This window comes from Acuticoccus kandeliae (genome assembly GCF_003073115.1).
On the sequence record NZ_QBBV01000001.1, the window covers coordinates 2,616,237 to 2,671,192 of the forward strand.

General features: G+C 67.8%; 59 protein-coding genes and 1 tRNA gene (2 of these 60 cut by a window edge). 23 read left to right on the plus strand and 37 right to left on the minus strand.

Going from position 1 to position 54,956, the window contains the following annotated elements; translation table 11 throughout:
• Nucleotides 1–1,905, minus strand: partial view of a response regulator gene (locus DBV35_RS11890; protein ID WP_108660331.1) — the 5' portion only. The gene continues 786 nt to the left of window position 1, outside the view; 1,905 of the gene's 2,691 nt are visible here — the first part of the coding sequence; its start codon is at nt 1,903–1,905; its stop codon lies off the left edge, out of view.
• Entirely contained in the window at nt 1,902–2,651 is a 750-nt protein-coding gene (locus DBV35_RS11895) for a Tll0287-like domain-containing protein (protein ID WP_108660699.1), read from the minus strand. Before DBV35_RS11895 ends, DBV35_RS11890 begins: the two co-directional genes overlap by 4 nt.
• Nucleotides 2,652–3,019: 368 nt before the next feature.
• Between DBV35_RS11895 and DBV35_RS11900 the strand changes: the two genes are divergently transcribed.
• From DBV35_RS11900 to DBV35_RS11910, 3 genes are read left to right on the plus strand one after another with little or no spacing between them, the layout of a single operon-like run.
• Nucleotides 3,020–4,513, plus strand: coding sequence for an NAD(P)-binding domain-containing protein (locus DBV35_RS11900; RefSeq protein WP_205648578.1), 1,494 nt, complete (start codon nt 3,020–3,022; stop codon nt 4,511–4,513).
• A 1-nt stretch (nt 4,514) separates the two neighbouring features.
• Nucleotides 4,515–5,018: a CMD domain-containing protein gene (locus DBV35_RS11905; protein ID WP_108660333.1), complete on the plus strand. Its 504-nt coding sequence runs from the start codon at nt 4,515–4,517 to the stop codon at nt 5,016–5,018.
• Nucleotides 5,015–5,593, plus strand: a complete 579-nt coding sequence (locus DBV35_RS11910; RefSeq protein WP_108660334.1) for a peroxidase-related enzyme — start codon at nt 5,015–5,017, stop codon at nt 5,591–5,593. The genes DBV35_RS11905 and DBV35_RS11910 overlap by 4 nt, the downstream gene beginning before the upstream one ends.
• Before the next feature lie 30 nt (nt 5,594–5,623).
• On the opposite strand, the gene DBV35_RS11915 is transcribed toward DBV35_RS11910, so the two are convergent.
• From DBV35_RS11915 to DBV35_RS11930, 4 genes are all read right to left on the minus strand, one after another.
• A complete protein-coding gene (locus tag DBV35_RS11915) occupies nt 5,624–6,379 on the minus strand; it encodes an SDR family NAD(P)-dependent oxidoreductase (RefSeq protein ID WP_108660335.1) in 756 nt (251 codons plus the stop codon).
• An 11-nt stretch (nt 6,380–6,390) separates the two neighbouring features.
• A complete protein-coding gene (locus tag DBV35_RS11920; RefSeq protein ID WP_108660336.1) occupies nt 6,391–6,696 on the minus strand; it encodes a hypothetical protein in 306 nt (101 codons plus the stop codon).
• A 16-nt stretch (nt 6,697–6,712) separates the two neighbouring features.
• Nucleotides 6,713–7,756 (minus strand): L-glyceraldehyde 3-phosphate reductase, encoded by a 1,044-nt coding sequence (mgrA, locus tag DBV35_RS11925; RefSeq protein WP_108660337.1) that lies wholly within the window; start codon nt 7,754–7,756, stop codon nt 6,713–6,715.
• A 77-nt stretch (nt 7,757–7,833) separates the two neighbouring features.
• A complete protein-coding gene (locus DBV35_RS11930) occupies nt 7,834–8,967 on the minus strand; it encodes a mandelate racemase/muconate lactonizing enzyme family protein (RefSeq protein WP_108660338.1) in 1,134 nt (377 codons plus the stop codon).
• Between the two features lie 102 nt (nt 8,968–9,069).
• On the opposite strand from DBV35_RS11930, the gene DBV35_RS11935 reads away from it, so the two are divergent.
• Both DBV35_RS11935 and typA read left to right on the plus strand, forming a co-directional pair.
• On the plus strand, nt 9,070–10,077 hold the full coding sequence (locus DBV35_RS11935; protein ID WP_108660339.1) for a LacI family DNA-binding transcriptional regulator: 1,008 nt from the start codon (nt 9,070–9,072) through the stop codon (nt 10,075–10,077).
• 127 nt (nt 10,078–10,204) lie between these two features.
• Nucleotides 10,205–12,055, plus strand: coding sequence for a translational GTPase TypA (gene typA, locus DBV35_RS11940; RefSeq protein ID WP_108660340.1), 1,851 nt, complete (start codon nt 10,205–10,207; stop codon nt 12,053–12,055).
• A gap of 60 nt (nt 12,056–12,115) precedes the next feature.
• On the opposite strand, the gene phnE is transcribed toward typA, so the two are convergent.
• From phnE to DBV35_RS11985, 9 genes are all read right to left on the minus strand, one after another.
• Nucleotides 12,116–12,934 carry a phosphonate ABC transporter, permease protein PhnE gene (phnE, locus tag DBV35_RS11945; protein ID WP_108660341.1) on the minus strand — a complete coding sequence of 273 codons (819 nt, stop codon included), beginning with the start codon at nt 12,932–12,934 and terminating at the stop codon, nt 12,116–12,118.
• A 97-nt stretch (nt 12,935–13,031) separates the two neighbouring features.
• The gene (phnD, locus tag DBV35_RS11950) at nt 13,032–14,030 is read right to left on the minus strand and encodes a phosphonate ABC transporter substrate-binding protein (protein WP_108660342.1); all 999 of its coding nucleotides are present in this window, start codon (nt 14,028–14,030) and stop codon (nt 13,032–13,034) included.
• 28 nt (nt 14,031–14,058) lie between these two features.
• Complete coding sequence (phnC, locus tag DBV35_RS11955) at nt 14,059–14,907, minus strand: phosphonate ABC transporter ATP-binding protein (RefSeq protein ID WP_108660343.1); 849 nt, start codon at nt 14,905–14,907, stop codon at nt 14,059–14,061.
• Between the two features lie 152 nt (nt 14,908–15,059).
• A complete protein-coding gene (locus DBV35_RS11960) occupies nt 15,060–15,902 on the minus strand; it encodes a class I SAM-dependent methyltransferase (protein ID WP_108660344.1) in 843 nt (280 codons plus the stop codon).
• An 83-nt stretch (nt 15,903–15,985) separates the two neighbouring features.
• Nucleotides 15,986–17,710, minus strand: a complete 1,725-nt coding sequence (locus tag DBV35_RS11965; RefSeq protein WP_108660345.1) for a SulP family inorganic anion transporter — start codon at nt 17,708–17,710, stop codon at nt 15,986–15,988.
• An 85-nt stretch (nt 17,711–17,795) separates the two neighbouring features.
• Nucleotides 17,796–18,692, minus strand: a complete 897-nt coding sequence (locus tag DBV35_RS11970) for an MBL fold metallo-hydrolase (RefSeq protein ID WP_108660346.1) — start codon at nt 18,690–18,692, stop codon at nt 17,796–17,798.
• Nucleotides 18,692–19,132: a YeeE/YedE family protein gene (locus DBV35_RS11975; RefSeq protein WP_108660347.1), complete on the minus strand. Its 441-nt coding sequence runs from the start codon at nt 19,130–19,132 to the stop codon at nt 18,692–18,694. Before DBV35_RS11975 ends, DBV35_RS11970 begins: the two co-directional genes overlap by 1 nt.
• A 1-nt stretch (nt 19,133) precedes the next feature.
• Nucleotides 19,134–19,565, minus strand: coding sequence for a YeeE/YedE family protein (locus DBV35_RS11980; protein WP_108660348.1), 432 nt, complete (start codon nt 19,563–19,565; stop codon nt 19,134–19,136).
• A gap of 1 nt (nt 19,566) precedes the next feature.
• A complete protein-coding gene (locus DBV35_RS11985; protein ID WP_108660349.1) occupies nt 19,567–19,779 on the minus strand; it encodes a YgaP family membrane protein in 213 nt (70 codons plus the stop codon).
• Between the two features lie 130 nt (nt 19,780–19,909).
• Between DBV35_RS11985 and DBV35_RS11990 the strand changes: the two genes are divergently transcribed.
• Nucleotides 19,910–20,611 carry a glutathione S-transferase family protein gene (locus DBV35_RS11990; RefSeq protein ID WP_108660350.1) on the plus strand — a complete coding sequence of 234 codons (702 nt, stop codon included), beginning with the start codon at nt 19,910–19,912 and terminating at the stop codon, nt 20,609–20,611.
• 15 nt (nt 20,612–20,626) lie between these two features.
• On the opposite strand, the gene DBV35_RS11995 is transcribed toward DBV35_RS11990, so the two are convergent.
• The 7 genes from DBV35_RS11995 to DBV35_RS12025 all read right to left on the minus strand — a co-directional run bounded on the left by DBV35_RS11995 (nt 20,627) and on the right by DBV35_RS12025 (nt 26,552).
• Nucleotides 20,627–21,295 carry a Crp/Fnr family transcriptional regulator gene (locus DBV35_RS11995; protein ID WP_108660351.1) on the minus strand — a complete coding sequence of 223 codons (669 nt, stop codon included), beginning with the start codon at nt 21,293–21,295 and terminating at the stop codon, nt 20,627–20,629.
• 90 nt (nt 21,296–21,385) lie between these two features.
• A complete protein-coding gene (locus tag DBV35_RS12000) occupies nt 21,386–22,486 on the minus strand; it encodes an HlyD family secretion protein (protein ID WP_108660352.1) in 1,101 nt (366 codons plus the stop codon).
• 12 nt (nt 22,487–22,498) lie between these two features.
• Complete coding sequence (locus DBV35_RS12005) at nt 22,499–24,253, minus strand: MFS transporter (protein WP_205648580.1); 1,755 nt, start codon at nt 24,251–24,253, stop codon at nt 22,499–22,501.
• Between the two features lies 1 nt (nt 24,254).
• Entirely contained in the window at nt 24,255–24,653 is a 399-nt protein-coding gene (locus DBV35_RS12010) for a MarR family winged helix-turn-helix transcriptional regulator (RefSeq protein ID WP_108660353.1), read from the minus strand.
• Between the two features lie 235 nt (nt 24,654–24,888).
• Nucleotides 24,889–25,107 carry a DUF2934 domain-containing protein gene (locus DBV35_RS12015; RefSeq protein WP_205648581.1) on the minus strand — a complete coding sequence of 73 codons (219 nt, stop codon included), beginning with the start codon at nt 25,105–25,107 and terminating at the stop codon, nt 24,889–24,891.
• Between the two features lie 276 nt (nt 25,108–25,383).
• A complete protein-coding gene (locus DBV35_RS12020) occupies nt 25,384–25,908 on the minus strand; it encodes a hypothetical protein (protein ID WP_205648582.1) in 525 nt (174 codons plus the stop codon).
• Entirely contained in the window at nt 25,905–26,552 is a 648-nt protein-coding gene (locus DBV35_RS12025) for a permease (protein ID WP_108660355.1), read from the minus strand. Before DBV35_RS12025 ends, DBV35_RS12020 begins: the two co-directional genes overlap by 4 nt.
• A 288-nt stretch (nt 26,553–26,840) precedes the next feature.
• Between DBV35_RS12025 and DBV35_RS12030 the strand changes: the two genes are divergently transcribed.
• From DBV35_RS12030 to DBV35_RS12040, 3 genes are read left to right on the plus strand one after another with little or no spacing between them, the layout of a single operon-like run.
• Nucleotides 26,841–27,839 carry a TRAP transporter substrate-binding protein gene (locus DBV35_RS12030; protein ID WP_108660356.1) on the plus strand — a complete coding sequence of 333 codons (999 nt, stop codon included), beginning with the start codon at nt 26,841–26,843 and terminating at the stop codon, nt 27,837–27,839.
• A gap of 6 nt (nt 27,840–27,845) precedes the next feature.
• Nucleotides 27,846–28,385, plus strand: coding sequence for a TRAP transporter small permease (locus tag DBV35_RS12035; RefSeq protein WP_108660357.1), 540 nt, complete (start codon nt 27,846–27,848; stop codon nt 28,383–28,385).
• Nucleotides 28,386–28,405: 20 nt separating this feature from the next.
• Nucleotides 28,406–29,689: a TRAP transporter large permease gene (locus tag DBV35_RS12040; RefSeq protein ID WP_108660358.1), complete on the plus strand. Its 1,284-nt coding sequence runs from the start codon at nt 28,406–28,408 to the stop codon at nt 29,687–29,689.
• 78 nt (nt 29,690–29,767) lie between these two features.
• Here DBV35_RS12040 and DBV35_RS12045 read toward each other — a convergent pair whose 3' ends face one another.
• The 3 genes from DBV35_RS12045 to DBV35_RS12055 all read right to left on the minus strand — a co-directional run bounded on the left by DBV35_RS12045 (nt 29,768) and on the right by DBV35_RS12055 (nt 31,923).
• On the minus strand, nt 29,768–30,256 hold the full coding sequence (locus tag DBV35_RS12045) for a GFA family protein (protein ID WP_108660359.1): 489 nt from the start codon (nt 30,254–30,256) through the stop codon (nt 29,768–29,770).
• Nucleotides 30,257–30,446: 190 nt separating this feature from the next.
• Nucleotides 30,447–31,199 (minus strand): SDR family NAD(P)-dependent oxidoreductase, encoded by a 753-nt coding sequence (locus DBV35_RS12050; RefSeq protein ID WP_281262231.1) that lies wholly within the window; start codon nt 31,197–31,199, stop codon nt 30,447–30,449.
• A gap of 61 nt (nt 31,200–31,260) precedes the next feature.
• A complete protein-coding gene (locus DBV35_RS12055) occupies nt 31,261–31,923 on the minus strand; it encodes a GntR family transcriptional regulator (RefSeq protein WP_108660361.1) in 663 nt (220 codons plus the stop codon).
• A gap of 218 nt (nt 31,924–32,141) precedes the next feature.
• Here DBV35_RS12055 and DBV35_RS12060 point away from each other — a divergent pair, with 218 nt between their 5' ends.
• From DBV35_RS12060 to DBV35_RS12105, 10 genes are all read left to right on the plus strand, one after another.
• Nucleotides 32,142–33,227, plus strand: a complete 1,086-nt coding sequence (locus DBV35_RS12060; RefSeq protein WP_108660362.1) for an isocitrate/isopropylmalate dehydrogenase family protein — start codon at nt 32,142–32,144, stop codon at nt 33,225–33,227.
• Nucleotides 33,228–33,231: 4 nt separating this feature from the next.
• Nucleotides 33,232–34,152, plus strand: coding sequence for an amidohydrolase family protein (locus DBV35_RS12065; protein WP_108660363.1), 921 nt, complete (start codon nt 33,232–33,234; stop codon nt 34,150–34,152).
• Between the two features lie 4 nt (nt 34,153–34,156).
• Nucleotides 34,157–34,870, plus strand: a complete 714-nt coding sequence (locus DBV35_RS12070) for an EthD family reductase (RefSeq protein ID WP_108660364.1) — start codon at nt 34,157–34,159, stop codon at nt 34,868–34,870.
• 24 nt (nt 34,871–34,894) lie between these two features.
• Complete coding sequence (locus DBV35_RS12075; protein ID WP_205648583.1) at nt 34,895–35,950, plus strand: SDR family oxidoreductase; 1,056 nt, start codon at nt 34,895–34,897, stop codon at nt 35,948–35,950.
• 19 nt (nt 35,951–35,969) lie between these two features.
• Entirely contained in the window at nt 35,970–36,278 is a 309-nt protein-coding gene (locus DBV35_RS12080; protein ID WP_108660366.1) for a YciI family protein, read from the plus strand.
• Nucleotides 36,279–36,295: 17 nt separating this feature from the next.
• On the plus strand, nt 36,296–36,724 hold the full coding sequence (locus DBV35_RS12085; protein ID WP_108660367.1) for a cupin domain-containing protein: 429 nt from the start codon (nt 36,296–36,298) through the stop codon (nt 36,722–36,724).
• A 7-nt stretch (nt 36,725–36,731) separates the two neighbouring features.
• Nucleotides 36,732–37,505 carry an SDR family NAD(P)-dependent oxidoreductase gene (locus DBV35_RS12090; protein ID WP_108660368.1) on the plus strand — a complete coding sequence of 258 codons (774 nt, stop codon included), beginning with the start codon at nt 36,732–36,734 and terminating at the stop codon, nt 37,503–37,505.
• 2 nt (nt 37,506–37,507) lie between these two features.
• Nucleotides 37,508–37,864, plus strand: a complete 357-nt coding sequence (locus tag DBV35_RS12095; protein WP_108660369.1) for a Rid family hydrolase — start codon at nt 37,508–37,510, stop codon at nt 37,862–37,864.
• Nucleotides 37,865–37,977: 113 nt separating this feature from the next.
• A complete protein-coding gene (locus tag DBV35_RS12100; RefSeq protein WP_108660370.1) occupies nt 37,978–38,508 on the plus strand; it encodes a gamma carbonic anhydrase family protein in 531 nt (176 codons plus the stop codon).
• A gap of 494 nt (nt 38,509–39,002) precedes the next feature.
• Nucleotides 39,003–39,725, plus strand: a complete 723-nt coding sequence (locus tag DBV35_RS12105) for a FadR/GntR family transcriptional regulator (RefSeq protein WP_108660371.1) — start codon at nt 39,003–39,005, stop codon at nt 39,723–39,725.
• A gap of 310 nt (nt 39,726–40,035) precedes the next feature.
• Here DBV35_RS12105 and DBV35_RS12110 read toward each other — a convergent pair whose 3' ends face one another.
• Genes DBV35_RS12110 through DBV35_RS12140 form a run of 7 tightly spaced genes read right to left on the minus strand, consistent with a single transcriptional unit; the run spans nt 40,036 to nt 48,243 of the window.
• Complete coding sequence (locus tag DBV35_RS12110; protein WP_108660372.1) at nt 40,036–41,181, minus strand: acyl-CoA dehydrogenase family protein; 1,146 nt, start codon at nt 41,179–41,181, stop codon at nt 40,036–40,038.
• A gap of 24 nt (nt 41,182–41,205) precedes the next feature.
• The gene (locus tag DBV35_RS12115) at nt 41,206–41,994 is read right to left on the minus strand and encodes an enoyl-CoA hydratase/isomerase family protein (RefSeq protein ID WP_108660373.1); all 789 of its coding nucleotides are present in this window, start codon (nt 41,992–41,994) and stop codon (nt 41,206–41,208) included.
• Nucleotides 41,995–41,996: 2 nt separating this feature from the next.
• Nucleotides 41,997–42,413, minus strand: coding sequence for a MaoC family dehydratase (locus DBV35_RS12120; protein WP_108660374.1), 417 nt, complete (start codon nt 42,411–42,413; stop codon nt 41,997–41,999).
• 9 nt (nt 42,414–42,422) lie between these two features.
• Entirely contained in the window at nt 42,423–43,604 is a 1,182-nt protein-coding gene (locus DBV35_RS12125; RefSeq protein ID WP_108660702.1) for a CaiB/BaiF CoA transferase family protein, read from the minus strand.
• Nucleotides 43,605–43,632: 28 nt separating this feature from the next.
• Nucleotides 43,633–45,291: an FAD-binding protein gene (locus DBV35_RS12130; protein ID WP_108660375.1), complete on the minus strand. Its 1,659-nt coding sequence runs from the start codon at nt 45,289–45,291 to the stop codon at nt 43,633–43,635.
• The gene (locus DBV35_RS12135; RefSeq protein ID WP_157961691.1) at nt 45,288–47,183 is read right to left on the minus strand and encodes a TRAP transporter permease; all 1,896 of its coding nucleotides are present in this window, start codon (nt 47,181–47,183) and stop codon (nt 45,288–45,290) included. Before DBV35_RS12135 ends, DBV35_RS12130 begins: the two co-directional genes overlap by 4 nt.
• Nucleotides 47,184–47,238: 55 nt before the next feature.
• The gene (locus tag DBV35_RS12140) at nt 47,239–48,243 is read right to left on the minus strand and encodes a TAXI family TRAP transporter solute-binding subunit (protein ID WP_108660377.1); all 1,005 of its coding nucleotides are present in this window, start codon (nt 48,241–48,243) and stop codon (nt 47,239–47,241) included.
• Nucleotides 48,244–48,434: 191 nt separating this feature from the next.
• On the opposite strand from DBV35_RS12140, the gene DBV35_RS30180 reads away from it, so the two are divergent.
• From DBV35_RS30180 to DBV35_RS30185, 3 genes are all read left to right on the plus strand, one after another.
• Nucleotides 48,435–48,644, plus strand: a complete 210-nt coding sequence (locus tag DBV35_RS30180) for a hypothetical protein (protein ID WP_157961692.1) — start codon at nt 48,435–48,437, stop codon at nt 48,642–48,644.
• A 19-nt stretch (nt 48,645–48,663) separates the two neighbouring features.
• Nucleotides 48,664–49,197 (plus strand): 2'-5' RNA ligase family protein, encoded by a 534-nt coding sequence (locus DBV35_RS12145; RefSeq protein ID WP_157961693.1) that lies wholly within the window; start codon nt 48,664–48,666, stop codon nt 49,195–49,197.
• 229 nt (nt 49,198–49,426) lie between these two features.
• Entirely contained in the window at nt 49,427–49,762 is a 336-nt protein-coding gene (locus DBV35_RS30185) for a hypothetical protein (RefSeq protein ID WP_157961694.1), read from the plus strand.
• Between the two features lie 116 nt (nt 49,763–49,878).
• Here the strand turns inward: DBV35_RS30185 and DBV35_RS12150 are convergent.
• The 4 genes from DBV35_RS12150 to secG form a co-directional block, all read right to left on the minus strand.
• Nucleotides 49,879–49,954, minus strand: a tRNA-Lys gene (locus DBV35_RS12150).
• 37 nt (nt 49,955–49,991) lie between these two features.
• Entirely contained in the window at nt 49,992–50,825 is an 834-nt protein-coding gene (gene kdsA, locus DBV35_RS12155) for a 3-deoxy-8-phosphooctulonate synthase (RefSeq protein WP_108660379.1), read from the minus strand.
• Complete coding sequence (locus tag DBV35_RS12160) at nt 50,825–52,453, minus strand: CTP synthase (protein ID WP_108660380.1); 1,629 nt, start codon at nt 52,451–52,453, stop codon at nt 50,825–50,827. The genes kdsA and DBV35_RS12160 overlap by 1 nt, the downstream gene beginning before the upstream one ends.
• An 88-nt stretch (nt 52,454–52,541) precedes the next feature.
• On the minus strand, nt 52,542–53,009 hold the full coding sequence (secG, locus tag DBV35_RS12165; RefSeq protein ID WP_108660381.1) for a preprotein translocase subunit SecG: 468 nt from the start codon (nt 53,007–53,009) through the stop codon (nt 52,542–52,544).
• 231 nt (nt 53,010–53,240) lie between these two features.
• Between secG and DBV35_RS12170 the strand changes: the two genes are divergently transcribed.
• On the plus strand, nt 53,241–54,398 hold the full coding sequence (locus DBV35_RS12170; RefSeq protein ID WP_157961695.1) for a matrixin family metalloprotease: 1,158 nt from the start codon (nt 53,241–53,243) through the stop codon (nt 54,396–54,398).
• Here the strand turns inward: DBV35_RS12170 and DBV35_RS12175 are convergent.
• Nucleotides 54,388–54,956, minus strand: partial view of a 2'-5' RNA ligase family protein gene (locus tag DBV35_RS12175; RefSeq protein WP_108660703.1) — the 3' portion only. The gene runs 10 nt beyond the window's last position; only the last 569 of its 579 coding nucleotides appear in the window; the start codon falls outside the window, past its right edge; its stop codon occupies nt 54,388–54,390. The two genes, DBV35_RS12170 and DBV35_RS12175, sit on opposite strands and share 11 nt — an antisense overlap.

The window sequence follows — 54,956 nt, forward strand, 5'->3', positions numbered from 1 at the left end:
CTCGGTCGGGGGGACGAGGGGGATGCGGAAGTGGAAGGTCGAGCCCTTGCCGGGCGTGCTCTCGACGCCGATCTCGCCCCCCATCATCCGCACGAAATGGCGCGTGATGGTGAGGCCGAGCCCGGTGCCGCCATAGTTCCGCGTGGTCGAGGAATCGGCCTGGACGAAGGCCTGGAAGAGGCGGCCCATCTGCGCCTCGTTCATGCCGATCCCTGTGTCGGTGACGGCGAAGCGAACGAAGCCGCCCTCCTCGCGCACATCGAGGCGAATCTCGCCGTGCTCGGTGAATTTCGCGGCGTTGGAGAGGAGGTTGAAGAGGTTCTGGCGCAGCTTCGTCTTGTCGGTCTCGATCTCCAGCGCGCCGACTTCGGACGTGACGATCAGGTGGTTCGTGTTCTTCTCGATCAGCGGGCGCACCGTCGCCTCGACGTCCGTCAGGAGGGCGCCGAGGTCGAATCGCTCGTTGAAGACCTCCATCTTCCCCGCCTCGATCTTGGAGAGGTCGAGCACGTCGTCGATGAGGGCGAGGAGGTGGCGGCCGGACCCGGTGATCTTCGCGAGGTCGGCGACGAAATGGTCCGCCCCCATGTCGGTCGCGTCCTCCGACAGCATTTCGCTGTAGCCGATGATGGCGTTCAGCGGGGTGCGCAGCTCGTGGCTCATGGAGGCGAGGAAGCGGCTCTTCGCCTCGTTCGCGGCCTCCGCCCCCGCGCGCGCCTCTTCGAGGGCGGTCTGGCGCGACTTGAACTCGGTGATGTCGGTGTAGACGGCGACGGTGCCGCCATCGGGCGTCGGGCGCTTGGTGATGCGCAGCCACGTGCCGCCGGCGAAGGGCTGCTCCACCATCCCGCCGTGGCGGTGGCGCACGATGCGCTCCGCGATCCAGTCGTCGAGCGGGACGTCGCCGGGGTCGATCGAGCCGCGCTCCACCTGCGCGCGCAGGATCTCCGAGATGTCGCGGCCGGGCGTCATGATATCGGACAGGTGCGGGAAGAGGGCGTTGTGGCGCGCGTTGGAGAGGACGAGCCGCCCGTCCGGGTCGAACAGGGCGAAGCCGTCCCCGATCGTCTCGATCGCGGTGCGGATCGTGTTGCTCTGGCGCTGCGCGTCCGCCTCCAGCTCGGCGCGTTTGGCAAGGCTCGACCGGAAGAGGTGAAGGGTCGTCGCGACGCGGCCGAACTCGTCCTCCCCCTCGGGCGGGAGGGGGGTGTCGAGGTCGCCGGTGCTGAGGCGCGTCATCGCCTCGTCGAGCCGGTTCAGCGGGAAGAGGATCGAGCGCAGCACGAGGAAAGTGAGGAGCCCACCGGCGAGCATCATCACTATGACGGCGGTGATCGCGCGCCAGACGGCGGTCTCGGCCGCGTCCTCGGCGCGGATGCGGGCGGCGGCGGCCTCCTGCGCGAGTTGCGCGGTGAGGGCCGAGAGCGTCGCGTCCACCGCGTCCGAATGGGTGCGGGCGGCGGCGAGGTGGCTGTTGCCGATGACGCGGTTGCCGTCCGTGTAGGCGTCGGCCGCTTCGAGCGCCCGGTCATAATAGGCGCTCACCCCGTCACGCAGTGATGCGGCCATGTCGGGCGCGTAAGCGGCGATGGTGGTGAGGTCCTTCTCCAGCTCCTGCCGCGCCTCCTGCGCCCGCTTTTCGGACAGCATCAGGAGGCTCACCGAGAGGTCGGTCAGCCAGTAGCGCACGTCGCCGAAATGGCGGTGCGCGTCGGCTGCGACATCCATGATCTGGAAGCGCTCGCTCGCGAGCTCCACCCGGCGCTGCGTGGCGAGGAGCTCCAGTGTCATGAAGGTGACGCTGATGAGGAGGGCGGCGAGGAGGATGCCCGACAGCGAGGCGATCTTCAGCGTGATGCGCCGGCGGCCGAGGCGCGCGAGGATCGATGCGGGCGCGCCCGTCATTTGAACAATGTGATCGAGATGGCGCCCCCGAGATCGCCCTCGCTGCGGCCCTCCTTCGGGTAGCCGGTGACATCGACCTCGCCGGCGGGCGTGCCGTGGCACACGAGGCACGAGGCCGAATAGTATTCCGGCAGCAGCATCCGGAAGGCGGGGCGGCCCTTGTACTCGGTCTCCTCCACGAAGGCCTCGCCTGTCGGCCAGTCGGGGGCGAGGAATTTGGTTTCGATGATGTTGCGCTCCCAGTCGTCCGGCCGGGCGCGGCGGTTGCGCACGAGATCGATCGGGGCCGTGACCTTGATGAGGGCGGTATCCCCGACGAGTTCGGCGAAGTGCTCGTTCACGAGGCGGGCGAACACAGCGGGGATGAAGCCTTTGAAGCCGACGCCCGCCATGTCGATCTCGGCCTCGTGCTCGGCGATCACGGCGGCGATCGAGGCGAGCTCGGCCTGCATCAGTGTGCGCTCCAGCCCGTCGACCTCGGCCGCGAAGGCCGGCTCCCCGGCAAGCTCCTCATAGGTGGCGAGCGTCTCGTCGATCACGCGGGCGCTGTCGAGATTCTTCTCTCCGACCTCCGGGTTGTTGATGAGGTCCTGGTGGCTCGACACGACGTTGCGCCCGGCCCGCAGCAGCGTCGCGAGGCGCTTGCCGGTGACAATATCGTCCTCCCGGTCCGCGGCGACGGGGAGGGCGAGCCCGACGACGAAGACGAGCGTTATAGAGAAAGCCGTCAGGATCTGCCGGAACATCGTGATCAACGCACTGTGTTTGATGAAGGCAATCCTTTTTATCACGAAAACGGTGAAATTTCCAGGTTGTAAAAGATGTTATGGGGACAAACTCAGCTCACGAATGCTTCCGTGCGCTGATCGCCAATATTGCATTTCGACATGATCGGCCGCACGCACACCATGAAGCGGCGCGGAAGTGCTCCGGCGCGGCGGGTGGCGGCGGCGCCCGTCCCGCCGCATGCGCAGCTGATGTGCGCCATGACGGGCTGGTGACGGGGCGTTGATGCCGTTAGATCAAGAGCACGGATTTCGTGCAAATGCGCGTTTGCCTGGATTTGAGGCGCGGCCGGCCGTCTCGGCCCGCGCGCGATAGGAGTGTGCGTCACATGGATGGGATGGGACCCGCCGGACGTCCGAACGAGGGGCTCGCCGCGCTTGAGGCGCAGCTCGAACAGGACCTCGTCAATCTGTGCCGTCCTTCGGCGAACTGGGTTCCCCCGCGCAAGGTCGACGGCGAGGACGTGACCGATATCGTCGTCATCGGCGGCGGGATGTGCGGGCTTCTCGTCTGGTTCGCGCTCGCGACAGGCGGGATGCGCAACACCCGTGTCCTCGACCGCGCGCCCGCCGGGTTCGAGGGCCCGTGGGTCACCTACGCCCGGATGGAGACGCTGCGCTCGCCGAAGACGCTCGTCGGCCCCGCCTTCGGAATGAGTTCGCTCACCTTCCGCGCCTGGTTCACCGCCCAGTTCGGCGAGGCCGAGTGGGAGGCGCTCGACAAGATCCCGCGGCCCATGTGGATGGATTATCTGCGCTGGTTCCGCAACGCGCTGAAGGTGCCGGTCGAGAACGAGACGAATGTGGAGAAGATCGCGCCGGAGGGCGAGTTCCTACGCCTGACCCTTTCGGGCAACGGCGCCAAGGCGACCTCGATCCTCGCCCGCAAGGTGGTGATGGCGACGGGGCGCGACGGGATCGGCCGCGCGAACATCCCGGACTTCGTGAAGGACCTGCCGCGCGGCCTCTGGGCCCATTCGTCCGACGAGATCGACTTTGATGCGCTGAAGGACAAGCGCGTCGCGGTCGTCGGCATCGGCGCCTCCGCGGTCGACAACGCGGCCGAGGCGCTGGAGCACGGCGCGAAGGAGGTCCGCCACCTCATCCGCCGGGCCGAGATGCCGACCATCAACAAGCTGATGGGCATCGGCTCCTACGGCTTCACCTGCGGCTATCCGGAGCTGCCCGACGAATGGCGCTGGCGCATCATGCGCTATTCGTTCGTCGAGCAGGTGCCGGCCCCGCGCGGCTCGACGCTGCGCGTGAGCCGCCACCCGAACGCCTACTTCCACTTCGACAAGGGGATCCGCCGGGTCGAGCCGGTGGGCGAGGGCGTCGCGATCGACTTCGCGGACGGCTCGCGCCTCGAGACGGACTTCCTCATCCTCGGCACCGGCTTCACGGTGGAGATGCTCGCCCGCACCGAGCTTTCGCCGCACGCGGGCGACGTCCTCCTGTGGAAGGACATGTACACCCCGCCGGCCGACGAAGAGCATGACGAGCTTGCCGATTTCCCCTATCTCGACAAGGACTTCGCCTTTCAGGAGCGGTCCGAGGGGGTGGCGCCGTGGCTCTCCCACATCCACTGCTTCAACCATGCCGCGAGCCTCAGCCTCGGCAAGGTGAGCGGCGACATTCCGGGCGTGTCGGACGGGGCGGCGTGGCTCGCCCGCTCGCTCGCGGCGCGACTCTATGTGGAAGACATCGAGGCGCACTATCAGGAGCTGATCGAATACGCCAGGCCCGAGCTTGTCGGAGACGAATGGACGGCCTCGCCGTTGGAGCCCGTGCTCGAGGACGCCGAAGAAGCCGTTAGGAGCTGAAATGACACTCAATCTCAACGAGGTGGTGATCACCGCGAGCGGGGTCGACGCGGCGGGGCCGCTCGCCGAGGCGCTCGCCCTGCGGGCCGACGTGCTCGCGGCGACCGAGGCCGCGCACGATGCGTCGCTGACGCCGACGGATCCAGGCGGCGTCTCGCTCGCCGAGCGTGCCGCGCTGGCGGTCCGCATAGCCCGCCAGAACGCCGCGCCCGAGCTTGAGGCGCACTATCAGGGTCTCCTCGCGAAGGCCGGTGGGGACGCTGCCGCCCCCCGCCTTGCCGAGACCCTTTATGCCGGCGAGGACGATCCGCGCCTTGCCGCGATCCTCGACTATATGGACCAGGTCGCCGTCACGCCGCGCGAGGCGACGGCCGGCGAGATCACCGCGATGCAGGCGGCGGGCGTCTCCGACGCCGACATCGTGCGCCTTGCCGAGCTCAACGCCTTCCTCGCCTACCAGATCCGGCTCGTCGCCGGCATCAAGCTCCTGAAGGGTGCGGCATGAGCGAGATCATCGAGACCTTCACCACCACGATCCCGCACTGGCAGCCGCGGGTGAAGCCGATCGACCTCGCATCCGCGACGCCGGCGCAGCTCGACGCCCTCAGCGTCACCCCGTCGAACACCAAGGTGTCCGAATACGTCCTGGTCCTCGCCAACGACGTCGAGACGCTGAAGGTGCGCACCCCGCTCTTCAACGCGATCATGTACAATCGCGGCGGCCTCTCGCGGGCGGAGCGCGAGCTTGGCGCGATCGGCGCCTCGGCGGTGAACCGCTGCGTCTATTGCATGGCCGTCCATGCGAGCCGCTACAACCAGCTCACCAAGGACGAGAGCATCGTGGAGGCCGTCTTCGCCGACGGCACCCGCGCGACGCTGCCGCCGCGCGCCGACGCGATCTTCCGCTTCGCCGTCAAGCTGTCGGAGACGCCGAGCTCGGCCGAGCCGGAGGATATCGCGGCGCTCAAGGAGGCCGGTCTCGACGATGCCGAGATTCTCGACCTCATCCTGTCGACGGCGCTCTTCGGCTGGGCGAACCGGCTGATGCACTCGCTCGGCGACCCGGTCACGCGCGACTGACGCGAACCGGGCCGGGACGAAGGGGCGGGCTCAGATCGAGCCCGCTTCCACCATGTAGTTGTTCGCCGTGCACATCGCCGAATCGTCGGAGGCGAGGAAGAGCACCATGCGGGCGAGATAGACCGGCTCGATGAGGTCCGGCAGGCACTGCCGCGCCTTGTGCTTCTCGATCGCCTCGGGCGTCACCCACAATTCCTTCTGCCGCTCCGTCATCACCCAGCCGGGGATCACGGTGTTGGCGCGAATGCGGTGGGGGCCGAGATCGCGCGCGAGCGAGCGGGTGAGGCCGTGGACCGCGGCCTTCGCGGCCGTGTAGGCGGCCATGCCGCCCATTCCCTCCCACCAGCTCGTCGAGCCCATGTTGATGATCGAGCCGCCGCCGGCCTCGATCATGCCGGGCGCGACGGCCTGCGCGCAGAAGAATTGATGGCGCAGGTTGAGCGCCATGCGGTCGTCCCAATATTCGGGCGTCACGTCCTGCCAGCGATGCCGGTCGTCCCGCGCCGCGTTGTTGACGAGGACGGTGGGTGCGCCGGTCCTGGCGGTGAGGGCGCCGATCGCGACGCGCGCGGCCTCGATATCGCGCAGGTCACAGATCTCGGCGTAGACGTCGCCGCCGAGCTCGGCGACGAGCCCCTCGCTCGCCTCCTTGTTGAAGTCGATGAAGCCCACCTTGGAACCCTGCGCGGCGAAGGCGCGGACGATCGCCGCTCCGATCCCGCTCGCCCCGCCGGTGACGAGGACGGCGCGGCCGGCAAGACTGGGATAAGTCGCAAAGGCTGGCATAGGTGGCTCCGTCAGCTCGATTGGGGCCGCAGCACCGAGGCGATGCGCTCGGCCTCCGCGGGGATGGATGCGGCGCGGGTGTCGCCGACGCGGCGATACCAGTAGCCGGCATTGCCCATATCACCCTCGATCCAGTGGGCGAAAGCGTGGACGCGGTCGTGGTCGATGTCGCCTTCGGCCTCCTGGCAGATCGTGTGCGCGCGCTCCCAGGCCGGGCCGAGCGCGAAGCCGCCCTTCTTCAGCCACCAGAGCGCCTGCGCGGGGCGGGAGAGGGTGGGGTCCGGCGCTTCCGCGCCGGTGTCGAGCCAGTCCGTCATGTTGCCTCCCGGCGGTTCAGCCTTGTTCACCCACTTCGTTCGACGAGCGGGCCCAGATGTTGATGTCGGAATCGACGGCATAGCGGTCGATCTCGGCGAGCTCCTCGGCCGAGAAGGTGAGGTTGGCGAGCGCGCCGACACAATCCTCCACTTGCGAGGGGCGCGAGGCGCCGATCAGCGCGGAGGTGATGGCATCGTCGCGCAGCACCCAGGCGATCGCCATCTGGGCGAGCGACTGGCCGCGGCGCTCCGCGATCGTGTTGAGGACGCGGATATTCTCGATCGTCTCGTCGGCGAGCATCGTCGGGCGCAGCGACTTGCCCCGCGTCGCGCGGCTCCCCTCCGGTGTGCCCGTCAGATATTTCGAGGTGAGCATCCCCTGCGCGAGTGGGGTGAAGGCGATCGCACCCATGCCGATCTCCTTCAAGGTCGCCTTCAGCCCGTCCCGTTCCACCCACCGGTTCAGCATGTTGTAGGAGGGCTGGTGGATGAGGCAGGGCGTGCCGAGCGACTTCAGGATCGCCGCCGCATCCTTCGTCCGCGCCGAATTGTAGGACGAGATGCCGACATAGAGCGCCTTGCCCTGGCGCACGAGCTGGTCGAGCGCGCCCATCGTCTCTTCGAGCGGGGTGTCGGGGTCGAAGCGGTGGGAATAGAAGATGTCGACATAGTCGACCCCCAGCCGCTTCAGCGACTGCTCGCACGAGGCGATCAGATATTTGCGGCTGCCCCACGAGCCGTAAGGGCCGGGCCACATGTCGTAGCCGGCCTTGCTGGAGATGATGATCTCGTCGCGATAGCCGGCGAAGTCGGTGCGCAGGATCTCGCCGAAGGCGCGCTCGGCGCTGCCCGGTGGGGGGCCGTAATTGTTGGCGAGGTCGAAATGGGTGATGCCGAGATCGAAGGCGGTCCGGCAGATGGCACGCTTGTTCTGGGCGACGGCGTCGTCGCCGAAATTGTGCCACAGGCCGAGCGAGATCGCCGGCAGCTTCAGGCCGGAGCGGCCGCAGCGGCGGTACGTCATCGCATCGTAGCGGGTGGCGGCGGGCTGATAGGACATGGATTTGGCTCTTGGGTCGCGAATTTCCTCTGCGGCCAGCCTCAACGTTTTTGCCGCGAGAGCAAGGGGCGACGCGCTCAGCGATAGAGCGCGCCGGGCGTCTCGCGCCGTGGCTGTGGCCGATAGGGCATTTCGGCAAGCGCCTCGAGGTTGGGTTCCACGCCGAGGCCGGGGCCGTCGGGGAGGATGAAATGCCCGTCCTCGAAGCCGATCGGGATCGTGCTCGCCGCGTCCCGCGCCGCCCGCTGCGGTTCCATCTGTTCAAGGACCAGGAAGTTCGGGACCGCGGCGGCGAGGTGCATGGAGGCCGCCGTGCAGATGGGACCGCCCGGATTGTGCGGGGCGATCGGCACATAATGCATGTCGGCAAGGGCCGCGATGCGGCGGCACTCGGTGAGGCCACCCGCGTGCATCACGTCGGGCTGCGCGATCCGGCAGCCGCCTTCGGCGACAAGCGGCGCGAACTCGTGGCGGGTGAGGAGGCGCTCGCCGGTCGCGATCGGCACCGCGATCTCGCGCTGGAGGCGGACCATCGCGGCCGGGTTTTCGTAGGGGATCGGCTCCTCGAACCAGGCGGGGCGGTAGGGGGCGAGGGCGCGGTCGAGCATCGGCGCGGTGCGCGGCGACAGGAACTCGCTGAGCTCCACATAGATCTCCGCCTCCGGCCCCGCCCCCTCGCGCGCCGCCGCGACGAGGTCGACGGCGCGGGCGAGCTCCCGCGCCTCGTTCTCGCGCAATTCTGCCGGGCGGACGGGGATGCATTTGAAGCCGCCGAAGCCGCGCGCGACCGCCTCCGCGGCGCGCGCCTTCACCGTGTCGGGCTCCATGTCGGCCGAGATCCAGTGGCTCGCATAGACGGGAAGGCGCGTGCGGTGCGCGCCGCCGAGGAGCCGATGGACCGGCACGCCGAGCCGCTTTCCTTCGAGATCCCAGAGCGCGATGTCGATCGCAGCGAGCGCGGTCATCATCGTCGCACCGCCACGCCAGCGCCAGGCATGATAGAGGCGGTGCCAGTGGCGCTCCGGCCCGGCCGGATCCTGTCCGATGAGGTGAGGCGCAAGCTCCGCGATCGCCGTCTCCACGCTCTCGAGCGCCCCGTGCAGCGAGCCTTCGCCCCAGCCGACGAGCCCTTCGTCGGTCGACACGCGCACGAACATCCAGTTGCACCAGTCGACCCAGTGCTTGAACGTTTCAATTTTAGTGACTTTCATCAGTCATTCTCGCGATGAATCGGCCCCTTGGGGTCGATTGCTCCTCCATGCGTTCATGTTTAAATCGATTTAAGGCAGCGGTCCATCCAGCGGGAGGCGCGTATGGCGAAGGCGACGATCACGGATGTGGCGGCGAAGGCGGGCGTCTCGGCCGGCACCGTCTCCAATGTCCTCAACGGCACGCGCCAGGTCACCGAGCAGAAGCGGGCGCGGGTGATGGAGGCGATCCGTGAGCTCGGCTACGTGCCGGACGCGTGGGCGCGCAATCTGAGGGCCCAGACGAGCCGCACGATCGGGATCTGCCTGCCGCACACATCGAGCGCCTATCTCGCCGCCCTCCTCGACGCGTTCGAGGAGGGGGCGGTGCTCGCCCAGCACCAGATCATGCAGGTCTTCACCCGCAACGATCCGGTGCGCGAGGCCGACCGCGTGCGCGCGCTCCTCGCCCAGAAGATCGCGGGGCTCATCATCGTGCCGAGCCTCGACCCGAGCGAGGCCCTCGCGGCGGTGGCGGACGCGGGCGTGCCGGCCGTCATCGTCGACCGCCCGACGGGCGGCGCCCATGACGAGGTCAGCTTCGACAACAGGAGCGCGATGAGCGAGGCGACGGCGGCGCTGATCGCGCGCGGCCACAAGCGCATCCTCTTCACAGCCCAATATCCCCAGCTCGGCGTCACGCGCGACCGCCTCGCGGGGTTTCGCGCGGCGATGGACGGGGCGCAGCTCCAGAGCGGGGGCCGTCTCCTCGCGGCGGGGGAGGACGAGGGCAGCTTCGCGCAACGCCTCGCGGAGGTGCTGCACGGCAAGGAGCCGCCGACCGCGGTGATCGCCAGCAACAGCCGCCTCGCCCTCTGGTCGCTCCGCGCGTTCGCCGCGCACGGCATCCGCCACCCCGAGGCGGTCTCGCTCCTCGCCTTCGACGAACCGGAGTGGGCCAGCATCCTCACCCCGCGCCTTGCGACCGTGCGACACCCCACCGCGGAGATCGCGCGGCGTGCATGGCAGCTCCTCAGTGGCCGAATCGCGGGCGAATCCGCGCCTCCAGAGCGTATTGTCCTCAAGGCGACGGTTGAAATTCGCGGCTCAGTCGTCGATATACGGCGCAATTAGTGTTTCACCCGCCCGGGTCTGACGGTTCGGGCGAGGGCGGGGCTGTCGAATCGCTAAAAAGCGCTGGCATATCGGCCGCGCTCGTGGCACGAGCTGACCCGTCCCCAAACGGCTGTCCAGTGAAAGCATGACCACGCAAAAGCGCGCGTTGCGCAACGTTGCCATTATCGCGCACGTCGACCACGGCAAAACCACGCTGATCGACGTGCTTCTGCGCCAATCCGGCGCATTTCGGGACAATCAGCGCGTCGCCGAACGCGTGATGGACTCCAATGACCTCGAAAAGGAACGTGGCATCACGATCCTGGCGAAGGTCACTTCCGTCGAGTGGCAGAGCGAGAAGACGCCGCCGACCCGCATCAACATCGTCGACACGCCCGGCCACGCCGATTTCGGCGGTGAGGTCGAGCGCATCCTCAACATGGTCGACGGCGCCGTCATCCTCGTCGACGCGGCCGAGGGGCCGATGCCGCAGACGAAGTTCGTCCTCGGCAAGGCGCTGAAGATGGGCCTGCGCCCGATCGTGGCGATCAACAAGATCGACAAGCCGGAAGAGCGGCACGAAGAGGTGGTCGACGAGGTGTTCGAGCTCTTCGACGCGCTCGGCGCGACGGACGAGCAGCTCGACTTCCACATCGTCTACGGCTCGGCGAAGCAGGGCTGGATGAGCCTCACCCCCGACGTCGGCTCCTCCGATTCCATGGGCCCGCTCCTCGACCTCATCGTCGAGCATGTGCCCGAGCCGACCATCGAGGCCGGCGACTTCCGCATGCTCGCGACGACGATCGAGGCGGACCCCTTCCTCGGCCGCATCCTCACCGGCCGCATCACGTCGGGGACCGTGGTGCCGAACCAGGCCGTGAAGGCGCTCTCGCGCACCGGCGAGCTCGTCGAGATGGGCCGCGTGTCGAAGGTTCTCGCCTTCCGCGGCCTCGACCGCACGCCGATCGACGAGGGCCGCGCCGGTGACATCGTGGCGCTCGCGGGCCTCACCAAGGCGACCGTCGCCGACACCATCGTCGCCCCGTCCGTGTCGGCCGCGATCCCGGCCCAGCCGATCGACCCGCCGACGCTCGCCATGACCTTCCGCGTCAACGATTCCCCGCTCGCCGGGACCGAGGGCGACAAGGTGCAGTCCCGCGTCATCCGCCAGCGCCTCCTGCGCGAGGCCGAGGGCAATGTCGCGCTGCGCGTGACCGAGACCGAGGGCGGCGACGCCTTCGAGGTCGCCGGCCGCGGCGAACTGCAGCTCGGCATCCTCATCGAGACGATGCGGCGCGAAGGCTTCGAGGTCGGCGTCTCGCGCCCCCGCGTCGTCATGCAGCGCGACGAGGATGGCGGCATCCTTGAGCCGGTCGAAGAGGTCACCATCGACGTCGACGACGAGCATTCGGGCACCGTCATCCAGAAGCTGTCCGAGCGGAAGGCCGATCTCGTCGAGATGAAGCCGTCCGGCGCCGGCCGCACGCGCGTCGTCCTCCACGCGCCGACGCGCGGCCTCATCGGCTACCAGGGCGAGCTTCTGTCCGACACGCGCGGCACCGGCATCATGAACCGGATGTTCCACGCCTACGTCCCCCACAAGGGCACGATCCCGACCCGCCACACGGGCGTCCTCATCTCCAACGGCGACGGCGAATCGGTCGCCTACGCGATGTGGAACCTCGAGGATCGCGGGCCGATGTTCATCGATCCGGGCGTGAAGGTCTATCGCGGCATGATCGTGGGCGAGCACACCCGCGGCAACGACCTCGAAGTCAACGTCATGAAGGGCAAGCAGCTCACCAACATCCGCTCGGCCGGCAAGGACGATGCGGTGAAGCTGACCCCGCCGATCCGGATGAGCCTGGAACGCGCGCTCAGCTACATCACCGACGCGGAGCTCGTCGAGGTGACGCCGAAGAATATCCGCCTGCGCAAGGTCCATCTCGACCCGCACGAGCGCAAGCGCGCCGAACGCGCCTCCGAGGACGCGTAAGACCCACAAAAAAGCCGGCCAGATGGCCGGCTTTTTCTTTGCCCGCGCGGCGTGCGCCGGTCAGATGACCATGCGGCGGAGCTGCTGGGAGATGAGGTCGACGAGCGTCACCGTCACCACGATCACGATGATCAGCGTCGCGGTCTCCGGATAGTAGAAGCCACGGATCGATTCGAAGAGGACCTGGCCGATGCCGCCCGCGCCGACGAGGCCGAGCACCGTCGCCGAGCGCACGTTCGATTCGAACCGGTAGAGCGAGAAGGAGAGCCACAGCGGCAGCACCTGCGGGATGACGCCGTAGACGATCTCCTGGATCTTGGTCGCGCCCGTCGCGCGGATCCCCTCGACCGGGCGCGGGTCGATCGCCTCCACCGCCTCAGAGAAGAGCTTGGCGAGGACGCCCGTCGTGTGGACGAAGAGGGCCATCACGCCCGCGAACGGGCCGAGGCCGACCGCGACGACGAAGAGAACGGCGAACACGATCTCGTTGATGGCGCGGAAGGAATCCATCAGGCGGCGCACCGGCTGCACGACCCACCAGGGGGCCATGTTGCTCGACGACAGGATCCCGAAGGGCACCGAGAAGATCACCGCGAGCACCGTGCCCCACACGGCGATCTGCACGGTGAGGACCATCTCCTTGATGTAGTAGTCGATGTCGCTGAAATCGGGCGAGAGGAAGCCCGACGCGTATTCGGCCATGTTGCCGGCGTCGGTGAAGAGGTAGGTCCAGCGGTCCATCTCCGCCGGGTACCAGCTCCAGATCAGGAGGAAGGCGACACCGCCCCACACGACGATGTTGAAGACGGTTCGCGTCCAGTCGCGCTTGGCGACGAAGCGCTCGCCGGTCTTGAGGGGCTGCGTCGAGAGATCTGTCATGGTGGCTCGCTGAGCGGATGATGGAAAAAAGGGCGGGCGCTGGGCCCGCCCTTCCGAAGCGCGAGGCGCTTCCTGTCAGGGGCGCTGAGGGGCGCGATCAGCCCTGCGGCTGCGCGTCGATCTCGGCCTGGTACTTCGCCTTGGCGGCTTCCAGCTCGTTGATCTTGGCTTCCTTGTCGGCCGCGGAGAGCGCGGTGTCGGCCTGGACCTGGCCGATTTCCTTGGAAAGCTCCATCACGCGGATCGGCAGAAGCTGGGCGTCGCTGGAGGCGCGGAACGGGGCCCAGGCGAGACCGGCGAGGATCTCCTTCTCGGCGGCGACGTCGCCGTCGGACTCAGGCGTGCCGAAGGTCAGGAAGAAGGAGCGGAGCTTCTCCTTGGTCTCGTCCGAGAGGTCCTTGTTCCACACGATCGGGTCGGCCGGGATCAGCGGGGACTTCCAGATGATCTTGATGTTCTCGAACGCCTTCGGGCTGTTCTGCTCGATGCGGGCGAGGTTCTCGGTGTTGTTCGACGCGGCGTCGACCTGCTCGTTGGCGACGGCCATCGCGTTGGTCTCGTGGTTCGCGTTGCGAACGGTCTTGAAGCATTCCTTCGGATCAACGCCGTTGGCGGCGAAGATGAAGGTCATCGGCACGAGGTAGCCCGAGGTGGAGTTCGGGTCGCCGATGCCGAAATTCAGCGTGCCGTCGCACTTGAGGAGATCTTCGACGGAGTTCAGCGGGCTGTTCTTCGGGGCGAGGATCAGCGACCAGTAGCCGGGGTTGCCCGACACGTCGACGGTCTGCACGAAGACTTCGCCGTTGGCGCGGTCCACGGCTTCCATCGCCGACTTGTTGCCGTACCAGGCGACGTCGACCTTGCCGAAGCGCATGCCTTCGATGACGCCGGCATAGTCGGAGGCGAAGAAGGGCTCCACGTTGAGGCCGGTCTTCTCTTCCATTGCGGCGAGGAACGGCTCCCACTGGGAGCGCAGGTTCTTCTGCGACTCGGTGGAGATGATGCCGAAATTGATGGTGTCCTGCGCGATCGCCGGGCCGGTGAGGCCAGCGGCGACGAGCGTGGCGGCAGCGAGCGCGCGCACGTTGATGTTCATGAAATAACTCCCTCTCTTTGGGTCTGGCTCAAGCCGGAGCGGCGGCCGCGCGGCCGAGAAGCGGTCGGGGATCATGCGTGACGTGCGTCTCGGTGAGCGGCGCGTCGGGCAGCACGAGCTCTTCGGAGGCTTCCCCGTAAAGTTCGGTCAGAAAGGCGGTGGTGAGCGCCGCGGACGGACCGTCGAAGACGATCTCGCCGTCGCGCATCGCGATCGTGCGCGGGCAGTAGAGGCGCGCATATTCCACCTGATGGAGCGAGACGAGCACGGTGATGCCGTCCTCCCGGCTCACGGTCGCGAGCGTGTCCATCACGCGGCGCGCGGAGGCGGGGTCGAGGGAGGCGATCGGCTCGTCGGCGAGGAGGAGGCGGGCGCGCTGGACGAGCGCGCGGGCGATGGCGGCGCGCTGCTGCTGGCCGCCCGACAGGGTCGAGGCGCGCTGCCAGGCGAGCTCGCCGACGCCGACGCGCGAGAGCGCCTGGCGGGCGAGCGCCTTCTCCGCCCCCGTCCATAGCCCCAGCGTTCCGCGCCAGGCGGGAATCCGGCCGAGGAGGCCGATGAGGACGTTGACGATGACGGGGAGCCGCCCGACGAGATTGAACTGCTGGAAGATGACGCCGACATTGCGGCGCAGCGCCCGCGCGTCGGCGGCGAGGCGGCCGCCCGACTGCATGGTCGCGCCGAAGATCTTCGCCGGCCCGCTGTCCGTGTCGCCGCATTCAAGGCCCGCGATGTGGCGGATCAGCGTCGACTTGCCGGAGCCCGACGCGCCGATCAGCGCGACCATCTCACCTTCGCCGATCGACAGGCTGACGCCCTTCAACGCATGACGGGTTCCGAAATGCTTCGAAAGGCGGTCGATCGCGATGGCGGCCATACGTTCGTCTCCGTGTTGGGAGCGGACGTAACCGGCGATCACAACCCTTTTTTGATGCTTTTATTGAGGTTGGATGACAGCCCTGGGCATTCTTGTCGCGCCTGTACAACCCTGGCGCGTCTGTTCTCCAAATCTGCGCGCCTTCCGTCGGTTCAGGCCGTCGCGGTGAAGATGTTCACGACCGCCGGCACACGAACGCCGTCCTCGCACGCATAGGGCTCGAACGCGGTGCAGACGGCCGCCTCGATGGCCGCCGCGTCCGTCTCCTTGCCCTCGCAGGCTTTCATGATGCGGGCGGCGGGGCCGACACGGCTTGCCGCCCGCGCCGCACCCTCGGTGCCGCCCGGCGGGGTGAGGGCGATCTCCACCCGCTCGGCCATGATGGCGGTGAGGCCGGCCTCGGCCATCAGGCCGGCGACGCGGTCGCGGTCCTGAAAGGCGGTCGGGCCGGGGGCGACGGGGTCGCCGGCGGGCTGCGGGCCGAACCGGGCCTCCGCCGCGCGCTTCGGGATGTGGAACCACGGGTTCTCCGCGACGCCCGCCCAGGCGACGAAGGCCATCCGCCCGCCGCCGCCGAGCGCGACGCCGAGATTGCGGAGGGCCGCGACGGTGTCGGAGAAGAAGCTCATCCCGATCCGCGAGACGAGCACGTCGAACGCGCCCGGTGCGAAGGGGTAGGACTGTGCGTCCGCGAGCAGAAAGGCCGCGTTCGCGGCGCGCGCCGCACGGGCCCTGCCGCGCGCGTGGGTGAGGAGAGGCTCGGAGATGTCGACGCCGAGGGCGGTGCCGCGGGCGGCGCGCTCGGCGGCCGCGAGGGTGCTCGCCCCCGTCCCGCAGCCGATATCGAGGACGCGATCGGTCGGCGTGATCGCGGCGGCGTCGAGCATCGCCGCCAGCATCCCCGCCATCGCCGCGTCGAGCGCGGCCTCGTGCTCGATCCATTTGAGACCGGCGGGGGAGGTCCAATAGGCGGCCTGTGCCTTGTTGGCATCCATAAGAGGCGCTCCTCGGCTCATGGACGGGCCCGCCGATTTCAGCGGCTTTGGCCCGCCGGATCAACCCGAAGAGCGCCGCAAGCCTACGCGGCGTCCTTCTGGTCCCCCTCGCGCGTCAGCGTCTGCACCGCGCCATACTGGCTGAGGAATACCTCTCCGGTCAGCTCGTCGAGGAAATGGGTGCGCTTCAGCTTGTCCATCACCGGGCCCTTCACCTCGGAGAGGTGCAGGCGGACGCCCATGTCCTTCAGACGGTGATCGATCGTCTCGAGGCTCTCGAGCGCGCTCATGTCGATGTCGTTCACCGCCGAGCACATCAGGATCACGTGGCGCAGCCCTTTCGAACGGGCGACGCGGTCGATGATGTAGTCCTCCAGATAGCGCGTGTTGGCGAAATAGAGGCTCTCGTCGACGCGGATCGTCAGGATTTCCGGGTGCGTCGTCACCTTGTGGCGCAGGATGTTGCGGAAGTGCTCGGTCCCCTCGACGAGCCCCACTTCGGCGATGTGCGGGCGCGAAGTCCGCCACAGGAAGAGAAGGACCGAGAGGCCGACGCCGGCCGAAACGCCCACCTCCACGCCGAGGGTCAGGGTGAGGAGGATCGTCACCGCGACGGACAGGAAGTCGGCGAAGGAGTAGCGCCAGGCGCGGGTGAGGATGGTGAGGTCCACGAGGGAGAGGACCGCGACGATGATCGTCGCCGCGAGCACCGCCTTCGGCAGATAGTGAAGGAGCGGGGTGAGGGCGAGCGTCGCGAGCGCGATGCCGACCGCCGTGTAGGCCCCGGCCGCTGGCGTCTCCGCGCCGGCGTCGTAGTTGACGACGGAGCGGGCGAAGCCGCCCGTCACCGGATAGCCGCCGGTGAACGCGGCGGCCGCGTTCGCGGTGCCGAGGCCGATCAGCTCCTGGTCCGGGCGGATGCGCTGGCGGCGCTTGGCGGCAAGGGTCTGCGCGACCGACACGCTTTCCACGAAGCCGATGATCGAGATGAGGACGGCCGGTCCGAGGAGCTGGAGCCAGAGGTCGACATCGAGCACCGGCAGCGTGATCGGCGGCAGCCCCTGCGGCACGTCGCCGACGATCGGCACGCCCCATTCATCGAGCCCCAGCGCCCACACGGCGGCCGTCGAGAGGGCGACGGCGACGACCGGCCCGGCCTTCGTCGCGATGTCGGCGGTCTTGCGTGAAAGGCCGAGCTTCTGAAGGGCGGGCCGCAGCCCCTTGCGCACATAGAAGAGGAAGGCGGTCGCGCTGACGCCGATAATCAGCGTCGGGATGTTGGTTTCGGAGAGGTGCGCGACGAGCGAGGTGACGAGGAGTAGGAGCGTCTCTCCCTCCGCGCGGATGCCGAGAATATATTTCAGCTGGCTCGTCGCGATGATGATCGCCGAGGCGGTGATGAAGCCAGCGATCACCGGGTGGGAGAGGAAGTTCGCGACGATGCCGAGCCGGAATATGCCCATCACGAGGAGGACGAGGCCGGAAAGGAGCGCGAGCACCATCGCCGCCGCCGCGATCTCGGCGGGATCGGTGATGCCGAGATTGCCAATCGCGGCCGCCGTCATCAGCGAGACGACCGCGACGGGGCCGACCGCGAGGGTGCGCGAGGTGCCGAACACCGCATAGGCGAGGAGGGGGGCGATCGAGGCGTAGAGACCCATCTGCGGCGGAAGCCCCGCGAGCAGCGCATAGGCGAGCGATTGGGGGATCAGCATGATCGTGACGATCAGGGCGGCGACGAGGTCGCTCGTCAGCTGGTCCCGTCCATATTGGCGGCCCCATTCCAGGATGGGCAGATAGCGGGTCATCGGTCTCGTCCTTGTCGGCCCCGTGCCTCGGGGGGCGGGGCGCGGTGGTTCGCCCGCCCGCCCCGTCCGTGTTGCGCCTTGTCGTTCAGAGCGCGTTGATGGGCACTTTCAGGAAATGGCGCCCGCTCTCGTCCGCCGGCGGCAGCTCGCCCGCCCGCATGTTGACCTGGAGGGAGGGGATGATCAGCTTCGGCAGCGCCAGCGTCGCATCCCGCTCGGTGCGGAACTTCACAAACTCCGCCTTGGTCTTGCCGCCGCCGACGTGAATGTTGTGCGCCTTCTCGTCCGCCACCGTGGTTTCCCAGGCGATGTTGCGCCCGTTCGGCCCATAGTCGTGGCACATGAAGAGGCGCGTCTCGTCCGGCAGGGCGAGAACCTTTTGAATCGAATCGTAGAGGACGCCCGCGTCACCGCCGGGGAAGTCGGCCCGCGCCGACCCGCCGTCCGGCATGAAGAGCGTGTCGCCCACGAACGCCGCGTCCCCGATCACATGCGTCATGCAGGCCGGGGTGTGGCCGGGCGTGTGGATCGCCGTCGCGGTCATGCCGCCGATCGTGTAGGTGTCGCCGTCCTTGAAGAGGCGGTCGAACTGGCTGCCGTCGCGCTGGAACTCGGTGCCTTCGTTGAAGATCTTGCCGAACGTGTCCTGCACGACGGTGATCTTGTCGCCGATGCCGAGCTTGCCGCCGACCTTCTCCTGAATGTACGGCGCGGCCGAGAGGTGGTCGGCGTGGACATGGGTCTCGATCAGCCATTCGACCTTCAGCCCGTGCGACGTCACATAGGCGATGATCTCGTCGGCGTGGTCGTAGGTGATGCGGCCGGCCGCGTAGTCGATGTCCATCACGGAATCGACGATCGCGCACGCCTTCGAGTCGGGGTCCTTCACGACATAGGAGATCGTGTTGGTGGCCGGGTCGAAGAAGGCGGTGACCTCGGGCTTGACGGTCGTGTCGAGGGTAAGGGTCACGGGATTCTCCATTAGTTCGTTTGCGGCTTGCCGCTTGGCGCGGTCGTGCTCTGGATGAAGCGCGCGAGGACGATGCCCACGATGAGGGCCGAGACGAAGACGAAGACGTCGCTGATGCCGGTGCCGAGCGCGGGGAGGGCGCCGCCGGGGCAGAAGCCGGCGATCCCCCAGCCGATGCCGAAGACGGCCGATCCGCCGAGGAGGCGGGCGTCGATCGACTTCGCCGTCGGCAGGAGGAAGCGCGGCCCGAACGCCGGATGGGCCGAGCGCAGGACGATCCGGTAGCCGATCATCGTGACGATCAGCGCCCCGCCCATCACGAAGGCGAGGGAGGGATCCCAGCTCCCGGCGACGTCGAAGAAGTTCAGCACCTTCGCCGGGTTGATCATCCCCGAGACGGCGATGCCGGTGCCGAAGATGATGCCGATGAGGAGCGCAACGACGAGATTCATCTCAACCTCCGATGACGTGGCGGATGACGAAGACGGTGATGAAGGTCGTCGCCATGAAGGTGAGGGTGGCGACGATCGAGCGGGGCGACAGGCGGGCGATCCCGCACACGCCGTGGCCGGACGTGCAGCCGCCGCCATAGGAGACGCCGAGCCCGACGAGGAGGCCGCCGACGACGAGCATCCCCTGCGAGGCGGGCACCTCGACGACGGGCCACGCGCCGAAGAGGAGGAGATAGACCGCCGGGCCGACGACCATGCCGAGGATGATCGCGACGCGGGTCGACCAGTCCTCGAAGCCGGCCGGCATCAGCGCACCGCGCAGGATGCCGGTGACGCCCATGATGCGCCCGTGGAAGGCCATGAAGAGCACGGCCGAGAGGCCGATCAGCGCCCCGCCGGCGAGCGACAGGATGGGGGTGAACTGGGTTTCCATGTCAGCCGATCCTGCACGTGCGGATGCCGAGGAGGGAGTAGAGCGGGCAGAAGCGGATCAGCCCGGTGAAGATCAGGATCGCGCCCACCACCGTGAACACCGGGGCGATCCACGTCGCCGCGTCGCCGACGCTGGTGAGGTAGGGGGCGAGAACGAGCGCGAGCCCCAGGAGGACGCGCACGATCCGATCGAAAGTGCCGAGATTGCGAACCATTGTGAGACCTCGCTGGTTTGAGGCTCACCCATCGCACAGGGTCCTGGGAAGTGACGGTGACATTGTCACCAAAGCGCAAATTTTCTTTCTGCTGCGCGCAATGAACGGCTGTGGCGCGACGCCGGGCTCGATGGTGGCGGGTGGCGCGCTAGATTTGGAAGCGTGCAGCGGAGGATCAGAAGCCGTGGCCGGGACCGTGACGATCTGGACGTATGACTGGGTGCCGAAGGGGCCGCGCGGGTTCGTGCGGGACCTTCGCCTGCGCTGGGCGCTCGAGGAGGCGGGGATCGCCTATCGCGTCGCGACCGTCCCATTCGACGAGCGGGGGCCGGATCACATCGCACGCCAGCCCTTCGGCCAGATCCCCTTCCTCGACGATGACGGCGTCAAGGTGTTCGAGAGCGGAGCCTGCCTCATGCACCTCGGCGAGAAGAGCGAGGCGCTGATGCCGCGCGATCCGCAGGGGCGGGCCGACACCATCGCGTGGCTCGTCGCCGCGCTGAACTCGGTCGAGATGGTGACCGTCCCCTGGTGGTTCATCAACCTCTCCAAACCCGCCGAAAATCCGCTGGAAGACTGGATGGGGCAGCGTTTCGACCGCCTGGAGGCGGTGCTCGGCGCGCGGGACTGGCTCGCCGCCTCGCGCTTCACTGTGGCGGACATCCTGATGGCGGACGCGCTGCGCGTGCCGCAGAAGTTCGGCGCGCTCGACCGGTACGACGCGCTCCGCGCCTATGTCGCGCGCGTGTGCGGCCGGCCGGCCTTCGAGAAGGCCCGGCTCGACCAGATCGCCCATTTCGAGGCGGCCGACACCAAGCGCGCGGGCGCCTAGCGGGCCGCCCGGCCGTCAGTGCTCGGCGATGTCGTGCAGCCTGTCGGCATCGAGGATGCGCAGTTCACCCCGCGCCTGCTCGACGATGCCGCGCTTCTGGAAATCCTGGAGGGTGCGCGAGATCACCTCGCGCGCGGTGCCGAGCTCGGTCGCGAGCATCTGGTGCGTCGCCTTCACGATGCCGCCCGGCTCCGCCATCGCGAGGAGGCGGGCGGCGAGCCGCACGTCGATCCGCTTGAAGACGATCTCGTCGATGAGGAGGAAGAGGTCGGTGATGCGCCGCGAGTAGGCGTTGAAGATGAACTCGCGGAACTCCTTGGAGCGGCCGACGAGGTCCTCGAAGAGGGCGCGGGGGATGCCGACGGCGGTGATGTCGGTCTCGGCGACGGCGTCGGCCGAATAATCCTCGTAGGCGAGGAGGCACGCGGTCGTGAGGACGCAGCTCTCCCCGGCATGGACGCGATAAAGGAAGACGTCGCGCCCGGTGTCGCTGCGCTGCTGGACGCGGACGGTCCCGTCGAGGAGGAGAAGCAGGAATTTCGGTCGCTGTCCGGGCTCGAACACCACGGTTCCGCGCGGGAGGGACATGATCTGGCTGCCCGAGACGAGCGCGTCACGAATCTCCGGTGAGAGGGTCCTCAGCCCCTCGAATCGGTCGGTCCAGGGTTCGTCGATCGCCGCCATGTCGCCCGTTCCGTCTGCGCGGGCGGGTCCTCACGCCTGCCGCGCCGCGCACCATACCGGCTCGGGCGGCGCGGGTCATGTCGCTTGGCCTCAGCGGTGGCGCGGGTAGGGCGACTGGGTGCTGTCGGCGGCGATCGCGGTGCCGGGCCCGCCCGGGCTCGTGTCGATCCGCGCGACGACGCTCATGCCGGGAGCGAGGTTGCCGGCGAGCGGCTGGTCGGGGTCGATCGCGATGCGCACCGGGATGCGCTGGGCGATCTTGATGAAATTGCCCGTCGCGTTGCTTGCCGCGAGGACGCTGAACTCCGACCCGGTCGCCGGCGAGAAGTCCTGGATCCTGCCGCTGAGGGGGGCATCGCCGAGCGCGTCGACGGTGAAGTTCACCGGCTGGCCGACCTTCATGCCGCGCACCTGCGTCTCCTTGAAGTTCGCGACGACCCAGACCTTGTCCGGCACGATCGTCGCGACGCGGGTTCCGGCCGTCACATACTGGCCGAGCCGGGCCGACACCTCGCCGAGCCGCCCGTCCACCGGGGCGGTGATCTCGGTGTTGTCGAGGTCGATCCGGGCGAGCTGGACGGCCGCCTCCGCGCTCTCCACCGAGGCTTCGAGGGACTGGCGGTTGGTGATGATGGAGGCAAGGTTCTGGCGCGAGGTCTCGAGCTCGGCGTTCGCCTGGTCGCGGGCGGCGCGGGCCTGGTCGCGGGCGAGCGTCTGTTCCTCGCTGGTGCGTTCGGCGACGACGCCGCGTTCGCGCAGCTTGTCGCTCCGCTGCACATTCGCCTCGGCGAGCTTCAACGTCGCCTCGGCCGAATCGACGCCCGCCTTTGCCGACTCGATCCGCGCCTCGGCGGTCTTGCGGTCCTGCTCGGCGTTTTCGAGCGAGGCTTTCGCCGCGTCGAGCGTCGCCTCGGCCTGGGCGAGCTTCTGGCGGTAGATCCGATCGTCGATCTTCACGAGGAGATCGCCTTCCTTCACGCGCTCATAGTCCTGCACGCCGACATTGGCGACGATCCCGGAGAGCTGCGGGGCGAGGGAGGTGACCTGGCCGCGCACATAGGCGTCCTCGGTCACCATCAGCCCCGCGTCGAACGGGGGCAGCTTCCAGGCGTAGAGGATGGCGACGAGCCCGGCGATCCCGATGAGGGCCGCAAGGCCGGTGGCGACATGGCGTGACACGCGAGACAACATGGGACGGGGCCTTCAGGCAGGTTGTGGGGTGGCGGCGCCGGCCGGCGTCGCGTCGGCGTCAAGGCGCGCGCGCCGGGATTTGACGGCGTCGATGATGATGTGGCCGAGGAGGGCGGCGAGCGCCAAAGAGGACACGAACGCGATCGCGAGGAAGGCGTCGTTGTAGGCAAGCACCGTCGCCTCGGTCGTCACTTGCGAATTGAGGATCGAGAGGCCCTGCGCCGAGGTCAGCATCTGGTCCGGGCTCAGCGCACGGTTCGCGGCGGCGAGCTGGGCGATGCGCTCGTTGACGAAGGGGTTCGTGACGCTGAGCGCCTCCGAGATCCGCTCGGCATGGAAGGCGCGTCGCAGCGTGATGAAGGTGCTGAACACCGCGCTGCCGAGGATGCCGCCGAGCTTCTGCGTTGTGAGGAACACGATGACGAAGCTGAGGAGATATTCCCGACCGCGCGCGAGCGCCGACATCAGGCCCGAGAGCATCGCGGGCGGCAGGAAGAGGGCCGAGGCGAGCGCGATCAGCGTCTGGCTGAGATACATGTTCACCGGCCGCGTCGCGCTGGTGGCGTTGGCGTCCATGCTGGCGCCGATGATAAGGAGGATCAGCGCCACGACGTGGAAGGCCTTCTCCCGCCCCGGCTTCATCAGCGCCGCACAGATGAGCCCGCCCGCGATCGTCGCCGCCATGATGACGAGGAAGAGCGTCTGCGTCTGGTCGTTGAGGAGGCCGAGCGCGCGGAAGAGGCCCGCCGCGCCCGAGCTCTGTTCGGACAGGACGAGGCGGAAGAGGAGCAGCGCCGCCGTGAAATGGAGGACGGCGGGGCTCGCGAGCCAGCGGATGTCGAGAAGCGGATGCTCGCGGTTCAGTTCGATGATCGCGGCGGCGGTGATCGTGACGATGGCGGTGGCGAGGAGCCAGCCGATCCACGCGGCCTCGCGCCACCAATAAAGCGGGCCGAGGGTGAGGGCGACGGCGGCCGCGCCCATCCCGATCGCGATCAGGAGATAGCTGATGATGTCGGCCGCCTTGATCACCTTGGCGCGCGGCACCGGGGCGAGCGGCAGGCAATAGATGAGCCCGAACCCCACCATCGCGAGCGCGACCTCGAGCGCGGTAAGGCCGTGCCAGAGCCCGATATCGAGGAGCGGCGGCGACACCACGCTCGTAAAGGAGGGGCCGATGAAGATGAAGGTGAGCGCGAGCGACAGGCCGACGCTCATCTTCTTCTGCGGCGGGAACGGCTCCAGCATGTAGAGGAAGGCGAGCGAGGTCATCGGCGCGGCGGCCATGCCGCTCATGAAGCGGACGGCGATCGCGGAGTTGATGTCGTTGGCGGCGTAGTTGAGGAACGCCGCGAGCAGGAAGCCGAGGATGCTGAGCTCGGCGAAATTGCGCAGCCCGTACTGGGCGCGGATCTTGATGAGCGCGAGCGTCAGCGAGACGTTGGGGGCGAGATAGGCGGCGGCGAGCCAGGTGGTCTCGGCCTGGGTCGCGCTGAAGCCGCCCTGGAGCTGCTGGAGGTTCGCCGAGATGATGCTCTGCCCGAACCCCTGCGAGAGGGCGAGAACCAGCGAGGCGAGGATATAGCCCGCCGCCCTGACGCGCGGCATCGGCACGAACGGCGGCTGCGCCGGGGCGGCCTCGCCTTGCGGCGCGGGCGTTTCGGCCTTCGCTTCGGAGGGCGTCGGCTCGGAGGGCGCCGCGGAGACGGCGTCGTCCGCCGGCTTCGGCTCGGCCGGGAGATCGCGGGGGGTGATCTGGGCGTCCATCTCAGGACGCCTTGGCGAGATTGTCGCTGATGATGGCAAGGACGCGGGTCGCGGTGGCGAGGTCGTCGGGATCGACGCCGGCGAGGATCTCCTTGCGGATCTGCGTCGTCAGCTCGTTCACCGCCTCGACCTGGCTGTCGGCGAGGGGGGTGAGGCGGATGGTGCGGGCGCGGCGGTCGTCGCTGCTGACCTCGCGCGTGACGAGGCCGCACTGCTCCATGCCGTCGATGAGGCGCGCCATCGTCGGGCGCTCGACATTCAGCGCCTCGGCGAGTTCGGCCTGGGTCATGCTGCCCCGATGGGTGAGGGCGGCCAGGAGTCGGGCCCGCGCATAGGTGATGCCGCGCGCCTTGGCCCGCGCATCGAACAGCGTGCGCAGCTTCCGGGCCGCGATCGCCATTTCGGCGAGATAGCTTTCCTGAGGCGAATTTGAGTTGGGCACGATCGGATCAATAGGTGCAATGCTAATCAATGCATTGCTATCTAATCGTCATCACGTGGTGAGGCAAGGCGTGCGGGCCGGTTGTGCTCCGCGATCTGCGCAAGGGTGGTCTGCAACGAAAAAAGGGCCCTCGCGGGCCCTGGTTTTCGCGCCTTCGCCGGTGGGAGACGGCGGCGGCGCGTGGGGATTGGCGTCAGGCCTGTAGGGAGGCTTCCTGCGTCTTGCGGGCGCGCGGGGCACGCGGCTTCTTCGGCTTCGCCTTCTTCGCGGGCCGCGTCGTGATCTCGATCGTGTCGCGAAGCTCCTGCGTCGCCCGGTGCCAGTGTTCCTGGTCCCGTCCCCCGAGGCGCCCTTCCTCTTCCCAGATTTCGTAGGCCCGGGCGCGGATCCAATCTTCGGAGATCTTATCCATCATCTACATCCCTTCCGAATGCCACCTCGATGACCGCGCGCTGCGCGCCATCGCGTTGATGCTGCGCGTCTGACGGACTGCAGAGGAAAGCTTTGTAGATTGGACCGCTCTGCGGCCCTGACCAACTCTCAGTAAAAGCTTCCGGACCAATTCCGATGAGACGCCGATTGCCTGCACTCTATCGGTACCGCCGAATTGGTGAACGTTGCCTTTATTTGTTGCCGGGCGATTTCAACAAGTTGTTGAGAGTTCCGCCAAGGTCTGGACGAAAGCCCGTCAGCCCTGGGCGGCGAAGTTTGTGTGCCAGATGAGGAGGAGACCGGCGGCGAGCACACCCGCGAGCGGCGGGAGCATGAAGCTCGACGCGATTCGCACGAAGGTGAAGCGGCCGCCGAGGAGAGGGATCTCGTAGGCGAGGACGCGGTGGATCGCGAGGATCGACCAGGAGGCGATGAAGGCCACCATCTGCGCCTCGCCCGCCCCGAGCTGCCAGATCACGAGGGCGAGGGGGAAGGCGACCATCGGCCCGCCCGGCGTCAGCCCGCCGACGATCGAGGCGAGGATGATCCCGGTGAAGCCGCTGTCCGCCCCGAGGATCTGCGAGACGTGCTCCTGCGGGATGAGGCGGGAGAGATAGGTCGCGGCGAGGATCGCGATGGGAATGCGCACGATGAGCGGCTGCCCCTGCGCCCAGGCGATGCGAAGCCCGGCCTTGAGGCGATCGGGATCGCTGAGACCGAGAGGGACCGCGAGCCCGATGCAGAGCACCGCGAGGAAGACGAGGCCGTAATCGATCGTCATTCGGGCCCCCGGATCGGATCGCGCAGGCTCGGGAAGGTCGCCACGATCCACCGCGCGATGAGCCCGGCGATGATCGGCAGCGGCAGGCTCGACAGAAAGCGCACCATGCCGAACTCGGTCCCCATGAAGGGAAGCTCCCACACGAAGAGGCGGTGGATGCCGATCGCGGCCCAGCCCATGAGGAAGGCGACGAGCGAGCCGATATCGGCCCCGGCATGGGCGAGCGCATAGATGATCGGGAAGGAGGCGAACGGGCCGCCCGGCATCGCCGCGCCGATGGCGGTCGCGAGGAGAAGCCCCTTCATGCCCGATTGCTCGCCGAGCATCCGGCCGATCCGGTCGCGCGGGATCATCACCTGGGCAAGCCCCGCCACGATGATGCCGAGGACGAGCTGGGGCAGGACGGAGACGAGCGAGATCGTCGCCTCCTCGGCCCCTTGCACGACCGCCGCCCCGCCATCGCGATACCAGATGTAGCCGCCAGCGAGGACGGAGGCGACGGCGAAGATATAGACCGAGGCGTCGACGAGCTTGCGCTTGCGCGTCTTGCGCTCGACCGTCGGCGGGGGAGGCGGGCCGCCAGGCGGCGTCGAAGTCGGCGTCGAGGATGGCGCGGAGTGGGGTTCGGCGAGGGGCGCGCTCATGCCGGCGCCACGTCGAAACAGTCCCGGATATGGTGAAGCTGTGCCGTGGGGAGGGCACGGGCGGAAAAATCCATAGGCAGCTATGTCGCACACCCGCCCGCGCGCGGGAAGAGGGCTCGACAGGGCCCGCGCAACCCTTGCCGCACCCGCCCGCATGACGCGTCTCGCGGGCCGTTCACATGTTGCGGATCGCCCCATGGCAGGCCGCGCTTAACCGCGATTTGTTTGACTTGCGGAGCATACTCTGAAATATATTTGGAAAGATATAACAACACTTGGAGGACACCCATGACGGCACAATTTGTACGCGCGCTGGGTCTCGCGGGGGCAATGGCGCTCGGTTTCGCCGCCTCGGCGCAGGCGGCCGACATCACGCTCCGCCTCGCGAGCGTCGCGAACGCCGAGACCACCTATGGTCAGGCGCAGGAGGTTCTGAAGGAGGAGTTCGAGAAGGCGACCAACGGGCGCGTCGAACTTCAGATCTTCAACAACAACACGCTCGGCTCGAACCGCGAGGCGCTGGAGCTTGCCAAGCTCGGCACCGTCGATTTCGTGGTCACCGGCCTCGGCCATGCGAGCGCGTTCGCCCCGCAGCTGAACGCCGTCCTCTTCCCGTACATCTGGAAGGACCGCGACACGATGTTCGAGGTGCTCGACGGTGATGTCGGCGGCATGCTGTCCGACGCGCTGAAGCCCTCGCGCATGTCGATCGTCGGTTGGTGGGACAACGGCTACCGCCACGTCTCCAACAATGTGCGCCCGATCAACAAGGTCGAGGACCTGAAGGGCCTCAAGCTGCGCACGCTGCCCTCCAGCGTCCACGTCGCCTTCTTCCGCGCCGCCGGCGCCTCGCCGACCCCGATGAGCTTCAACGAGCTGATGCCGGCGCTTCAGCAGGGCGTTCTCGACGGCCAGGAGAATCCGCCGACGGTCGTCTATCCCTACCGTCTCTTCGAGGCGCAGAAATATTATTCACTGACCAGCCACGTGAACGAGCCGATGGTCCTCATCATGAGCGACGGCGCCCGCGCCAAGCTCTCCGCTGAAGACCTCGCCGCGCTCGACGCGGCGATCGAGAAGGCGACCGCCTTCCAGCGCGAGCTGAACGACAAGGAAGTCGGCGCGATGATGGACAAGCTGCGCGGCGAGATGGAGGTCAATGACGTTCCGCCCGAGACGATCGAGGCGCTGCGTCAGATCGCGGCCGAGGTCTACCCGGCGGCGACCGCCGAGCTCGGCGAAGGCGGCGAGGTCATCCTCGACGCGATCATCGAGGCGAACGAGTAGTCCCCGATGGTCTTCATCCCGTCCGGTCCGGGCGACGTGCCCGAAGGACCACGCGAGTCGCGGGCCATCCTCTGGCTGGTCCGCGTCCTCGAGTGGGTGGTGATGCTCCTCATGGGGGTCATCGCGACATTCGTCATCATCGAGGTCGGGCTGCGCTGGCTCGGCGGAGGCTCCTCGCTCATCATCACCGACGAGCTTACGCGCTACCTCATGATTTGGACCGCCATGCTCGGGGCCGCGCTTCTCGTCTATGAAGACGGCCACATCCGGATCGGGATCCTGCCGGACCTTCTGCCCCCGCGCGCCGCGCTCGTCTGCGTGGTCCTGTCCCAGTGCGTCGCGCTCTTCTTCCTCCTCGTCCTCGTCTGGGTCTCGCTCGTCAATCTGCCGGAGACCACGGGTCAGCAGACCATCACGCTCGGGGTCTCGATGGCCTGGTTCGCCGCCTCGCTTCCCGTGGGCGGTGCGCTGATGGCGCTGCTCCTCGTCTACGAAATGGTGCAGACCGTGCGCGGCCGACGCGGCCGCCTCGTGCCGGCCCAGTAAGGTCCGAAGGCCGTCACACCATGTTGAACCTTCTTCCCGCGTTCCTTGCCGCGGTCGCGATCGGCACGCCGGTCGCCTTCGCGGTCGGCGCCGTCGCCGTCGGCTACATCCTCATCTCCGGGCAGGTGCCGCTCAGCGTCATCCCGACCGTGATCTTCGGCGGGATGGACTCCTTCCCGCTCCTCGCGATCCCCTTCTTCATCATGGCCGGCGACCTCGCCTCCCGCTGCGGGGTGATGCCGCTGATGGTGGAGCTCGCCAAGGTCATCATCGGCCCGGTGCGCGGCAGCCTCGCCTACGTCAACATCGCCTCCAGCATGATGTTCGGCGGCGTGACGGGGGTCGCGGTCGCCGACACCGCCGCGGTCGGCGGCACGCTGATCCCGGCGATGACCAAGGACGGCTATACGCGCGGCTTCTCCGCCGCCGTCACCGCTGCCTCGTCCGTCATGGGCGCGATCATCCCGCCGAGCGTCGGCATGCTGATCATCGCCTACATCTATGGCGGCGGCCTGTCGGTCACGAAGCTCTTCCTCTATGGCGCGACGCCCGGCCTCCTCATCGGCTTCGTGATGATGGGCTATGTCGCGCTCGTCGCGAAGCGGCGGAACTTTCCGGGCGGCGACGCGGAGCGCTCGCTGAAGACGATCATGCAGGCCTTCTGGCCGGCGCTGCCGGGGCTCGGGCTCCCGGTCGTGGTGCTCGGCGGCATCATCGGCGGCATCTTCACGCCGACCGAGGCGGGCGCGGTCGCCGTCGCCTATGCCCTGGCGCTCGGCGTCGCTTTCTATCGCAATGTCGGCCCGCGGGCGATCGGCCAGTCGCTCCTCTTCAGCGCCAAGACGAGCGCGGTCGTCTTCCTGCTCCTCGGCACAGCGAAGCTCGTCGCCTTCCTCCTCGTCATCAACCTCGTCCCGCAGCAGATCGGGATGTGGCTGCAATCCTTCATCGGGACGCGCGAGGGCTTCCTCCTGATGGTGGTGCTGATCTTCCTCTTGCTGGGGACGATCATGGAGGCGGTCGCGACGATGATCATCCTCGTGCCGATCGTCGCCCCGATGGCCCCGCTCTTCGGGGTGGAGGGGCACCATCTCGCCCTCGTCATCGTGATGACGGTGCAGATCGCGCTCATCACCCCGCCGATGGCGATCGGCCTCTTCATCGTGTGTCCGCTCGCCGGCTGCACGGTGCGCGAGGTCTCGGTCGAGGTGATCCCCTTCATCATCTCGATCCTGCTCGTCGTGGTGCTGGTCGTCTTCGTCCCGAGCGTCGCGAGCTGGCTCCCGGCCGTTCTGGGCTACTAGTTCGGCACGCGAGCGGACGGGACACGCCAATGTCTCGTCCGGTTGCCGTTTTTGGGTTCGCGGGGTCGGTCGAGCGCCTCAGGCCTTCACGAGAGTGGGCGCCGCGTGGACGGTCGGCTCGATCGGCGTGCCGTCGGTCTCCGTGGCGTGGCGGGCGAACGTCTTGACGCCGGGGGGCAGGATCGTCCCCGGACGGGCCTCCGAGACGAAGATGTGCTTGCTGTTGTCCGGCGTCGCCAGGATCGACGCGGGGTCGTCGAGCGTGCCGATATAGATCCCCAGTCGATCGGGCCAGCGCTCGAATGTCAGCGCGAGCTTCGTTCCGCAGTTCGGGCAGAAGTGAATGCTGACGTCCTTTCCGCTCCCTTCCGAAGGGAGGGTGAAGATCGCTGGCTTGCCTGCGGTGAACGAAAAGGTCTCCAACTCGAAGATCGGTTCGATCATCCGATCGGAGCCCGTGGCACGCTGACAGAATCGGCAATAGCAAATCGTGATCCAAAGCGGATCTGCACCAGTATCGAATGCGACATTGCCGCAAAGGCAGCGTCCCGTGTGACGTGACGACATGTCTTTTCCATTCTTCCAGCCTGAATAGTCTGCTCAGCAGTGTAGCGGCGCGTCCATAATTTTGACACTGCGAAGTAAAATCAGCTGCGGCCGGAAGGCGATATCAAGCGAGACGGGGCGGGAGGACGGCGGAACGCGCGTCCTCCCATGTCTTGCTCGGCATGCACCGCGAGGACCGCGGCGCCGTCTTTCACTGGGCGAGGTAGCCGCCGTCCACCGGCAGCGTGTGGCCGGTCACCATCGCCGAGGCGGGGCTCGCGAGGTAGACGATCGCGGCCGCGACGTCCTCCGGCTCGGCGAGCTTGCCGAGCGGGGTCATCCCCTCGATCTTCGCGATCAGCTCGGGCTGAGCGAGGAGGGGGGCGATGAAGGGCGTGCGCACATAGGTCGGCGCGACCGCGTTCACCCGGATCTTGTGCGGCGCCCATTCGACCGCGAGCGCGCGCGTCATGTTCACGATCGCCCCCTTCGTCGACTGGTAGGAGACGTTCGGATAAAGCCCGCCGCCGGAGAGGCCCATGATCGAGGAGGTCTGCACGATCGCGCCGCCCTCGCCATGCTCGATCATCTGCTTGGCGGCAGCGCGCGAGGTGAGGAAGCTCCCCGTCATGTTGACGGCGAGCACCTTGTTCCAGTCCTCGACCGAGACCTCCACCGCGGAGGAGCGGATCGCGAGGCCCGCGCAATTCACGAGGATGTCGCACGGGCCGCCATTGCCGATGATCTTGCTGAAGGCGATGTCCACCGCCTTCTCGTCGGCGACGTTGGCGCCGATGCCGAAGGCGACGAGGCCGGCCTCGGTGAGGTCTGCGGCGGCGATCTTCGCCTTTTCCTCCGAGAGGTCGAGGATCGCGACGGTGGCGCCGGCTTCGCCGAGGGCGCGCGCGGCGGCAAGGCCGATGCCGCTCGCGCCGCCCGTCACGACGGCCATGCGCCCATCCACTCTGAACGGATTATTCAACGCTTCTTCTCCTTGAATGGCGGGGGTCGGGCAGGGGCGCCGTCTAGAGCGCGTGCAGGTCGTATTTCTGCACGATGCCGACGAGCGCGTCCTCGCCGCGGCGCCGCTGCGCCAGGTGGTTCGACCACGCGTCGATCGGCTCCCCCGCGATCAGCTTTTCGAGGAGCGCGGCGTGCGTCGCTGTGGATTGGGTCCGGTATTCAAGCGTCTGCAGGCGCACCGCGATGCGATGGGCGCGGCGCGAGAAATCGCGCAGCTGGCAGCCGACCTGGTAGAGCTTGGCGTTGCCGGAGAGGCGCAGCAATTCCCTGTGGAAGGCCTCGTCGGCGTCGCCCCAGGCGTCGAGATCGTCGTGGGCGAGGGCGGCCTCCATCCCGGCCACCGCCTCGATGAGGGGGGCGATGCTCTCGCGCGTCTGCGGCTTCTCCGCGAGCAGCGAGACGGCCACCATCTCAAGCCCGGAGATGACCTGGTAGGTCTCCCGCATGTCGTTCGTGGAAAGGGGAAGGACGCGGATCCCCTTGCCGCGAGCGATCTCGACCAGCGATTCGGAGCGCAGGCGCAGCAGCCCCTCGCGCACCGGCGTCCGGCTCATGCCGAGATTGCCCGCGATCTCCGCCTCGTCGAGGAGGGCGTTGGGCGGCAGCTTGCCCCCCAAGATCATGTCCTTGATGGCCGCATACGCGGCGTCAGCAGCCTGCCCCACAATAAAATCCCGACATTCAAAGCCCGACGAAGGGAGGCCGCCCGCATGGCCGGCCCCGGCAAAATTTACGGCGCGAGTCGTAACCAGATCCGCCTTGACAGTTATAATATATTTGATGATACATTTTCAAACATTCTTGCGGGGCATGGCCCCGCCGAAGCGACGGCAGACGCCCCTGACGCCGCCGTCCATGACTTTCCTGGAGCGAAACAGCCCTTATGAAGACCTACGAGATTGCCGTCGTCCAAGGCGACGGGATTGGCCCCGAAGTCTGCAGCGCCGCGATCGAGATCCTGAAGGAAACGCTCGGTTCCAACCGCCTGCACTTCGTCGAGCATCCGGCCGGCGCCGAGCACTACAAGAAGACCGGCGTCGCCTTCCCCGAGGACACGTTCAACGCCTGCAAGTCGGCCGATGCGGTGCTGCACGGCGCGGCGGGCCTGCCGGGCGTCGTCTACCCGGACGGCACGGAGGCCGGCCTCGATTTCGGGCTCCAGCTCCGCTTCCGTCTCGACCTCTACGCCAACATCCGCCCCATCAAGCTGCACGAGGGCGTGGTCTCGCCGCTGCGCAAGTACGAGCCCGGCAGCATCGACTACATCATCCTGCGCGAGAACACCGAAGGCCTCTACGCCTCGCGCGGGGCGGGCGTGCGCATCCGTGGCGAACTCGCGACCGACACGATCGTCATCACGCGAAAGGGCACCGAGCGGGTCGTGCGCCAGGCTTTCGAGCTGTCGCGTGCCCGCAACGGCGCGCCGCGCGACGGCAAGCGCCGCGTCACCTGCTGCGACAAGGCGAATGTGCTCCGCAGCTACGCCTTCTTCCGTGAGGTCGCCGTCGAGGTTGCCAAGGACTATCCGGACATCGAGCTCGACTTCGCCCTCGTCGACGCGATGACCGTCCACCTCGTCCACCGCCCCGATTTTTACGACGTGATCGTCACCGAGAACATGTTCGGCGACATCATCTCCGACCTCGGCGCGGCGACGATCGGCTCGATGGGCATGTCCCCGACGGCCGAGGTCGGCGACAATAACGGCTTCTTCCAGGCCGCCCACGGCTCCGCCCCGGACATCGCCGGCCAGGGCGTCGCGAACCCGCTCGGCACGATCCTCGCCGGCGCGATGATGCTCGACTGGCTCGGCCGCCGGCACGACGATGAAGGCCTCCTCGAAGGCGGCCGGCGCATCCAGGCGGGCGTCGAGAAGGTGCTCGGCGGCGGGAAGATCGTCCCGCGCGATCTCGGCGGCTCGTCGGGCACGCGCGAGGTCGTCGACGCCGTGGCGCGCGCGCTCGTCTAAGCCGATGGAGGCGTTTCCGGCCGATCTGCCGATCGTCGACCCGCACCACCACCTCTGGGACATCGGCCTCAACTACTATCCGTGGCTGACCGACCAGATCACGAAGCGGGTCTGCGGCGAATATTCGGCGATCCGGAAGAACTATCTGATCGGCGACTTCCTCGCCGATCTCGATGGCCTTCCCGTCATCGCGACCGTGCACGAGGAGGCGGTCCACGACCGCGCCGACCCCGTGCGCGAGACGTGCTGGCTGAGCGCGGTCGCCGATGCGCCGGACGCCGTCAATCCGCGCCACTTCCCGAACGGGATCGTCGCCTATTGCGACCTTGCCCGCCGGGACGCGCCGCGCATGCTCGATGCCCACGCGGCCTATAGCCGGCTGCGGGGCGTGCGGCAGATGCTGCACGAGGCGATGGTCGACCCGGACAAGCCGGCCGCCCCCCTCTACGAAAACCCGCTCTGGCGGCAGAATCTGCGCGAGGTCTCAAGGCGTGGGCTCAATTTCGACATCCAGCTCTATCCCGAGCAGATGGACGACGGCTACACGGTCGTGAAGTCGGAGCCGGAGCTGCAATTCGTGCTGTGCCACACAGGCCAGCCCCTCGACCGCACGGACGAGGGGATCGCGGCGTGGAAGCGCGGGATGCGCAGGCTCGCCTCGCTCCCCAACATCGCGGTGAAGATCTCCGGCCTCGGCATGTTCGACCGGACCTGGACCGTCGACACCATCCGCCCCTTCGTCCTCGACACGATCGACATCTTCGGCGCCCACCGGGCGATGTTCGCCTCGAACTTCCCGGTCGACGGCATGATGACGACCTACCGCCGCCTCTGGTGCGCCTACGAGGCGATCACGCGCGGCTTCTCCGACGCGGAACGGCGCCTTCTCTTTGCCGGCAACGCGCAGCGCATCTACAGGGTATGAACGCATGATCAAGCTCGTCACCATCCTCAAGGGCAATGACAGCCTGACGCGCGCGGAGTTCGAGCGGCGCTGGGCCGAAATCCACGCGCCGATGGCCGCCAAGTTCCCGGACCTGCGCGGCTACATGCTCTCCTTCTCCATCGCCCCCGGCGACCCGGACGCCGAGGGCGTCGCCCAGCTCTGGTTCGACAGCCGCGAGGGCGCGCAGACCTCGTACGCCTCCGACGTGGGGCGGGTGGGGTCGGCCGACGCGATCGCCTATCTCGGCCGGCGCGACCATCTCCTCGCGAGCGAGCGCTGGCTTCGCGACAGCGCGAGCCTTGCCGATCGCCCCTTCAAGCTGATGCTCGGGGTGAAGCGGGCCGAAGGGGAGAGCCGGGCCGATTTCATCGACTGGTGGAATGCGATCGACGCCGACACCGTGGCGGCGTCGACCGGGGCCGACCAGATCCGCCTCGCGATGGACGAGGCGGGGCAGCTCCTCAACTCGGGCACCGCCGGCAATCTCGGCCTTCGCACCGGAGAGGCCGTGTATGACGGCCTTCTCGAGACCTGGTTCCCGACGCGCCCCGCCGCCGAGGCGGGCGCCGCGCGGTTCGACCTATCCGACCTCAAGAAAGACCTGATGGCACGCGCGGCCCGCACGGAGGACTTTCTCCTGCGCGAGACCGTGATCGTGCGCCCGCCCGCGCCCGCCTTCGGCGGCACGGGCGCATAAACGACACATAAAGGGAGGACTATTGTGAGCGGGAAAAAGACCGCGCTGGTGATCGGCGCGACAGGCGTCTCGGGACGCGCGCTTCTCGATCATCTGGAGAGCCAGGCGGACTGGGACATCGTCGGCGTCTCGCGCGGCGCGCCCTATTTCGACACCAAGGCGCGCTTCGTGCACGCCGACCTCTATGACGCGGAGAGCTGCAAGGACGCCTTCCGCTCGCTCGGCGACGTGACCCACGTCTTCTACACCGCCTACAAGGACAGCCCCGTCTTCGCCGAGACGCGGGCGCCGAACGCGAAGATGTTCCGCAACGCGCTCGACGCGATCGAGGCGGCGGCGCCGAACCTTCAGCACGTGTGCCTCCTCCAGGGCACGAAATATTACGGCCAATATCTCGGCCCGTTTAAAACGCCTGCGAAGGAGACCGACGCGCGCATCTCGGTCCCGCACTTCTATTACGACCAGCAGGACTATCTGATGGAGCGGCGCGCGGGGAAAGGCTGGAGCTGGTCCGCCGCCCGTCCGCACGTCATCTGCGGCTACGCGCTCGGCAACCCGCTGAACCTCATCTCCACGCTCGCCGTCTATGCCGCGATCAAGAAGGCGGTCGGCCTGCCGCTCACCTTCCCCGGCAAGCCCGGCGCCTTCACCTCGATCTACCAGGCGACCGATTCGGGCCTCCTCGCCCGCGCGATGACCTGGATGTCGACGACGTCGGCCTGCGCGGACGAAGCCTTCAACATCACCAACGGCGACTTCTTCCGTTACGAGAATCTGTGGCCGGCCTTCGCCGACTATTTCGGCATGGAGGCGGGCGGCGTTCAGACCGAGGACGTGCCGACCTTCATGGCCGACAAGGAGCCGGTCTGGGAGCAGATCGTGAAGGAGCACGGCCTCCAGCCGAACCCGATGAGCCGGCTCGCCAACTGGCCGTTTGCGAACTACGCCTTCTCGAACGACTGGGACGTGATGTCGGACACCACGAAGTGCCGCAAGTTCGGCTTCCTGGAGTTCATCGACAGCCAGCAGATGTTCCTCGATCACTTCGAGTATCTGCGCCAGCACAAGATCGTGCCCTGAGCACGGCGGAGGAGACGCCATGGCCTTTATCATCGAGACCTGGGACAAGCCCGACTCGGTCGACCTCAGAATGCGGGTGCGGCCGGAGCACATCGAGTTCCTGAAGGCGAACACCCATCGCCTTCTCGGCGCCGGGGCGAAGCTCTCCGACGACGGGGAGACGATGCTCGGCACCGTCTATATTGTGGACACCGACAGCCGCGAGGAGGCCGAAAGCTTCGTCGCGCAGGATCCGTTCAGCAAGGCGGGCCTGCCTGGCCGGATCGTGGCGACACGCTGGCGCAAGGCCTTCTTCAACTTCGAAGACCGCATGGCTGATCTAAAATAAAAGGGAGGGACCGTTCGATGAGTGCAGACACCACCACAGAGGCGCTGTCGCCGGAGCTCGCGGCGGAGTTCGAGCGCAACCAGTACAACCCGTGCGTTGGCCAGATCCTCGTCTCTGAGAGCGACCGGGCGCGGGTCTGGTACATCCGGCTGAAGCCGGGCGAGCGGATCGGCTTCCACCGCCACGTGCTCGACTATTTCTGGACCTGCCTCACGGCGGGCAAGGCGGCCTCGCGCATCAATGGCGGCCCGCCCCAGGAGACGAGCTACACCCCCGGCATGACGAAGCATCTCACTTTCCGGCCGGGCGAGTACATGGTCCACGACCTCGAGAACACCGGCGACACGGAGCTGATCTTCAACACCGTCGAGCACCTGGAAAGCGCCAACCGGCCGATCCCGCTGCCCGAAGGCGTCGCGCCGACCAACAGCCTGCCGTCCTACTGAGAGCTTTATGAACGTGAATCCGGAAGAGTTCGCCGGCCAGACGGTCTTCGTCACCGGCGCGGGACGGGGCATTGCGGCCGCCGTCGCCCACGCGTTCGCCGCGCGCGGGGCGATGGTCGGCGTCTGTGACATCAACGCGGGCGCGGTCGACGAGACGGTGAAGTCGATCCGGGCCGCCGGCGGCAAGGCGATCGCCTGTCCGGCGGACGTGTCGGACGAGGCGATGGTCACGCGCGCCGTCGATGCGATGGTGGCGGAGTGGGGGAAGGTCGACCTCCTCGTGAATGCGGCCGGCAGCTACGGCAAGGCCTTCCGCCGCACGCACGAGACGCCGGTGGACGAGTGGAACGGCGTCTTCGCCTCCAACGTCACCGGCACGTTCCTGTGCGCCAAGGCGGTGATCCCGCACATGCTGGAGGCGGGCGGCGGGCGGATCATCAACTTCTCGTCCAATGCCGGGCGCAGCGTCAGCCCGCTCCTCGGCTGCTCCTACACGGCCGCGAAGACGGCGGTGATCGGCATCACGCGCCACCTCGCCCACGAATATGCGAGCGCCGGCATCCGCGTGAACACGATCGCGCCGGGGCCGGTGGACGGGGCGCGTGTCGCGGACCTCCTCGACGCGGACCACCCGATGGACGATCTGCGCCAGAAGATCCCGCTCGGCCGCCTCGCCCAGTCGGAGGACATCGTCGGCGTCGTCCTCTTCCTCGCATCGGAGCGGGCCGGGTTCATGACCGGGGCGATCGTTGACGTCTCGGGCGGCCTGGTCCTCGCCTGACCATGGCGGACATCGTCCGCTCCGGGCGCGCCGGGCCCGTCCACCAGGTCACGCGGCACGGTGACACGCTCTATATTGGCGGGGTCGTGGCCGACGATCCGAGCCTCGGCATGGCGGAGCAGACGGCCGCCATGCTCGAAAAGCTCGACGCGATCCTCACCGCGCACGGGTCGTCGCGCGAGCGGATCCTCCTCATGCACGTCTTCATCACCGACATGGCGCTGAAGCCGGAGATGAACCGCGCCTGGCTCGCCTTCTTCGACGGGGCGACGCTGCCGAGCCGCGTGACGCTCGGCATCAACGCGATCGAGGAGGGGGTGCTGATCGAGGCCTCGACGATCGCCTCCCTCGCCCCCTGAGGCGCACCGGGGCGAACGCATCGCGGTGGCCGGACGCCGCGCGATGTGCTCCAGTCGGGGCGGGGCGGCGCCGATGACTCGGCCGCGCCGCCCCCAAGACAATGGAGAGATTGATGCCGGTTTATGAGCTCGACGGCGTTGCGCCGACCTTGCCCCGTCACGACGCCTACTGGATCGCGCCCGGCGCGCACGTGATCGGCAATGTCGTCCTGGAGGAGGACGTCGGCATCTGGTTCGGCGCGGTGCTGCGGGGTGACAATGCCGAGATCCGCGTCGGCACGGGGACGAACATCCAGGAGCACACCATGGTGCACGTCGATCCCGGCATTCCGGTGTCGATCGGGCCCGGCTGCACCATCGGCCACCGCGCGATCATCCACGGCTGCACCATCGGTCGGAACACGCTGATCGGGATGGGGGCGATCGTGCTCAACGGGGCGAAGATCGGCGACAACTGCCTCGTCGGCGCGGGCGCGCTCGTGACCGAGGGCAAGGAGATCCCGGACAACAGCCTCGTCGTCGGCTCGCCCGGCAAGGTCATCCGCGAGATCGACGAGCGCGGCCGGCAGGGGCTGATGGGCTCGTCGGCGAGCTATGTGCGCAACTACCAGCGCTACCAGAGCGTCCTCAAGGAAATCGGCTGAGGCACGCGGCGGCCGTGACCTGCTTTCGAGCGGGTCGCGGACCGTGCGGGCGACCGGCATGGCCCGATGCGCCGCGAGCGCCCCGGCGTCCGGCCCCGACCGGCGGCAAATCGGTCAAACCGTTGATCCAGTCGCTCCCCGCGCGATCAATGTGTTCGATGTCGACACGATGCGCGTGTCCGCCGAACCGACCCCGGCCAACTGGGCATTTTGCACGGATGCTCGACCGAGACTTTCTCTCAGATGGGCGCGCCACAGCAGCAGCCGGGATCGACGCTCGCCAGCGTCGCGGTCTTGCATCGGTACCATCCGTGATGGCCATCCCGCCAACCTCGGGGCGGAGCGGCGACCCGATGCCCGGTTGCGTTGTGGGGATGGAGCGCAACTAGTCGTTTGACCACATGACAAATTCTTGCGAGACCTAGAGGGCGGAGGTTTGTCGCGGACGGGTGCAGGTGGCGGTGGTCGATACCCTTTCTCCAAGCGGTCGGGGGTTGCCCGGAGACAGCGACGAGTCGCTGCGCCAGGCAAAGCTGAGCGACCTCGTCTATGAGCGCATTTTCGAGGCGATCGTCTCGGGCGACTATCCGACGAACGCGCGCCTGCCGTCGGAGGTGGAGCTCGCCGAACGCTACAAGGTCTCGCGTCCTGTGGTGCGCGAGGCGCTCGCCCGGCTGAGGGACGATCAGGTCATCATCTCGCGCCAGGGGTCGGGCAGCTTCGTCCAGCGCCGGCCGGACTCGTCCACGATCGGCTTCGGCCCCCTCGGCAGCATCGCCGACATGCAGCGCTGCTTCGAATTTCGCGAGGCGATCGAGGGCTACACCGCGGGCCTCGCCGCCGAGCGCCGCTCGGAGGAGGACGCGGAGGGGCTCGTCGCGCTGATCGCCGAATTGCGTGAGGCCGTCTCGCGCGGCACGCTCGGCGCGGAGGCCGATTTCCGCTTCCACCTCGCCGTCGCCGACGCCTCGCGCAACCGCTTCCTCATCACCGCGCTCCGCTCGGTCGAGACGCACGCCGCCTTCGGCATCCGCCTCGCCCGCAGCCTCTCCCTCGCACGCCCCCGCGCGCGCCTCCTGGAGGTGCAGGCCGAGCACGAGGAGATCTGCGCCGCGATCCTCGCCGGCAATGCGGATGCGGCGAGCGCGGCGATGCTCGCGCACCTGCGCCAGGCACGCCTGCGCGTCTTCGAGGGATCGGACGGGCTGGAAGGGTAGGCGGGCGGGCGCACCATGAAGGCGCGCCGCTGCACCGGAAGGGCAGTACCCACCACCGCGAGGGAAGGGTGAGGCGCGCCCACGTACCGACAGAGGAAGCGCGCGCAACACGCGGGAAGGCGAGCCGCGCCCACGCGTTGAAAGGATGGAAGCGCAACACGCCGCGAAGGGGGCGCGCACGACCGCGCCGAGAGGGGACGCGCGCGCAACAGCGGCGGAAGGATCAGGGCGGCGCCCATGCACCAAGAGGGCAGGGACGCCGGCGCACCCTAACGAGTACGGGCGGGCGCTCCGCCGCGCCCCGCCCGGCTCAGCGGAAGGCGTTGATGCCCAGCACCTCGCGTCCGATGACGAGGCGGTTGATCTGTGTCGTGCCGTCCGGGATCGTCAGCATGCGCGAATTGCGGAAGTGGCGCTCGACGCCGTTCTCCCGCGCGATGCCCGCCGCGCCATAGACCTGGATCGCGAGGCTCGTGATTCGCTGCACCGATTCCGTCGTGAACGATTTCGCGATCGCGGCCTGCTGGTTGTGCTTGCCGCCTTTGTCGAGGAGCGACAGGGCGCGGTAGACGAGGAGCTGCGAGGCGTCGTGCAGCGTCACCATCTCGGCGATCATGTCCTGCACGAGCTGGTGGCCGGCGATCGGCTTGCCGAAGGCCTTCCGCTCCTTGGCGTAGGCGATCGCGTCGTCGATCGCGGCACGCGAGATGCCGAGCGCGACGAGCGAGATGAACGCGCGCGAGCGCTCGAAACCCTTCATCGATTCGCGCAACCCCTCGCCCGGAGGGCCGAGCCTGTCCTCGTCCGTCACGATCACGCCGTCGAGGAAGATCTGGCCGAGCGACCAGCCATTGAGGCCGAGCTTGTCCACCTCGCGCACCGAGAAATCGTGCTTCTCCCGGTCGAGGAGGAACATGGAGAATTCCTTCTCCCCGGTCCCCACGACGACGATGACGAGGTCGGCGATCGAGGAGTTCGAGATCCACTGCTTCTCGCCATAAAGGCGGTAGGTGTCCCCGTCCTTCTCGGCGCGGGCCGTCATGTTCGGCACGTCCGACCCGGCGCCGGGCTCGCTGATCGCCGAGCAGCCGATCAGCTCACCGGCGAGAAGGCGCGCGAGATACTTCTCTTTCTGGTCCGGCCGGCCGAGCCGCTGGAGCTTCAGCGCCGCCCCCTCGTTGACGAAGCAGAGGCCCGCGAGGTCGGGGCTGACGCGCGCGAGCGCCTCGTAGAGGAGGCCGCTCGTCACGAAATCGAGCCCGAGCCCGCCCTCTTCCTCCGGCACCCAGCCCGTGCCGACGCCATACTGGCCGGTGAGGCCGAGAAGCTCGTGCGCGACGCTCTTCTCGATGTAGGTGTCGCGATAGGGGGCGACCTTCGGGGCGATGTCGCGTTCCAGGAAGCGGTTCCAGGCGTCGAGCGCGAGCGCCTGATCCTCTGACAGATCGAAATTCATCGGGGTCTCAGCTCTCCGTCCGTCTCACTCGCCCCGCCACTCGGGCCGGCGCTTCTCGAAGAAGGCGCGGATGCCCTCCTCGTAGTCGTGCGTGCCTTCGAGCGGGCGGCGCAGCGCGTCGTTGAGGGCGCTGGCGTCGCCCATGCTCATGTCCGCGCCGGCATTGACCATGCGCTTGGCGGCGGCCGCCCCGAGCGGCGAGGAGTTGATCGCGATCTCCTCCGCCATCGCGAGGGCCGCGCCGACATGCTCGCCCGCCGGAACGACGCGCTCCACGATGCCGAGCTCCAGCGCCTCGGGCGCGAGTACATTGCGTGCGGTGAAGAAGAGCTCCTTCGCCCGCGCGCGACCGACGAGGCGCGGGAAGACCACGCCCGCCGATCCGCCCGGATAGGCGCCGAGACGCATTTCCGGCCAGGAGAAGGTCGCGCTTTCCGCCGCGATGCGGATGTCGCAATTGCAGGCAAGCTCGAAGCCGCCGCCGAGGCACCAGCCGGAGATCGCCGCGATCACCGGCTGCGGCAGGCCCCACAGCGTCTCGCACGCCTTGCGGAGCGCGCCGCTCTGGGCCCACTTCTCGTCGGCGTTCATGTCCCGCCGTTCCTTGAGGTCGGTGCCGGCGGAGAAGGACGCTTCGCCCGACCCGGTGATCACGACGACGCGGATATCGCGCCTGAGCGCGATCGCGCTCAGCTCGGCGTTCAGCCGCTCGGCGAGCGCCTTCGAGATGGCGTTGCGCGCGGCGGGACGGTTCAGCGTGAGGAGGACGGTCGTGCCGCGGTCCTCGCGCAGGAGGATGTCCTGTTCGCTCATCGTCAATCCACCCAAGCTCGGACGTTCGTTGCAACGGCGACCACGGTCCCGTCCTGGTTGGTGCAGCGCACGTCCGCGTAGACGCGGCGCTTCTCGGTATCGACCCGCGCGAGCGTGTAGGTCGTCGTGATCGTGTCACCGAAGAAGACGGGACCGACGAAGCGCATCTTGTCGTAGCCGAGGGAGACGGTGCGACCGAGATACATCTGCGCGGAAGCCGCCGACATGAAGCCCGCCATCAGCGTCCCGTGGGCGATGCGGCGGCCATAGCGGCCCCCGCTCATATAGACCTCGTCCACGTGGTTCGGGGAGAAGTCGCCGGTGATCCCGGCATAGAGGTAGACGTCGCTCTCGCTGACGGTCTTCGTGAACTGCGTCGAGGCGCCGATCTCGGGAAGGGCCTTGGTGTATTCGCTCATGGTCTGCTCTCAGCCCGCCGCCTTCACCGGGGCCTTCACCCCTTCGCCGAGCCACTCGGCGAGCACGCTCTCGGTGTCCTGGCCGAGCGCGGGCGGCTCGCGCCAGCCGTCGGTCACTTTGAAGCGCTCGAACTTCATGGCCGACCCGATCATCGGCATCTCGCTGCCATCGGCCTTCGTGGCGTGGACCAGCATGTCGCGCGCGACGGTCTGCGGGTGCTCGAAGACGCGGTCGAGCGTGTTCACCGGCGCGCACGGCACGTTCGCCGCGTCGAGCTTGTCGGCGAGCTCGTCGATCGACCACTTGGCGACTTCGGCGTCGAGGATCTCGTAGAGCGCGTCGCGGTTGACGACGCGGTCCTGCATCGTGTGGAAGCGCGCGTCGGTCGCAATGTCCGGCCGGCCGAGCACCTCGCAGAAGCTCGTGAAGAGGCGCGGCACGGCGGCGCCGATGACGATGTAGCCGTCCGAGCCCTCGAACGCCTTGTAGGGCACGTTGCTGACGTGCTCCGAACCCCATTTGCGGCGAAGCTGCCCGGCGAGGAGCCACTCGGCCCCGGCATCGACGAGATAGGTGACGATGCCCTCGAAGAGACTCGTCTCGACCCGCTGGCCCTTGCCGGTCCGCTCCCGCTCGTAGAGCGCGGTCAGGATCGCGGTCGTGGCATACTGGCCGCACACGAGGTCGAAGGCGGAGGTGCCGAGCTTGATGGGGCTCCCGTCCCGCTCGCCGGTGAGGCTCATATAGCCGCCCTCGGCCTGGATGGTGAGGTCGAAGGCGCCCTTGTCCTTCATCGGTCCGGTCGCCCCCATGCCGGACATCGCGGCATAGACGAGGCGCGGGTTCTCCTTGGAGAGGGCCTCGTAGCCGAGCCCCATCCGATCCATCACGCCGGGGCGGAAATTCTCGACGAGCACGTCGGCCTCGAGCGCGAGCTTGTGGGCGATCTCCCGCTCGTCCTCGTTCTTGGTGTTGAGGACGATCGAGCGCTTGTTCCGGTTGACCGCGATGAAGCCCATGCTCTTGCCGTCATAGAAGGGCGGACCCTGGGTGCGGATCGGGTCGCCCTCGGGCGATTCGATCTTCACGACGTCCGCGCCGAGATCGGCGAGCAGCATGGTGCAGAAGGGCCCCGCAAAAAGCCGCGTGAAATCGACGACCTTGATGCCCTCGAGCGGCTTCTTCGACATTGGCCAGTCTCCCTCTTCCTTCGCCATTTCAGTGAATGGGCAGCGTGCGTTCCTCGACGGCACCATCCTCGCCGAGGCGGAAGGCGATGTGCTGGTGCCATCGTGTGTCGTCCTGGCCGGGATGGTCCCGGCGCTGGTGGGCGCCGCGGCTCTCCTCCCGCCGCAGCGCGGCGCGGATGATGAGCTCGGCGATGAGCGTCATGTTGCGGGCCGAGCGGGCGGCGAGCGCGGCGGCAAGGTCGGGCGTTCCGAGTTCGGCGCTCGCGGCGCGGAGCCGCTCCACCGTCGCAAGGCCCTTGGTGAGGCCGGCTTCGTCCCGGTAGAGGCCGGCGGCCTCGCCCATGGCGGTGCGCAGTTCAGCCTTGATCGCGTCCGCGTGCGTGCCGCGCCCCTCGGCGACCAGGCGCGCGGCGGCAGCCTCGCCCGCCTTCTTGGAGAGCGTGCGGCGCGCGCCGTCGCGCTTCACGGCGGCGGCGGCGCTGCGGCCGACGAGCCAGCCCATCGCCATCGTCTCGCCGCCGCCATTCCCCGCAAGGCGGCTCGCCCCGTGGATGCCGCCCGAGGCCTCGCCGCAGGCGAAGAGGCCGGGGACGCCCGTCGCGCCCGTCTCGTCGATGAAGACGCCGCCCATCTCGCTGTGCGCGGCGGGGCGCACGCGGGGCGGGGTCTTCAGGGGATCGAGACCGGCCGCCCGCAGGCGCTTGCAGTGGGCGACATAGGATTCGACCGTCGCGGCCGGCAGGACGGTCGTGTCGATCACCACCGTGTCGTCCGGGAAGCCGCGCCCTTCGTCGATTTCCTGCTGGATGCACAGCGACATGCGCGCCTTCTCGATGCGCTTTTCGCCGTGCTCGGGGTTGTAGCGGAACATGAAGCGCTCGCCCGCCGCATTGAGGAGCGGGGCGCCGTCGCCGAGCATCGCGGTCGGCATCTCCATGCCGCGCGCACCCTCCGGATAGACGGTGACGAGCGGCTCGAACTGCACGAACTCCATGTCGATGAGGTCCGCGCCCGCCTCGAGCGCGAGGGCGTAGGCGTCGGCGGCGATGTCGACGGGGTAGGTGCTGTCGTCATAGAGGCGGCCGATCCCGCCCATGGCGAGCACAACGGCCTTCGCCTCGACGGCGAGGAAGTCGCCCTTCTTCGCGTCTGCGAGGAGCGCGCCCGCGACCGCCCCGTCCGCCATGATGAGGGAGACGACGCGCCAGCCGGGGAGGGTGTCGACGCTCACCTCCTGCGAGCGGCGGGTGAGGGTGTCGATCACCGCCCGCCCGACGCCCTCGGGGACGAAGACCGAGCGCGGATAGGTGTTGCCGGAGAGGTGGCGCTGGGCAAAGCCCTTGCCGTTGCGCGCGAAGGGCACTCCGAGGCGGACGAGGTCCTCGAAGGAGGCGACCGAGGCGTTCGCGAGCGCCTCGACGAGGCGGCGGTCGCTGAGCTGGTAGCCGCCGGCGATCATGTCCTCGGCGTAGATCGCGGCATTGTCGAGCGGGTCGACGGCCCCGAGGGGGACGTTCGCGCCGATCACATAGGGCGAGGCGCCGCGGGCGAGATAGGCGTGGACGACGCGCGCGCCCGCCTCTCGCGCCGCGACGGCGGCCCGGCAGCCGGCGATGCCGCCGCCGAGCACGAGAATGTCGGTCGAGACCCTTTCGGGCGACGCCGCCAGCCGTTCCCAGTCGCTCATTCGCCGCGTCCAGGCTCCGCCGACGCGGCCGGCACCATGGTCGGCAGCGTGACGGCGCCGATGGCGTAGCGGCTCGCGATGGCCGCGCCGATGCAGCCGATGCCGATGATGTCGGTGACGATGCCGGCCTTGATCAGCATCACCGCGCCGACGACGAGCAGGATCCGCTCATACCAGCGCGCCGCCGACTGGAAGAGGTAGCCCTGCACACCCGCCGCGAGCGACAGGATACCGATGATCGCGGTCGCCGTCGCGAGGATGATCTGGACGAGCGGGCCCTGGAGAATGAGGGCCGGGTTGAAGACCCACAGGAAGGGCAGGATGAAGCCCGCAAGCGCCAGGCGGAAGGCGATGAGGCCTGTTCGCGATGGATCGGCCCCCGCAAGGCCCGCCCCGGCATAGGCCGCGATCGCGACCGGCGGGGTGACGTTCGCCATCACGCCGAAATAGAGGACGAAGAGGTGGGCCGCCATCGGATCGACGCCGAGCTTGACCATCGCCGGCACCACCAGCGTCGCGAGCACGACATAGACGGCCGAGGTCGGCAGACCCATCCCGAGGATGATCGACACGCCCATGGTGAGGACGAGGAGCACCATAAGGTTGCCGCCCGAGAAGTCGATCAGGATGCCCGAAAGGCGGAGCGCGAGGCCCGTCAGCATCAGGACGCCGATGGTGATGCCCGCCGCAGCGCACGCCGCCGCGACCTCGAGCATCCCGAGCCCGCCCTGGCGCAGCGCCGCGAAGAGGCGGCGCCCGCCCATGCGCGTCTCGCTGCGGATCCAGCTCGCCGCGATGACGGCCAACGTCGCGAAGAAAGCGGACTTCACCGGCGTGTAGCGCACGATGACGAGGAGATAGATGAGGAGGGCGAGCGGCGCGATGAGGTGCCAGCCCTCCTTGAAGATCTTCCAGGCGCTCGGCAGCTCGTGCCGCGGAACGCCGCGGATCCCCTGGCGCGCGACCTCGAAATCCACCATCGCGAAGAGGGCGATGAAGTAGAGCGCGGCGGGAAGGGCGGCGGCGACGAGGACGTCCGAATAGGGCCGCCCCATGATCTCGACCATGATGAAGGCGGCCGCGCCCATCACGGGTGGCATGAGCTGCCCGCCTGACGAGGCCGTGGCCTCCACGGCGCCAGCGAAGGCCGGTTTCAGCCCCGCGCGCTTCATGATCGGGATCGTGAAGGTGCCGGTCGCGACGGTGTTCGCGACGGCGCTGCCGTTGATGGTGCCCATCAGCGCGCTGCCGAGGATCGCGACCTTCGCCGGACCGCCCCGGAACCAGGCCAGCGCGGCATAGCTCCAGTCGATGAAGAACTTGCCGGCGCCCGACACGTCGAGGAAGGCGGCGAAGATGATGAAGATCGCGACATAGGTCGCCGACACCTGGAGCGGCGTCCCGGCGATGCCGTTCGTCGTGAGGTAGAGGGTCGCCGCGATGCGCTCGAGGTTGAAGCCGCGGTGGGCGAGGATCATCGGCATGTACGGGCCGACGAAGGCGTAGACGAGGAAGATTGCCGCGAGCAGAGGCAGAGCCCAGCCGACCATGCGCCGCGTCGCTTCGAGGACGAGGACGATGGCGATGACGCCGAAGATGACGGCGATCTCGGCCGGATCGCCCGCGCCGCGGCGGGCGATGTCGAGGAAATTGACGACGGGGTAGGCTGACACCACCACGGACATGGCCGCGAGCGGCAGATCGACGAACCAGCGGATCTTCGCAAAGCGCGAATCCTGCGAGACGCAGGGGCGCGTGAGGAAGATCAGCACCATCGCGAAACCGAGGTGCACATAGACCTGCTGGAGCGTGGAGAGGCTCCCGCGCCAGCTCGTGGTCAGGTGGAAGATCGCGAAGGCGGCGGCGAGGAGGCCGACACACAGCCTCCCCATCCCCACGCGCTTCAATTCGTCAGTCCACATGCGTGAGACGCCAGCCAGGCTCATGTCAGAGGAGCCCCTGCTCCTTGAGGTAGGCCTCGGCCCCCGGATGGAACGGAATCACGCCCTTGATGCCGCGGGTCGCGTTCTCCTTGGTCCAGTCGGCGCCGAGCGCGTGCGTGCTCGTCAGCTCCTCGTTGTTCTCCAGGAGCGCCTTGGTGATGGCGTAGACGGCCTCGTTGCTGAGGCTGTTGTTCGCAATCAGGATCGTGATGACGCCGAAGCTGCCCGCGATATCGTCCGGATGGCCCTTATAGAGGCCGCCGGGGATCGCGACCTTCGCCCAGTAGGGGCGCTCGGCGATCAGCTTGTCGAGCACTTCCGGGTCGGGGTTGAGGAAGACGACGTCCTCGCCCTCGGTGCTGGTGATGTCGGTGACAGAGCCCGTCGGGAAGGACGAGATGATGAGGACGGCGTCGACATTGCCGTCGCGCAGAGCGCCGGGGCCTTCGCCGTGGCCGATATATTCGGGCGTCCAGTCGTCGCCCATCTTGAGGCCGTGCGCCTCGATGATGGTCTGGCCGATATCGTTGCCGATCGAGCCCGCGGCGCCCAGCGAGATGCGCTTGCCCTTGAGGTCGGCGATCGAATTGATGCCGGTGTCCTTCAGGGTGTAGAGCTGCCAGTAGATGCCGTGGCCGGAGGTGACGCCGCCGAAATTGGTAATCTTCTCGTCGAAGGGCGGCTCGCCATTCTGGGCCTTGTAGGCCTCGGCGTTGGTGGCGTAGGCGAGCTCGACCTGATCATTTTTCATCAGGTTGAGGTTGTCGTTCGTGCCGCCGGTGACTTCCGCCGTGATGCCGAGCTGCGGAAATTGCTTGGCGATGATGGCCGCCATCGCGCCGCCGAGCGGATACCACGTGCCGCCGACCGTCGAGGTCGCGAGCGACATGAACTGCTGTTCCGGATCGGCCATCTGCGCGGACGCGCTGCCTGCTCCGCCGATCGCGAAGCCCGAGACCACCGCCGCCAAGACAGCCGCGCGCAGCCTGAAGCCCTTCATGGACTGCATGAACCAGCTCCTCCCTGGAGTTGTAATTTCCGCCGCTTCTCACGGCTTTATCTGATCGACGTCTTCTATGACGCGGGAGGAAGGCTAGAACGCCCCCGGTATACTGTCAAACAAATATGCCAACTTGTTAGACAACTGGATCGGCGCGGATAGTCCGAACCAATCCGGCGGGCGGCGACCGGGGCGCCATCATGCCGCAGTGCCTGGCGCACGCCAACGGCGCCTCGATTGTGGTGCTGCGGCGCGATGACGCGAATCGGTGGGCCGGGCGTGACGTCGCCCCGCGCCGACGGCCGGATCGGGCGCGACCGCGCTGCGCGTTCGACATCGGCACCGCCGCGTTGAAGGATGGAACGCGCCGCGCCGCCGATCGGATCGACCGGCTCGCCACCTCCGCGTGAAAATGAGACGGACCGTTCGATGCCGATCGCCATCACACTGAGACTGGACCCCGGCCTGTCGGCCGCCGTCTCTGGCCTCCAGAAAAACCTCGAGGGGGACGGCATCGCCGAACCCGACCCCGCGACGGCCTACGCCCCGCACGTGACCATCGGCCTCTTCCGCGAAGAAGCGCAGCGCGAACACATCGAGGCCGCGCTCGCAAGCTTGGCGGACGGCCTCGACCCGCCTGCCATCAAGCTCGCGCACCACGGGGTTTTCCCTGGCACGCCGGCGGCCGTCTTCCTGGGCCCCGTCGTCACGGGTGCGCTCCTCGACCTCCACAGCCGGATCCACGCCGCCATTCAGCCGGCGGCCACGGACCTCCACTACGCCGTCGGCAACTGGGTGCCGCACGTGACGCTGTCTCAGAAGGTGGCCGACCCAGGCGCGGCCCTGCGGGCACTCTCCGCCTGCCCATTGCCGCTGCGCGGAGCGGGGATCGCAATCGAGCTTGTCCGGTTCCCGCCCGTCGCGGTGCTGGCGTCTTATCCGCTGAGCGCAGGTGGTACGTAGCCGCGCCGGGCAATGCTCGGCCGTGCGTGGACTTGCCAAGCAATCTTGTCAGAAACCGAGTAGTCCAGCTGCAGGAGGGCTCACTCCGGGTCCATTCTAGAGACGGGAGGTTTCCCGCCTTTCGACCAGAACACGATCAAACGCTTACAGTGGTCGGCGGGATCTCTCCATTCCAGATCCTGAAAGCGCCAACGGCCCCGGAGATCTGGTTTGCGCAAGGCTGCACTTCATGATCGATGACAGGCAACTTGCACAGATGCTCGGCCTTCCCTACGTTCCACAAGACTGGGGCGTCGAATTTGCCGATCCAACCAGAATATCCGAGTTTCTCGAATTCCTGAAAGTCGAGGCTCTGACAACTGGAGCCGAAATTAATTTAATCGAGTTGATCTTAAATTCGATGAACGACGCGCTCGTGGATGGTGTGCGTGACTCTATTGATAAGAATGATATTGATTTCATTTTACGTGCCATGAACCGGCACTCTTATCTGAGTCAGTACTGGCTTGATCTGGCCGGAAATAGCGAGTTTCCGATTGCTTGGCTTCTCGCACGTTCGAGATGAACTCGAGACGGCGCCATTCGCCTGGCGACCAACGACCAACGACCAACGGTCACGAGAGGGGCGCTGCAAAGCCCGGAGACCTGAGCGCAGGTCCGGATCCAATGTCTGGAAAAGATTGGTACGCCCGAGGGGACTCGAACCCCTGACCGTCCGATTAAAAGTCGGATGCTCTACCAGCTGAGCTACAGGCGCGTGACGCGGTGTCGATAACCCGATTTGGGGGCTCGCCTCAACCCGCGCGCTGCGACTTAACGAGGCGATCGATCGCGATCAACGTTTCGACCAGTTCGGGCAGGTCCGTCAAGGGCACCATGTTGGGGCCGTCGGAGGGCGCCCGGTCCGGCGCCTCGTGCGTCTCGATGAAGACGCCGGCGCACCCGGCCGCGACCGCCGCGCGCGCCAGATAGGGCACCATCGTCCGGTCGCCGCCAGACGCGCCGCCGAGCCCGCCAGGGGCCTGCACCGAATGGGTGGCGTCGAAGATCACCGGCCAGCCGGTCTCGGCCATGATGGGCAGCGCCCGCATGTCGGAGACGAGCGTGTTGTAGCCGAAGGACGCACCGCGCTCGGTGAGGAGGATGCGCGAGGCGCCGCCGCCCGCGAGCTTCTCGGCGACGAAGCGCATGTCCCAGGGGGCGAGGAACTGCCCCTTCTTCACGTTCACGGCCGCGCCCGTGGCGGCGGCCGCGAGGAGGAGGTCCGTCTGCCGGCACAGGAAGGCCGGGATCTGGAGGACGTCCACAGCCTCGGCGACGGGGGCGCAGTGGGACGCCTCGTGCACGTCGGTCAGCGTCGGCAGGCCCAGCGTCTCGCGGATCTCGGCGAAGACCGGCAGCGCCTTCTCCATGCCCATCCCGCGCGCGGCGTTCAGCGAGGTGCGGTTCGCCTTGTCGTAGCTCGTCTTGTAGACGAGGCCGACGCCGAGCCTGTCGGCCATCTCCTTCAGCGCCGTCGCCATCTCCAGGGCGTGGGCGCGCGATTCCATCTGGCACGGCCCCGCGATCAGCGCGAGCGGCGCGTCGTTCGCGAAGGTGGCGTTGCCGATGACGACCTTCTGGCTCATCAAACGAGTCTCGATTGGGTGATCGCCGCCTCGACGAAGGACGCGAACAGAGGATGCGGCTCGAACGGGCGCGACTTCAGCTCCGGATGGAACTGGACGCCGATGAACCAGGGATGGTCCGCGAGCTCGATCGTCTCCGGCAGAACCCCGTCGGGCGAAGTGCCGGAGATCACCATCCCCGCCGCCTCCAGCGCCTCGCGATAGGCCATGTTGACCTCGTAGCGGTGGCGGTGGCGCTCGTGGATCACGCTCGAGCCGTAGATGTCGGCGATCTTCGTGCCGGGCTTGAGGTTCGCGGTGTAGGAGCCGAGGCGCATCGTGCCGCCGAGATCGCCGCCCTCGCGCCGCCGCTCCAGTTCGTTGCCCTTCAGCCACTCGGTGAGGAGGCCGACCACGGGCTCGGGCGTCGGTCCGAACTCGGTCGAGCTCGCCGCAGGATAGCCGGCCATGTGCCGCGCCGCCTCGATCACCGCCATCTGCATGCCGAAGCAGATGCCGAAATAGGGGACGTTGTGGTGGCGCGCGAAGCTCGCCGCCGCGATCTTGCCCTCGGAGCCGCGCTCGCCGAAGCCGCCGGGGACGAGGATGCCGTTCACGCCCTCGAGGTGCGCAGCCGGGTTCTCCTTCTCGAAGACCTCCGACTCGATCCAGTCGAGGTTGACGCGCACATTGTTCGCGATCCCGCCATGGGCGAGCGCCTCGATGAGGGACTTATAGGCGTCCTTCAGCTCGGTATATTTGCCGACGATCGCGATCGTGACCTCGCCCTCGGGCGTGCGCACGCGCTTGGAGATCTCGGCCCAGCCGGTGAGTGTCGGGGCGGGGGCGTTCTCGATGCCGAAGCAGGCGAGCACCTCGTCGTCGAGCCCTTCGCGATGGTAGGCGATCGGCACGTCATAGATGGTCGACACGTCGAGCGCGGGGATGACGCTCGTCTCGCGCACCGAGCAGAAGAGGGCGAGCTTGCGCCGCTCGTTCGGCGGGATCGGCCGGTCGCAGCGCACGAGCAGGATGTCGGGCTGGATGCCGATCGAGCGCAGCTCCTTCACCGAGTGCTGGGTCGGCTTCGTCTTCAACTCGCCCGCCGACGCGATGTAGGGCATCAGCGTCAGGTGGATGAAGAGCGTCGCGTTGCGCGGCAACTCGGTCGAGAGCTGGCGGATCGCCTCGAAGAAGGGCAGGCCCTCGATGTCGCCGACCGTGCCGCCGATCTCGACGAGCACGAAATCGAAATCGTCGTTGCCGGACGTGATGAAGGATTTGATCGCGTCGGTGACGTGCGGGATCACCTGGACGGTGCCGCCGAGATAGTCGCCGCGGCGCTCCTTGGCGATGATGTCCTGATAGATGCGGCCGGTGGTGATGTTGTCGTGCCGGTTCGCGGCGCGGCCGGTGAACCGCTCATAGTGGCCGAGATCGAGGTCGGCCTCGGCCCCGTCATCGGTCACGAACACCTCGCCGTGCTGATAGGGGCTCATCGTGCCCGGATCGACGTTGAGGTAGGGATCGAGCTTGCGCAGGCGGACCGAATAGCCACGGGCCTGAAGCAATGCACCGAGAGCGGCCGAGGCGAGCCCCTTGCCAAGGGACGACACCACGCCGCCCGTGATGAAGACGTAGCGCGTCACGACAATCTCATCATCGTGTGGGAGGAGACACCGCTTGCCGGGGCGAGGGGCCCCGGCGCGAAGGTGAGGAGAGGGTCGCGACCGCCGGTCACTCGCCGGTCGGGACTTGAGGGCCGGACGGGGCGGCCGACGAACCCGACGGAGCTGCCGGAACGGCGGGCACGTCGGTCGGCGGGGCCGGGGCGGCGGGCGCCGGCGGCGTCGCCTCGCTCGACGAATCGCGGAGCGTGTTGAGGAGGCCCTCGCCGGTGCCGCGCGTCGACTCGTCGCCGAGCGGGACGGTCGCCGGGGCCACCGCGCCGCCGCTGTCGAGAATCGACGGGGCGCCCTGTTGGGACTTCGCAATCAAGCCCAGGGCCAGCGACGTCACGAAGAATGCCGCTGCAAGAATTGTCGTTGTCCGCGTCAAAAGGTTGGCGCTGCCGCGGGCGGAGAACATCGCGCCGCCACCGCCGCCTCCGATGCCCAGCGCGCCGCCCTCGGAGCGCTGAAGGAGGATCACCGCGATCAAGGCGATCACGATCATCAGGTGGATGACGATGATAACAGTTGTCATTGCAGGGCCTACACAGATCGGTACGACGGGACATCTAGCGATCACGCGCACGAATGTCACCGCCCACGCGTCGCCTTTCCGCGACAAAGCGGCTAGGACGCACCCTCAGTCGCTCCAGGCATTCAGTCCTAGGTCAGCTTCCTCGGGCTAATGGGGACGGCATAAAGGGGCATCGATCGTATGTGCAACTACTGCAGTATCATCGCCGGTGGCAACTACCGTCTCAACGGAATGACGAAAACGGGCACCCCCGTGATCGCCACCTACGAGTTCACGCCCGCCGCCGAGCTGCCGTTCGACCAGTTCATCGCCGACAATGCGCTGAAGAAGGCGGTGCGGCAGGCCGCCGCCCAGGTCGAGGCTGTCGCCGGGATCATCCTCGTCGAGGTCAAGGACGCGGCCGACGCGATGATCTCGATCAGCTACAACACCGATCCGGACGGGATTTCCTGGGCGAACTACCCCTTTAGCAACGCCGCCTACCCGAACTCGTACGGCGAGCTGACGATGAACGACACGTTCGACAGCTTCGCGAAGGGCACGTTCGGCTTCGAGATCCTGCTGCACGAGTTCGGCCACGCGCTCGGCCTCAAGCACCCGTTCGACGACACCCCGAAGCTCGCCCCCAACCTCGACAACACCTCGAACACGGTGATGAGCTACACCGTCTCGGGCGGGCCGAAATCCACCTACCAGCAGCTCGACAAGGAGGCGTTGCGGGCGCTCTACGGTCCGGCGCGCGGGCTCGACGGGGTCTCCGTCTCCTTCAGCGACGCCTCGAGCACGCTGCGCGTCGTCGGCACCAGCGGGACCGACAAGCTGATCGGCGTCAACGACGACAGCAAGATCAGCGGGGCCGGGGGCGCCGACATCCTCTTCGGTCGCGACGGGTATGACCGCCTCGTCGGCGATGGCGGGGACGATGTGCTGAATGGCCTCTGGGGCGACGACACGCTGATCGGCGGACAGGGGAACGATCGCATGCGCGGCGGCGAGCGCGACGACCGCCTCCTCGGCGGCCACGGCGACGACCGCCTCTTCGGCGAGGAGGGGGACGACCAGCTCATCGGCGGCAGCGGGTCGGAGCGGATGTTCGGCGGGCCGGGGCGCGACACATTGTCGGGCGGCGGCGGCAGCGACGAGATGCGCGGCGACAAGGGCGCCGACGTCTTCGCCCTCGACACCGCGCGCGGGACGGACCGGATCATCGACTTCCGCACGGGTCAGGGCGACCGGATCGACGTCTCCAAGCTCGGCTACGACTTTGCAGACATTGTCGCGGCCATGACGCCCGACGGCGCGGACATGGTGATCGACACCGGTGGCGGGCGGGTCGTCATCGTCGGCGGGGCGAACATGGATTTCCACCCCGGCGACTTCATCTTCTAGCCCGGCCCTCCGCCGGGCCGCCGGATTTTCTGGCGCGGCCCTCCGCCGGGCCGCTGAAGGCGATGGCGGCGAGCGGCGACCACGGCCCGCCGCGATAATGCCAAAGCTGAAGCCCCTCGGCCCTCGCGCTGAAGGGCCGGAAGTCCGTCGAAAGGCGCGCGAGGGTCTCGCGCGCATGCTCCGGCGTCACCTTGTTCTGGATGGTGACGTGGGGGCGGAAGCGCTCCCGGTCCTGACGCGTGAGGTGCTCGCGGAAGGCGTCGGCGAGGCCGGCGCGCAGCGCCAGAAGCGCCTCCGAGGCGATGCGGTAGGCGACCCCGCGCCCGAGCGGCATCAGCGCCTCGACGACGACCGGGAAAGGTGGGCGGGCGGCGGCGCGCGCGATTGCGCCGAGCACCATCTCCTCCGCGTCCCCCGGAAGCGCGTGGAAGAGGGTGAGGTGCGCCGGGATCCGGTTCAGCGCCTCGGGAAAGTGCGTCTGCCGCGCCGTTTCGAAGAAGGCCTGGGTCTCCGGGTCGAACTGCAGCGTCACGATGATGGGAGGCTGCGAATCGTGCG

Bases quoted from the DNA above. Each gene is read 5' to 3' on its own strand.
- typA (WP_108660340.1), top strand. From the start codon at position 10,205: ATGACCACGCAAAAGCGCGCGTTGCGCAACGTTGCCATTATCGCGCAC.
- DBV35_RS12095 (WP_108660369.1), top strand. From the start codon at position 37,508: ATGGCGGACATCGTCCGCTCCGGGCGCGCCGGGCCCGTCCACCAGGTC.
- DBV35_RS11975 (WP_108660347.1), bottom strand. From the start codon at position 19,132: ATGAATCTCGTCGTTGCGCTCCTCATCGGCATCATCTTCGGCACCGGC.
- kdsA (WP_108660379.1), bottom strand. From the start codon at position 50,825: ATGAGCCAGAAGGTCGTCATCGGCAACGCCACCTTCGCGAACGACGCG.
- DBV35_RS11985 (WP_108660349.1), bottom strand. From the start codon at position 19,779: ATGGTTCGCAATCTCGGCACTTTCGATCGGATCGTGCGCGTCCTCCTG.
- DBV35_RS12045 (WP_108660359.1), bottom strand. From the start codon at position 30,256: ATGTCGTCACGTCACACGGGACGCTGCCTTTGCGGCAATGTCGCATTC.
- DBV35_RS12085 (WP_108660367.1), top strand. From the start codon at position 36,296: ATGAGTGCAGACACCACCACAGAGGCGCTGTCGCCGGAGCTCGCGGCG.
- DBV35_RS12110 (WP_108660372.1), bottom strand. From the start codon at position 41,181: ATGAATTTCGATCTGTCAGAGGATCAGGCGCTCGCGCTCGACGCCTGG.
- phnE (WP_108660341.1), bottom strand. From the start codon at position 12,934: ATGACAGATCTCTCGACGCAGCCCCTCAAGACCGGCGAGCGCTTCGTC.
- DBV35_RS12120 (WP_108660374.1), bottom strand. From the start codon at position 42,413: ATGAGCGAATACACCAAGGCCCTTCCCGAGATCGGCGCCTCGACGCAG.
- phnC (WP_108660343.1), bottom strand. From the start codon at position 14,907: ATGGCCGCCATCGCGATCGACCGCCTTTCGAAGCATTTCGGAACCCGT.
- DBV35_RS12170 (WP_157961695.1), top strand. From the start codon at position 53,241: ATGACGAAAACGGGCACCCCCGTGATCGCCACCTACGAGTTCACGCCC.
- DBV35_RS12145 (WP_157961693.1), top strand. From the start codon at position 48,664: ATGCCGATCGCCATCACACTGAGACTGGACCCCGGCCTGTCGGCCGCC.
- DBV35_RS12140 (WP_108660377.1), bottom strand. From the start codon at position 48,243: ATGCAGTCCATGAAGGGCTTCAGGCTGCGCGCGGCTGTCTTGGCGGCG.
- DBV35_RS11895 (WP_108660699.1), bottom strand. From the start codon at position 2,651: ATGTTCCGGCAGATCCTGACGGCTTTCTCTATAACGCTCGTCTTCGTC.
- DBV35_RS11915 (WP_108660335.1), bottom strand. From the start codon at position 6,379: ATGCCAGCCTTTGCGACTTATCCCAGTCTTGCCGGCCGCGCCGTCCTC.
- DBV35_RS12015 (WP_205648581.1), bottom strand. From the start codon at position 25,107: ATGGATAAGATCTCCGAAGATTGGATCCGCGCCCGGGCCTACGAAATC.
- DBV35_RS30185 (WP_157961694.1), top strand. From the start codon at position 49,427: ATGATCGATGACAGGCAACTTGCACAGATGCTCGGCCTTCCCTACGTT.
- DBV35_RS12060 (WP_108660362.1), top strand. From the start codon at position 32,142: ATGAAGACCTACGAGATTGCCGTCGTCCAAGGCGACGGGATTGGCCCC.
- DBV35_RS12100 (WP_108660370.1), top strand. From the start codon at position 37,978: ATGCCGGTTTATGAGCTCGACGGCGTTGCGCCGACCTTGCCCCGTCAC.
- DBV35_RS11905 (WP_108660333.1), top strand. From the start codon at position 4,515: ATGACACTCAATCTCAACGAGGTGGTGATCACCGCGAGCGGGGTCGAC.
- DBV35_RS11980 (WP_108660348.1), bottom strand. From the start codon at position 19,565: ATGGAAACCCAGTTCACCCCCATCCTGTCGCTCGCCGGCGGGGCGCTG.
- DBV35_RS12030 (WP_108660356.1), top strand. From the start codon at position 26,841: ATGACGGCACAATTTGTACGCGCGCTGGGTCTCGCGGGGGCAATGGCG.
- DBV35_RS11970 (WP_108660346.1), bottom strand. From the start codon at position 18,692: ATGGAGAATCCCGTGACCCTTACCCTCGACACGACCGTCAAGCCCGAG.
- DBV35_RS12135 (WP_157961691.1), bottom strand. From the start codon at position 47,183: ATGGGGAGGCTGTGTGTCGGCCTCCTCGCCGCCGCCTTCGCGATCTTC.
- DBV35_RS11900 (WP_205648578.1), top strand. From the start codon at position 3,020: ATGGATGGGATGGGACCCGCCGGACGTCCGAACGAGGGGCTCGCCGCG.
- DBV35_RS12005 (WP_205648580.1), bottom strand. From the start codon at position 24,253: ATGGACGCCCAGATCACCCCCCGCGATCTCCCGGCCGAGCCGAAGCCG.
- DBV35_RS30180 (WP_157961692.1), top strand. From the start codon at position 48,435: ATGCCGCAGTGCCTGGCGCACGCCAACGGCGCCTCGATTGTGGTGCTG.
- DBV35_RS11965 (WP_108660345.1), bottom strand. From the start codon at position 17,710: ATGACCCGCTATCTGCCCATCCTGGAATGGGGCCGCCAATATGGACGG.
- DBV35_RS12080 (WP_108660366.1), top strand. From the start codon at position 35,970: ATGGCCTTTATCATCGAGACCTGGGACAAGCCCGACTCGGTCGACCTC.
- DBV35_RS12115 (WP_108660373.1), bottom strand. From the start codon at position 41,994: ATGAGCGAACAGGACATCCTCCTGCGCGAGGACCGCGGCACGACCGTC.
- DBV35_RS11920 (WP_108660336.1), bottom strand. From the start codon at position 6,696: ATGACGGACTGGCTCGACACCGGCGCGGAAGCGCCGGACCCCACCCTC.
- DBV35_RS12000 (WP_108660352.1), bottom strand. From the start codon at position 22,486: ATGTTGTCTCGCGTGTCACGCCATGTCGCCACCGGCCTTGCGGCCCTC.
- secG (WP_108660381.1), bottom strand. From the start codon at position 53,009: ATGACAACTGTTATCATCGTCATCCACCTGATGATCGTGATCGCCTTG.
- DBV35_RS12090 (WP_108660368.1), top strand. From the start codon at position 36,732: ATGAACGTGAATCCGGAAGAGTTCGCCGGCCAGACGGTCTTCGTCACC.
- DBV35_RS12025 (WP_108660355.1), bottom strand. From the start codon at position 26,552: ATGAGCGCGCCCCTCGCCGAACCCCACTCCGCGCCATCCTCGACGCCG.
- DBV35_RS12035 (WP_108660357.1), top strand. From the start codon at position 27,846: ATGGTCTTCATCCCGTCCGGTCCGGGCGACGTGCCCGAAGGACCACGC.
- DBV35_RS11960 (WP_108660344.1), bottom strand. From the start codon at position 15,902: ATGGATGCCAACAAGGCACAGGCCGCCTATTGGACCTCCCCCGCCGGT.
- DBV35_RS12020 (WP_205648582.1), bottom strand. From the start codon at position 25,908: ATGACGATCGATTACGGCCTCGTCTTCCTCGCGGTGCTCTGCATCGGG.
- DBV35_RS12010 (WP_108660353.1), bottom strand. From the start codon at position 24,653: ATGGCGATCGCGGCCCGGAAGCTGCGCACGCTGTTCGATGCGCGGGCC.
- DBV35_RS11930 (WP_108660338.1), bottom strand. From the start codon at position 8,967: ATGAAAGTCACTAAAATTGAAACGTTCAAGCACTGGGTCGACTGGTGC.
- DBV35_RS12070 (WP_108660364.1), top strand. From the start codon at position 34,157: ATGATCAAGCTCGTCACCATCCTCAAGGGCAATGACAGCCTGACGCGC.
- mgrA (WP_108660337.1), bottom strand. From the start codon at position 7,756: ATGTCCTATCAGCCCGCCGCCACCCGCTACGATGCGATGACGTACCGC.
- DBV35_RS11995 (WP_108660351.1), bottom strand. From the start codon at position 21,295: ATGGCGGCGATCGACGAACCCTGGACCGACCGATTCGAGGGGCTGAGG.
- DBV35_RS12040 (WP_108660358.1), top strand. From the start codon at position 28,406: ATGTTGAACCTTCTTCCCGCGTTCCTTGCCGCGGTCGCGATCGGCACG.
- DBV35_RS11990 (WP_108660350.1), top strand. From the start codon at position 19,910: ATGGTGGCGGGTGGCGCGCTAGATTTGGAAGCGTGCAGCGGAGGATCA.
- DBV35_RS12130 (WP_108660375.1), bottom strand. From the start codon at position 45,291: ATGAGCGACTGGGAACGGCTGGCGGCGTCGCCCGAAAGGGTCTCGACC.
- DBV35_RS12065 (WP_108660363.1), top strand. From the start codon at position 33,232: ATGGAGGCGTTTCCGGCCGATCTGCCGATCGTCGACCCGCACCACCAC.
- DBV35_RS11910 (WP_108660334.1), top strand. From the start codon at position 5,015: ATGAGCGAGATCATCGAGACCTTCACCACCACGATCCCGCACTGGCAG.
- DBV35_RS11935 (WP_108660339.1), top strand. From the start codon at position 9,070: ATGGCGAAGGCGACGATCACGGATGTGGCGGCGAAGGCGGGCGTCTCG.
- phnD (WP_108660342.1), bottom strand. From the start codon at position 14,030: ATGAACATCAACGTGCGCGCGCTCGCTGCCGCCACGCTCGTCGCCGCT.
- DBV35_RS12125 (WP_108660702.1), bottom strand. From the start codon at position 43,604: ATGTCGAAGAAGCCGCTCGAGGGCATCAAGGTCGTCGATTTCACGCGG.